The sequence below is a fragment of the Sulfitobacter sp. PS-8MA genome, from assembly GCF_040933935.1.
Classification (GTDB): domain Bacteria; phylum Pseudomonadota; class Alphaproteobacteria; order Rhodobacterales; family Rhodobacteraceae; genus Sulfitobacter.
Map to the genome: position 1 here is coordinate 1 of NZ_JBFQYJ010000004.1, position 54,825 is coordinate 54,825.

The following is a 54,825-nucleotide window of genomic DNA, read 5'->3' on the forward strand; positions in this document are numbered from 1 at the left end:
AGCGGCTCTGCGCGAAGGCCCGCCAGCCGATTGCGCCCGATCTGCTTGATGCGCTTGGCATGGCACCGATCACCACCGGGGCGGTTTGCGTCTATCACGAGATGATCCCAGCCGCGCGGCGGGCGTTGGAAGGGACCAATATCCCCATCGCCGCCGTCTCCACCGGTTTCCCGGCGGGTCTCTCGCCCTTGGAACTGCGCATTCGCGAGATCGAGATGAGCGTCGAAGCCGGGGCCACCGAGATCGACATCGTGATCTCGCGCCGTCATGTGCTCTCGGGCGATTGGCAGGCGCTTTATGATGAGATGCGCGCCTTCCGCGAAGCCTGCGGCGAGGCGCATGTGAAGGCGATCCTCGCCACCGGTGAGCTTGGCTCGCTGCGCAATGTGGCGCGGGCCTCGCTGGTTTGCATGATGGCGGGGGCGGACTTCATCAAGACCTCGACCGGCAAGGAAAGCGTCAATGCCACCCTGCCCGTGAGCCTCGTGATGATCCGCGCGATCCGTGAGTATTACGCGCGGACCGGGGTGCGCGTGGGCTACAAGCCTGCGGGGGGCATCTCGAAGGCCAAGGATGCGATCACCTATCTGGCGCTGATGAAGGAAGAGCTGGGCGACCGTTGGTTGCAGCCGGACCTGTTCCGCTTTGGGGCGTCGTCGCTCTTGGGCGATATCGAGCGGCAGTTGGAGCATCATGTGACCGGCAATTATTCGGCGGCTTACCGCCACGCGACCGCCTGAGCCCGTTGCAGGCTGCGGGATCGGTATTTGGAAAAGGATGAAGGCATGAGCGTGTCCGAGATATTCGAAAGCATGGAATACGGGCCAGCCCCGGAATCGGCGGCGGATGCGCTGGCCTGGATCGTGGATCAGGGCGGGCGCTTTGGTCATTTCATTGACGGCGCCTTTACCGCGCCGGGCGAAGGCTTTGACAGCACCAACCCGGCGACGGGTGAGGTTCTGGCCAGTCTGACGCAGGCCACGCAGGGCGAGGTGGATGCTGCCGTGAAGGCAGCGCGCAAGGCGCAGCCGAAGTGGGAGAAACTGGGCGGCCATGGCCGGGCGCGGCATATCTATGCGCTGGCGCGGCTGTTGCAGAAACACGCGCGGCTCTTTGCGGTCTTGGAGGTTTTGGACAACGGCAAGCCGATCCGCGAGGCGCGCGATATTGATGTGCCTTTGGCCCAGCGGCATTTCTATTATCACGCTGGCATGGCGCAGTTGATGGAGAGCGAACTGCCCGATGCGCAGGCGCTTGGAGTTTGCGGGCAGATCATCCCGTGGAACTTTCCGCTGCTGATGCTGGCATGGAAGATCGCGCCGGCGCTGGCGATGGGCAATAGCGTGGTGTTGAAGCCTGCGGAGTATACCTCGCTGACCGCGCTGTTGTTTGCCGATATCTGCCGTCAGGCGGGCTTGCCGAAGGGTGTGGTCAATATCGTGACGGGCGATGGTGCTGTTGGCGAGATGATCGTGGGGCATGAGGATATCGACAAGATCGCCTTTACCGGCTCCACCGCCGTGGGCCGCCGTATTCGCGAGGCGACGGCGGGGTCCGGCAAGGCGCTGACTTTGGAGCTGGGCGGCAAGTCGCCTTATATCGTTTTCGATGATGCCGATCTGGACAGCGCGGTCGAAGGGTTGGTCGATGCGATCTGGTTCAACCAGGGGCAGGTCTGCTGTGCAGGCTCGCGGCTGTTGGTGCATGAGCCGGTGGCGGAGCGCTTCTATGCCAAGCTGCGCGCGCGGATGGAGAAGCTGCGCATCGGCGATCCGCTGGACAAGAGCATCGACGTGGGCGCGCTGGTCGACCCGGTGCAATACAAACGCGTGAGCGAGATGGTCGAGGCCAATACCGCCGGTGAGCGTTTCGTGACGCCGGGGGAGATGCCGGAGAATGGCTGCTTCTATCCGCCCACGCTGATCACCGGGCTGAACCCGGCCGATCGGCTGATGCAGGAAGAGATTTTCGGGCCCGTCTTGGTTTCGACCACCTTCCGCACGCCTTCGGAGGCGGTGCAGTTGGCCAATAACACGCGCTATGGCCTCGCGGCGACGGTCTGGACCGAGAATGTGAACCTCGCGCTTGATATTGCACCGCAGTTGGAGACCGGGATCGTCTGGGTCAACGGCACCAATATGATGGATGCGGCGGCGGGTTTCGGCGGCAAGCGCGAAAGCGGCTTTGGCCGCGAGGGTGGTTGGGAAGGTCTGGCGGGCTATACCAAGCCGAAGATCTCCGCGAAGCCTTTGAAGGAGATCGAGCCCTTCTCCGGCGAAGGCGCGCCCGAGGAGGGGATCGACCGCACCGCGAAGCTCTATATCGGTGGCAAACAGGCGCGGCCCGATGGGGGCTATTCCGCGCCGGTCTGGGGCAAGTCTGGCGGGCTGTTGGGCCATGTGAGCCTCGCCAACCGCAAGGATGTGCGCAACGCGGTCGAGGCGGCCCATGCGGCCAAGGGCTGGTCCAAGACCACCGGCCACCTGCGCGCGCAGATCCTTTATTACATTGCCGAGAACCTCTCGGCGCGGGGGGATGAGTTTGCCGCGCGGCTGGATGCGATGCAGGGGGCGAAGACCGGCCGCAAGGAGGTCGATACCGCCATCGACCGGCTCTTTACCTATGCTGCCTGGGCCGACAAATATGACGGGCAGGTGCATGGCGTGCCGATCCGCGGCGTGGCGCTGGCGATGAAAGAACCGGTGGGCGTGATCGGGGCCCTTTGCCCGGCGGAGGCACCGCTCTTGGGGTTGATCTCTTGCATGGCGCCGGCGATTGCGATGGGCAACCGGGTGATCCTCTCTGCCAGCGAGACCTTCCCCTTGGCGGCGACGGATTTCGTGCAGGTGCTGGAGACATCAGACGTGCCGGCCGGGGTCGTGAATATCCTGACTGGGCCGCAGGCTGATCTGGCCGAGCCTTTGGCGCGGCATATGGATGTGGATGCGGTCTGGTGCTTTGGTGCGGCGGACCTGTCGCGCGTGGTCGAAAAAGGCGCCGCTAGCAATATCAAGCGCACCTGGGTCAACCATGGCATGGCGCGCGATTGGTTCGGGGCCGAAGGCGCCGGGCGCGCGTTCTTGCAGGCCGCGACCGAGGTGAAGAACATCTGGGTGCCCTACGGCGAATAACCCCAGCATCTGCCAGACAGTGAGAAACGCCGCCCCGACGAAGGGCGGCGTTTTGCGTTACTCCTGCGGCGCGGGGGTCGCGTCGAGCCCTTCGGGCTGGCCGACCACGACGAAATGCAGGTTCTCCGGTTCCAGCAATTCCGACGCCACGCGTTTGACGTCCTCAAGCGTCACCGCCTCCACCTTGTCGTTGCGGGTGGCGATATAGTCGATCGGCAAGTCCAGCATCTGCATGCCGACGAGGATATTGGCGATCGGGGCGTTGCCGTCGAACTTCAGCGGATAGGCCCCGGTGATATAGGTCTTGGCGGCCTCCAACTCCTCTTGGGTGATGCCCTCCTCGGCGGCTTTGGCCCATTCGGCGCGGATCACCTCGATCGCCTCGGCGATGCGGTCATTGGCGGAGCTGACGGAGCCGAGATAGGTCTCGGCCAGATCGCGCGGGGCGAGGTAGGAATAGACGCCGTAGGTCAGCCCGCGTTTCTCGCGCACCTCGGTCATCAGCCGCGATTCAAAACCACCGCCGCCCAGCACCCGGTTCAGCACCGTGGCAGCGAACCAGTCGGGATCATCCTGCGCGATGCCGGGCTGGCCAAAGAGCGCAACGGACTGCGGCGTGGCGAAATCGACCAGCGTGGTGCCGGGGGGGATATCGACCTCGGCGCGCGGCGGCATGGGAGCACCCTCGGCAGGCAGGTCGCCCAGCAGGTCGTCGAGCAACTGGCCCAACTCCTCGGGCGTGATGTCGCCCACGGCCCCGACATAGATGCGGTCACGGGCCAGCACATTGCGATGCGCCTCCAGCAGATCATCGCGGGTGAGCGCGGCCACCGACTGAAGCGTGCCGTTCAGGGAACTGCCGTAGGGATGATCCCCGAAGGCGATCTTGTCGAAGGTCTGGCTGGCGATCTTATTGGGGTCTTTCTGGTTCGACCGGATATTGGCAATCACCTGCCCGCGCACCCGTTCGATGGCATCCGCATCGAACCGCGGCTCCATCAAGGCGGCGCGCAGCAGGGCGATGGAGGCTTCGCGGTTTTCGGTCAGGAAACGGGCCGAGATCGACAGCGCGTCATCGGACACATCGAAGCCGAAGGAGGTCGCCAGCGCTTCGGTCTCGCGGCTGAAGGCGCGGGCGTCCATCTCCCCTGCCCCTTCTTCCAGCAAACCTGTCATCAGATTGACCGCGCCGCGTTTGCCGGGCGCATCCAAGGACGCACCGCCGCGAAAGCGGATTTCCAGCGCGACAAAGGGGATCGAATGTTCTTCGACCAGCCACGCGGTGATGCCACCGGGGCTGGTGACCGATTGAATATCGACCTCGGCGCGGGCGGGCAGTGCCGCGAGGCAGGTCAGGATCAGGGCGTAGATCAGTCTCATTGCGCGTCCTCCTTCATCAGCCAGCCAGTGACCGAAGCGGGTTTGTTGAATACATCGCGGGCGGCCTGCATGATGTCCTCTTCGGTGACGGCCTGCAGCACCTCGGGCCAGGCCTGCACATCCTCGACCGTCAGGCCAATCGCCAGCGCCGAGCCATAGCGATGCGCGACCCGGGCGGCATCGTCACGGGCGTAGATTTGATCGGCGCGCAGCTGCGCCTTGATGCGCTCAAGATGCTCAGGATCCACGCCTTCCTCCATGAACTCGGCCAGGGCCGCGTCCATCGCCGCTTCGGCGTCTTCAAGGCTGACACCCGGCACCGGCAGCACGATCAGATCAAAGGTCGTGTCGTCCAACGTATCGGCGTTGTAAAAGGCGCCGGTATAGGTGGCGATCTGCTCTTCGAATTGCAGTTTCTCATTGAGGTAAGAGGTCGTGCCCCCGCCCAGCAATTCGCTGAGCAACAGCAGGGCCGCCGCTTCCTCCTGCGCGCCGCTGTCCCGCTCCTCGGCCAGATAGGATCGGCGCACATAGGGCTGGGCCACCCGGGCGTCACGATAGGTCACCCGGCGCTCCGCGATCTGCGGCGGCTCTTCGGTGCGCAGCCGTTCGGGCAACTCGGGGTTGGCGGGGATCTGGCCATAGGTCGCCTCGGCCAGTTCGCGCACCTCTTCCGGCGTTACATCGCCCGAGACCACCAGAATGGCATTGTTGGGCGAATAATAGAGTTCATAGAAAGACAGCGCATCTTCGAGGTCCAGCTCCTCCATCTCATGTTTCCAACCGATAATCGGCACGCCGTAGCGGTGGTTGAGATATTGCGCGGCGTTGAGTTGCTCGCTGAAGAGGGCAGCGGGGTTGTTTTCGGTCCGCTGGTTGCGCTCTTCCAAGATCACGTCGCGCTCGGTGCGGATGTTCTCGGGCGTGAGCCGGATGTTCTTCATCCGGTCGGCCTCCATCTCCATCATCAGACCCAGACGGTCGGCGGCAACGCGTTGATAATAGGCGGTATAATCGTAGCTGGTAAAAGCATTGTCCCGCCCGCCATTGGCCGCGACCGTGGCGGAAAACTCGCCCGCCTCCAGCTTGTCCGTCGCTTTGAACAGGAGATGCTCAAGGAAATGCGCCACGCCGGAAGCGCCTTTCGGCTCATCGGCAGAGCCGGCGCGATACCAGACCATCTGCTGCACGACCGGGGCGCGGTGATCTTCGACCACCACCACTTCCATACCGTTGTCGAGGGTGAAATGGGTTACCGCCTCATTCGCGCGCGCCGGCGCAAGAGGGGCTGTGAAGAGCGTCGCCACAAGGGCCGCCAGCATTGGCAGTCGGATCATTGCTTGTCCTCGAAAATGTCGCGTTCCGCATTACCTACGCGGTCTGACGCAACATTCAAGAAGCCTAGCGAAAACGTGTGTCCTGCGGCGGGTAAGAGGGCGTGCGCGCCCCGGCCTTGCGCCAACGCTCGGCCTCGGCATGGGCGTCGAGCTTTTGCCGCTTATAGGCCTGGTCATAGCGGTCCACCGGCACGATGCGGAACTGGGTGAAGCGGCCCTTGCGCTTGCGGAACTCGGCGTCGGCCTGAGCCAATGTGCCGCGAATGCCCGGCTGCACCCCATGGCGGCCGGCCTGCTGGACCAGCGCCGCATCGCTTGCCGGAATGCTGCCCGAACTGTCCAGACGCCCGCCAAATGCTGCTACACCTTCGGCCACCGCCGACCGGTCCGTCAGATTGGCCTGCCCCGGTGTCGGGGTCGGCAAGGCGCTGAAACTGTCGGGCTGTTCCAGCGGCTTGACCGGCTGGATCAGGAACTCATCCGGCCCCGAAGACGTCGACCGGATGTCGCGCAGCCCCTGATTGCTACAGGCCGCGAGGGCCAGCGGGATCAGGCAAAGTAGGGCAATGCGGCGCATGGTGTCTCCTTTCGGGGTCTGCCCCTCAATATCGCAGGCGGGCGGGCAATGTCACTGGCCTTTTTTGCCCCGGCGTTTGGCGGCTGGTTTGCTGTCTCCGGTGAAGAATATCAATCCGATCGCCCCCGCAAAGATAAAGACGTCGGCGAGGTTATAGACGAAGGGATTATTGATGCCACAGCAGGAGTTGTTCAGAAAATCCAGCACATAGCCATAGATCAGCCGATCCGCCACATTGGCCAGCGCCCCGCCGACCAGCAGCCCCCCGCTCAGCGCCGCCCACCAGCCTTGCGGGCTGCGCCAGAGCCAGACTGTCACCGCCGTACAGATCACCAGCGCGAGCAGCACCAGCACCCATTGGCTCATGTCGCCGCCAAGGCCAAAGTTGATGCCCCGGTTTTCCCCATAGCGGAAATTCAGCACCGGGGGCAGCACGTCGATGGAGCGGATACGCGCCAGTTCCATCATGTGAATGACCACATATTTGCTGATCTGGTCGATCATGAAGGCCACGAAGGCCGCGATGCCGAATATCCGCATGGGGCTGCCTTTTGCTTAGTGCCGGAAGTGGCGCATGCCGGTGAAGACCATGGCAAGCCCCGCCTCATCCGCCGCCGCGATCACCTCGTCGTCGCGCATCGAGCCGCCGGGCTGAATGAGCGCCGTGGCGCCGGCCTCTGCCGCGGTGATCAGACCATCGGCGAAGGGGAAGAAGGCATCGGAGGCCACGACCGAGCCTTGGGTCAGCGGCGTGTCGATGTCCATCACCTCGGCCATGTCCTGCGCCTTGCGCGCGGCGATGCGGGTGCTGTCCACCCGGCTCATCTGGCCCGCGCCCACGCCCACGGTGGCGCCGTCTTTGACATAGATGATCGCGTTGGATTTCACATGTTTCGCCACGGTCCAGGCGAAGAGCATGTCGTCCAACTCCTGATCCGAGGGCTTGCGCTTGGTCACCACTTTCAGGTCCTCGCGGCTGACGCGGCCCACGTCCTTGTCCTGCACCAGAAACCCGCCCGAGACCTGACGCACGGCGAGCGCAGCGGCGGCAGGATCGGCGAGACCCTCGGTGGTCAGCAGACGCAGGTTCTTCTTGGCGGCGAAGATGCGCTTGGCGTCCTCGTCGGCCCCGGGGGCGATCACGACCTCGGTGAAGATCGCGGCAATCGCCTCGGCAGTCGGCCCGTCCAACGGCTGGTTCAGCGCGATGATCCCGCCAAAGGCCGAAGTGCGGTCGCAGTCGAAGGCGCGTTTATAGGCGTCGAGCATGGTCTCGCCCCGCGCCACGCCGCAGGGGTTGGCGTGTTTGATGATCGCGCAGGCGGGGCCGTCCTTGGGATCGAACTCGCTGACCAGCGCAAAGGCCGCATCGGTGTCGTTGATGTTGTTGTAGGACAGTTCCTTGCCCTGATGCTGCACCGCATTGGCCAGACCGGGGGCACCCGAGCCATCGGTGTAGAAAGCCGCCTGCTGATGCGGGTTCTCGCCATAGCGCAGGGTCTGCGCGAGCGTGCCGCCGAAGGTCCGGCGGCGCGGCGTGGCCTCGACCTGCGCGGCCATCCAAGTGCTGACGGCGGTGTCATAGGCGGCGGTGCGGGCATAGGCGGTCTGGGCCAGACGCTGGCGCAGGGCGTAGGTGGTCTGACCGTCGTTGGCCTCCATCTCGGCGATCACCTCGGCGTAATCCTCCACATCGACCACCACATTGACGAAACCGTGGTTCTTGGCCGCCGAGCGGATCATCGCCGGGCCGCCGATGTCGATGTTCTCGATCACCTCGCTGTATTCCGCGCCCTTGGCGACGGTCTCCTCGAAGGGGTAGAGGTTCACCACCACCAGATCGATCGCGCCGATGTTATGCTCGTTCATTGCGCCGACATGTTCGTCATTGTCGCGCAGGGCGAGCAAGCCGCCATGCACCACCGGGTGCAGCGTCTTCACCCGCCCGTCCATCATCTCGGGAAAACCCGTCACATCGGCCACATCCAGAACCTCAAGCCCCGCATCGCGCAGCGCGCGGGCGGTGCCGCCGGTGCTGAGCAATTCGACGCCCCGCGCCGCAAGTGCGCGGCCAAGGTCCAAAAGACCGGTCTTGTCAGAGACGGAAAGCAGGGCGCGTTTGATGGGATAGAGGTCGGGCATGGGGCTGGTTCCTTGGTCAGTCTTCATCAGCATAGGGATCGTCGATCGACAAATCTCGCACGCCAATCGCAGTTTCCTGCGCTTTCGACAAGGACCAGCGCACCCGCGTGGCATAGTTCATGGCATATCCGGTCAGCACGATCTGCTGCGCGGCGCGGGGTTTGAGCCGGGTGCCTTCGAGGTAAACCCCTGCTTCTAATGACAGATTATGCGTGCCATCATGGCGGAACACCCAAATCTCACCGCTTTTCAACGCCATCGAGATTGCCGCCCCGCCAAGGTCGACCGTGGCATCCACATCGGGATGCAGGTGAAAGCGGATGTCAAATGGCACCCCTTTCAGCGGGACCGCTTTGAGAACCTTGTCAAAGCGGCGCTTCTCGGCGGGCTCCAGAGCCAACAGCATATCCTCGCCGGCCAGGCCGCGCCCGTCGAAGGTCAGATCCAGTTTGCGCGCATGGGTCAGCCCGTGGCTGCGCAGATAGGCGTCATGGCCGCCCTCAAAACGCCGGGCTTCGGCGGTCTGCCCGATCACCACCGGCACATGGCGCGGGCCTTTGATCAGCGCCTCCTGGCCCGTATGGCGGTCCGGCTCGGCCAGCCGGGCACTGGAGTGGCCCACGAGCGACAGCGCCGAATGCGACGGCGTGGCCCGGCCCGCCCGGCGCCATTCCAGCCCGAAAGACGCACCGGAGCCGCAGTTCACCACCAGGGGCCGCCGCCCCGAGGTCAGTTCGAAGGCCAATGTCGAGGCATGGGCATTGCCAGAGGCCGCCCCGCGCGGCGGGGGCGCGGCATCGACGATCACGCTGGTCCGCCCCGCCGAAAGCCTTGCATAGCCCATCGCCAGCCCATCGGGCTGCCGGGTCTTGACCTTGGCCGCGGCCAGCGCGTGATCCAGCCACCCCTCGATGCCGCGCCCGCCGCCGTGAAACCGGGCCAGCGCCCCATCCGCATGGCGCAGGCTGCGCAGGGTGGGGGCGATGCGCTCAATCGCGGCAAGATGGTCGGGCGGCGTGCTGCGGCCTGCGTCACTCAGTGCCGCGGCGGCCCATGTAAGCAGGGTAAAGACCGCCAGCAACTCTTCGGGGTTGCGCGTCGGCAAACCGCCTTGGGCATCGATCTGCGTGGCACATTCGCGGGCCAGCGCGGTGATGGCCGGATCGGCAAGTTCGCCCCGCCCTTCCAGCGAGAGCCCGGCATAGATCAACCCGGTCAGCGCCTCGAAGCGCGGTAGGCCCGGGGCTGCGCCATGCCAGCGTTTGGACAGAAAGCGGGTCTGCTGTTCCAGCGCGCGAAAGAAAGCATCGCCCTGCTCCGCTTCGGTGCCGCGCAGCAGAAACTGCGCATGATTGATCCAGCGGATCAGCCGCCGCCCGGTGAGCGCCGGGGTCCAGCCCGGCCCGCGCCCGCGGCCAAAACGGTCGATCCAATCCCAGAGCCACGCCTGCCCCGCCGCACGGGCGCGCGCATCGCCCACCGCCGCCAGATCGTCGAGCCATGCAAAACCATGCAGGGCGGCGGCATAGGCGGGGTCCGGCGGGGCCAAGTCCCACATCGTCTTGTCAGGTTCCGTCAGCAGGCTGCCCGCGAATAGGTATTTCCCGGCCAGCAACTGCCGCCCCCGCGCGAAGGAGCCGATGGTGCGCGGTTCGGGCGGGGAGACAAAGCCGGTGATCGGCTCCTGCCTGCGAGTCGCCCGCCATGCGTACCAACGGTCCAAAACCGCCGCCCTGCGGGCCAAGAGGTTGAAAGTACTCACCATATTAGACTGCCTCTGACGCTCTTGTGGCGTTTGGGGCGAGCATAGCCGCGCGGCCGCCATGAGTCACCGGGTTTTCCCCGGAAGGGACGGGAGGGGGCGCCGGGGCAAAGCGCGCGGCGCGCGCGGCTTCAATGATCCCCGTGAAACAATTTGGAGTCTGGGCGTTGGTTTCCGGGCGCGGCGCGCGTCAGCCCGTCACCGTTCGAACGCTCAGTCTTTGCGCAGACAGGCGATGTAGAACCCATCCATGCCGCCGCGGTCAGCCCAGAAATCAGGCCGCAGGCGCAGGCCACCCTCTTCGGTGGTCCATTCCGCTTCAACCCCCGGCAGCTCCAGCGCGGCGCTGTCGACCGTCATGTCGCCGTGCCGCTCCAGCGCCTCATCGACCTGCACCTCGCCTTCGTCCGGCAGCAGGCTACAAGTGCAGAACACCAGCCGCCCGCCGGGTTTCAGCAAGCTCCAGGCGTGGTCGATCAACTCGGATTGCAGCTCGATCAGATCGCCAAACTCCGAGCCGTCCTTGGCATAGGGCAGATCGGGGTGGCGGCGGATCGTGCCGGTGGCGGAACAGGGCGCGTCGAGCAGGATGGCGTCGAATGCGCCCTGCACGGCGCGGGCATCCTTGGTCAGTGTCTTGGCCTTCAGCCCCACGCGGGCGAGGTTTTCTTTCACCCGCTGCATACGCGGATGGGATTGATCCACGGCGGTGACTTCGGCCCCGGCGGCGGCCAGCTGCATGGTCTTGCCGCCCGGCGCGGCGCAGAAGTCGAGCACATGCTCCCCCGCCTGCGGCGCCAGCACCCGCACCGGCAGCGCGGCGGCGGCATCCTGCACCCACCAGCCGCCTTCGGCAAAGCCGGGCATGGTGGAGACCTGACCGGCATCCGTCACCCGCACCGACCCGGTCGGCAACAGCGTGCCGCCCACGGCTTCGGCCAAGGCGGCAGGGTCGCCCTTGGCCGTCAAATCCAGCGGTGCGCCTGCGAAATGCGCCTGTTCCATCGCGGCGATGGCATCGGTCCCCCAGGCCTCGGCCAATGGCCCGCGCAGCCATTTCGGCAGACGCGGGGCGCGCAGGGCGTCCCAGGCCTCCGGCCCTTGGGCCGCGATCTTGCGCAGCACGGCGTTGGTCAGCCCCTTGAGGTGGCTCAACGTGCGGTGCTGCGAGACCAGATTGACCATGGCATTGACCACCCCATGCGCCGCGCCGCCCTGGCACAGTTCCACCGTGCCGACCCGCAGCACATTGCGCACCGTGAGCGGCGGGGCCTTTTGCAGATGTTTCTGCAAGAGCCGATCGGCCCGCTCCAACCCGCGCAGGGTATCCTGCGCCAACCGCTGCGCGCGGGCGCGGTCATCGGGGGGCAGCAAGTCCAGCGCCCCCGAGGCGAGCAATTCCGACATCAGACGCGGCTCATCGCCCAAGATCTGGTCCAACAGATAAACCGCACTTCTGCGGGCCTGTACGCCTGTGTCTGCCATGATCTGTTCCTATCTCGGTCTCGTGTCTGGGGTTGCCGGGTTGTCTGGGCCAGCGCGCGGCGTATATCAAGGGAGAACTTGGCTCAAGAGGACCCTGATGCCCGATCAACGCCCCATTCCCGACCCGACACCCCGTCCCGGCCCGGATCCGACCCCAAGCCCGCAACCCGATCTGCCGCCGCAGCCGAAACCCGGGCCCAAGCCCATTCCCGACACGCCGCATGACCCGACACCCGAGCCCGGCCCCGACCTGCCCGCCGCCGCCCAGCGCGCGCTGGCCGAAGCTGCCGCCCGGCGCAAGGCGGAAGCGGAACTGGCCCTGCCGCCCGAGCTTGGCGGGCGCGATGGGCCGGAGCCGGTGCGCTATGGCGATTGGGAGAAGAAGGGGATCGCGGTCGATTTCTGAGCCGCTTAGCGCAGGTTGAAATCCGCAGATTCCCCCGCGCCTTTGTCAGAGGTGAACCGGATCTTCGCCCCGTCGCGAGAAACGGTTTGGCAGTTATAGCCAAGGTCTTTCCCGCCCCAGACCAGCGTCCGGCAGAAATAGCCGCCCTCCCACGACCAGACCCCGGTGACTTCCCAAACCGCGCCGGTGCCGGAGATTGCGCCACCCGGACTGACCCGCAGATCGACAAGCGCGCGGGTCAGGCGCTTGCCAGTCACCGCGTCGAGAAAATCGGATTTGGTCTGGATACGGGCGAAATCTGCCGCTGCCGGCGCGGCGCATAGGGCCGATAGGGTAAGGGCTACGAGAGCAAGACGGGGCTTCATCAAAACCTCCTAGGGGCGGATTACGTGGGGCACACACGTAGCGCTCCGCCCGTAAGTTTCAGATCGCCGCCGTTCTTGCCTCTGTTCAGCCCTTCAGCCCCAGCACATCCAGCATATCATATTCCCCCGGCGCCTTGCCCTGCCCCCAAAGTGCAGCTTTGAGCGCACCGCGGGCGAAAAGCGCCCGGTCTGAGGCCACATGGCGCAGGATGATCCGCTCGCCTGCGGCGGCGAACATCACGTCATGTTCGCCCACAATGTCGCCGCCCCGGATCGCGGTAAAACCAATGTCGCCGGGATTGCGCGCGCCGGTGATCCCGTCGCGGCCCCGGTCGGAGACATCGGAGAGCTTCACGCCGCGCCCTTCCGCTGCGGCCTCGCCCAGCATCAGGGCCGTGCCGGATGGGGCATCGACCTTTTGGTTGTGATGCGCCTCAATGATCTCGATATCGTAATCCATATCGAGCGCGGCTGCGACCTGTTTGGTCAGCTGGGTCAAGAGGTTGACCCCAAGGCTCATATTGCCCGCCCGGACGATCACGGCGCCCTCCTTGGCCGCGGGGGTCAGTTGCGCGATTTCATCCGCGCTCATCCCCGTGGTGCCGATCACATGCACGATCCCGGCTTTCGCGGCCTCGGCGGCAAAGGCGAGCGTCGCCTGCGGGGCGGTAAAGTCGATCACCGCCTGCACCTGACCAAAGGCCCGGGCGGCATCATCGGTCACCATTACCCCAAGTTCGGTGCCGCCCATCGCGCTGCCGACGTCCTGCCCCACCCAGTCATGACCGGGGCGTTCCACTGCCGCGACCAGGCGCATTTTATCGCTGGCGGTGATCTCTTGGATCAACATCCGGCCCATACGGCCAGAGGCGCCGGTGACGGCAATGCCGGGGGTCTGTGTCATGGTCTCTCTCCTGCGGTTCTGGCCGGGATCGGCCCGGCCCGTTTAGCCCGTCGCGGAGCGCTTGGCAAAGTGCAACCGAAGCCTTAGATGGGGGGCATGGCAAAGAACAAATTTCATGAGGGCGCAGGCCCGTCGCAACGACAACTCCGCGTGGGCGAAACCGTCCGCCGCGCCTTGTCTGATGTCCTGGCACGTGGTGACGTGCATGACACCGATCTCAACCGGCTGTCGATCACCGTGGGCGAGGTGCGCATTTCCCCCGATCTGAAAATCGCTACGGCCTATGTGTTGCCCCTGGGCGGCGAAGGCCAGGACGAGGTGCTCAAGCTGCTGGCGCGGAACAAGAACGAGCTGCGGCGTCTGGTGGCGAAAAAGCTCACGCTGAAGTTCTCGCCCGATCTGCGCTTTCAACTGGACCGGACTTTTGACCGGATGGACGACACGCGCCGGATGCTGAACCAGGATGTGGTGCGCCGCGATGCGGAGGCGCCAGACACTGATGCAGCAGATGGCGCGCCGGATCAGTGATCCGGGCGGCCCTCATTGCCTTCGCGCTTTTCGCGCTCAAAGGCGCGCCTGCGGGCGCTGCCGAATGTCGCAATCTTACCTTTGAGGGCAATTCCTACACGATTTGCGAGGTCGATATGGCGCGGGATGACCTGCGCCTGTTTCTGAACGACAGTTCAGGTGCGCCCTATGGGTTCTTCGGCTCGCTTGATGATGCGCTGAAGGCGCAGGGGCTGCGGCTCGGCTTTGCGATGAATGCGGGCATGTACCATGAAGACCGCTCGCCGGTCGGGCATTACATCGAAGAAGGGGTCGAGACGCGGGGCGTGATCGACAACGCCGGCCCCGGTAACTTTGGCCTGCTGCCCAACGGCGTGTTTTGCCTGCGCGAAGGCCGCGCCGATGTGTTTGCGACCAAGCGCTATCTCAGGGAAAAACCCGACTGCCGCTTTGCCACGCAATCGGGGCCGATGCTGGTGATCGACGGCGCGTTGCATCCACGGTTTCTGCCGGACAGCAGCTCGCGCTATATCCGCAACGGGGTCGGCACCACGGCGGATGGCCAGCGCGCGGTCTTTGCGATTTCCAACACGGTCGTCACATTCCACGAATTTGCCCGGCTCTACCGCGATGAGCTAGGGCTTCCGAATGCGCTCTATTTCGATGGCAATATATCGCGCCTGCGCGCGCCGGGCCTGCGCCGCAGCGGCGCCGGGTTTACCACGCTGGGACCGATCATCGGCGTTGTCACGCCGGCAAAGTGACCTTTTCCCCGCTGGGGGGCTGGGCAGCGCAGCATCGCTCCGATAGAGGGCAGCACCACAAAGGCGAAGGGGCAAGACATGGCACGCAAACGCAAGGGGCGCGATATTTCAGGTTGGCTGGTGGTGGACAAACCCGCCGGACCGACATCGACCGCCGTGGTCAACAAGGTGCGTTGGGCGCTGGAGGCCAAGAAGGCCGGTCACGCAGGCACGCTTGACCCCGAAGCGACGGGCGTTCTGGCCGTGGCACTGGGCGAGGCGACCAAAACGGTGCCCTATATCACCGATGCGCTCAAAGCCTATGAGTTCACCGTGCGCCTGGGCATCGCTACCAACACCGATGACGCCGAGGGCGAGGTGATCGGCACCTCTGACCTGCGCCCCGATGACGCCGCGATCAAAGACGCGCTGAGCGGCTTTATCGGCGATATCCAACAGGTGCCGCCGCAGTTCTCGGCGGTGAAGATTGATGGCCAGCGCGCCTATAAACGCGCCCGCGAGGGTGAAGAGATGGACATCGCCGCGCGCCCGCTCTGGGTCGAAAGCCTGCTGCTGCTCGACCGGCCCGATGCCGATCACGTCACGCTTGAGATGGTCTGCGGCAAGGGCGGCTATGTCCGTTCCATCGCCCGCGATCTGGGGCAGAAACTCGGCTGCCTCGGCCATGTCCGCGAGCTGCGCCGCACCTGGTCTGGCCCTTTTGAGGCTGCCAATGCTCTAACGCTGGCGCAGATTGACGAGATGGCCCGCACGCCGGAGCTCGACAGCCACCTGCTGCCGCTGGCCGAAGGGCTGGTCGATCTGCCCGAGGTCAAAGCCACCCCCGAAGGCGCCACCCGTCTGCGTAATGGCAACCCCGGCATGGTGATCGCCCATGACGTGGACTATGGCGATGAATGCTGGGCCTCGCTCGACGGTCAGCCCGTCGCCGTGGGCCGCTTCAAGGCGGGCGAGCTGCACCCGAGCCGGGTGTTCAACCTCTCTACGGATGGCCGCGAGGGCTGAATGGCCCTGATCACCCGCAGCCACACCAAGGGCGACGCGCCCTCGACCGCGGTTTATTCGGGCTGCGAGAAGTATCGCTACAGCCTCACGCGGGTCTGGGACAGCGCTGCACCGCGGGTGATGTTCGTGATGCTGAACCCCTCCACCGCGACCGAGGTGCAGAACGACCCCACGGTCGAGCGCTGCGAGCGTCGGGCGCGGGTGCTGGGCTTTGGCGGCTTCCGGGTCACCAATATCTTCGCCTTCCGCGCCACCGACCCACGCGACATGCGCGCCGCCGCCGACCCCATCGGCCCGGACAATGACGCGACGCTCAACGAAGGGGCCGACTGGGCCGACCGGATCATCGCCGCCTGGGGCGTGCATGGGGCGCATCGGGACCGCGGTGCTGCCGTTGCCGCGCGGCTGGCGCAGGGGGGCAAACCGCTCTACCACCTTGGTCTGTCCAAGACCGGGCACCCGCGCCACCCGCTCTACCTGCCCTATACGCAAGAACCTGTGCTGTGGCAGGTCGAGACCGCTGCCGCCGCCGGGACGCGTTAACCAACCCTCTCAGATTGCTTTGCTTTTCGCCCGCGAACAGGGCCTTTTAAGGCGGGGGTGATGTCGCTGGCATCACGGTAGGCAGGCGGGGTTTCAGATGTTGTGGTTGGCTGGAATGATGGGTCTGATGGCGGTCGGCGCGGTCACCTACGTTGAAATCGGCGCGGCCGCGGCGGAGGAAGAGGACAGCCTTCCTGCAGGCACGGGGCCGGATCGGCTTGCCCTCGACAGGCAGCCCGGCACTCCCGGCGACATCCTTTCCGGCACCGAAGACGCTGAACATTTGATCGGCGACAGGGGCGATGACCAGCTTGGCGGCTATGGCGGCGAAGATGTGCTTTCCGGGGGCGCTGGTGACGATGACCTTCACGGCCATACGGGCAATGACACGTTAGAAGGCGCTGCCGGCGCGGACAGTCTGCACGGCGGTGACGGGGACGATGATCTTTTCGGCGGTGACGGGGACGACAGGCTGTTCGGCCACAACGCGGATGACATATTGCACGGCGGCGCGGGCGATGACGCGCTGCAAGGCTCGGCGGGCGATGACCGGCTCTACGGTGACGCGGGAGACGACGCTCTGCTCGGCGGGCTTGGCGACGACGCGCTGGTTGGGGGCCGCGGCGAGGACAGTCTTTTCGGCGGCTGGGGGGATGATACGCTGAGCGGGCTGGAGGATGCGCAAGACGAGGCCCGCGATTACCTGAACGGCGGCGGCGGGGATGATCTGATCGTCGCGGGGGCGCAGGATATTGTCACTGCGGGCGCCGGGGCGGATCCCATCATGCTGGGCGATTGGCTTGCCACAGGCGGGGCGGTCGAGATCACGGATTACCACGCCGAAGACGATTCGCTGCTCTTTGTCTGGGACGACAGCACGGGGGCGGAGCAAGACCCCGCGCTTTCGACCATGGCCGACCCAATCCACCCCGGGCAGACGCTGATCCTGCTCGATGAGACGGTGATCGCGCGGGTGGCGGGCGACAGGTTTGCGCTCAGCGATATCTCCCTGATCCCGGCCAGTGCCGCCTTTGCGCTTGGGCTTGCGACCTAAAGCGCCCTTTGGGAAATCTTCCTTTGCCAAAGGCGCGAATTCTTCCTATACGCCCCCATCGCCTGCTGATTCCGTCAGCGGGTGATATCTCCATGGGCCTGAGCTGGACGACATCCCGGCCTGCGCCATCCATTTAAACTCTTTTCGAAAGGAGACCCCGATGTCGATCACTGCTGAAGAAAAAGCAAAAGTCATGAAAGATTTCGGCACCAAGGAAGGCGACACCGGTTCGCCTGAAGTACAGGTTGCCATTCTGACCTCGCGCATCACCACGCTGACCGAGCACTTCAAGACCCACAAGAAGGACAACCACGGCCGCCGTGGTCTTCTGAAAATGGTCGCGACGCGCCGCAAGCTGCTGGACTATGTGAAGAAGAAAGATGAAGCCCGCTATCAGGACCTCATCAAACGTCTCGGCCTGCGCCGCTAAGCGCATGCCCGCCGGGTTTCCCGGTGACAGGACTGCTGAAACCTCCCGGCCCGCGCCGGGAGGTTTTTTGTTGCCCGCCCCCCCGATCACGGCGACGCATCCGCCTCGCGCATCTCAACGGTGGAATGGTCGATACCAAAACGCTCGCGCAAGACCTCTTTGACGCGCCGCTTTACCGCCAGAACATCGCTGCCGGGCGCGGCGGTCACCTCAAGCGTCACCATCGGACGCTCCTGCGTGACCGACCAGGCATGCATGTGATCGACATGTAAAACCCCCGCCACATCGCGCGAAAGCGCCGCGCTCACAGCGCGCCGGTCAAAGCCGCGCGGCGCGCCTTCCAGCAGGATATGGCCGCTTTCCTTCACCACCGCCCAGGCGGACCGCAGGATGATCAGCACCACCAAGACCGAAAGCAGCGGGTCGATCGGGGTCCAACCGGTGGTGATGATCACGAGCGCGGCGACCAAGGCCGCGATGGAGCCCAGCAAATCCCCGGCCACATGCAGCGCCGCGGCGCGCACATTGAGATTGTCGGCCTCGCCCCGCGTCAGCACCCAAAAGGACAGCAGATTCACCAGCAAACCACCCACCGCGACCTAGAGCATCAAGCCGCCCAAGACCTCCTGCGGGTGATCGGCCAGCAGACGGGTGATGGCCTCCCATGTGATCCAGATCGCGATGCCAAAGAGCGACAAGCCGTTGACCAGCGCCGCTAAGACGGAAAAGCGATCAAAACCATAGGTCAGCCGCCAATCCGCCGGACGCCGCGCCAGCCGAAAGGCAAGCCACGCCAGGATCAAGGACGCGAAATCGGTCAGCATATGCCCCGCATCGGCGATCAGTGCCAAAGACCCCGAGAGCACGCCGCCCACGACTTCCGCCAGCATGACCCCCCCGGTCAGGATCGCGGCAATCGCAATCTTGCGCTCGTTCTTGGGCACATGACTGTGACCTGCCGCGCTGTGATCGTGGTCGTGGTCCTCGGTGCTCATTGCGCCGTCTCCATGTTGATACGGCATGACCTAGACGGGATATCGGCGTCGTCTAGCCTGTGGCCGGGGGCTGCAAAGCCGTCCCTTCCCTTTGAGCGCAATTTCATGTATGCCCGCGCAATCTGAAATCCGGCGCCCGGACTCCAGCGCCTGAAAAAGAAGATACCGGAGTCAGGGGCAATACGGCCCCTATGCAATGGCCAATGGGCCAAAAAGGAAACGTAGATGTTTAATGTAACTAAAAAATCGATCCAGTGGGGCGAAGAGACGCTGACACTGGAAACCGGTAAGGTTGCCCGTCAGGCGGACGGGTCGGTGATTGCCACGCTGGGGGAAACCAGCGTCATGGCAAACGTGACGTATGCACGTCAGCAAAAGCCCGGGCAGGATTTCTTCCCCCTGACCGTGCACTACCAAGAGAAATACTATGCCGCCGGTAAAGTGCCGGGTGGCTTCTTCAAGCGTGAGGCCCGCCCCACCGAGAAGGAAACCCTGACCGCGCGTCTGATCGACCGTCCGATCCGCCCGCTCTTCGTGCCCGGCTTCAAGAACGAAGTTCTGGTGATGTGCACCGTGCTGAGCCACGATCTGGTCAACGACCCCGATATGGTCGCCATGATCGCCGCCTCCGCCGCGCTGACCATTTCCGGCGCGCCGTTCCGTGGCCCGATCGCAGGCTGCCGTGTGGGTTATGAGGATGGCGACTACGTCCTGAACCCGACAATCGATGAGATGCAGGACCTGCGCCTGAACCCCGAGCAGCGCCTCGATCTCGTGGTTGCCGGCACCAAAGACGCCGTGATGATGGTCGAATCCGAAGCCTATGAGCTTTCGGAAGAGGAAATGCTGGGTGCGGTGAAATTTGCCCATGAGCAGATCCAGCCGGTCATCGACCTGATCATCGATCTGGCCGAAGACGCCGCGAAAGAGCCGTTCGACTTCCAGCCCGAAGACTACTCCGAGCTGTCCGCCGCGGTGAAAGCCGCTGGTGAAGACGAAATGCGCGCGGCCTTCGCCATCGTGGACAAGCAGGAGCGCACCGCCGCTGTTGCCGCCGCCCGCGAGACGATCAAGAGCAAGCTCACTGAAGAGCAGCTTGAGGACAAGAACCTCAGCTCCGCGATGAAGGGCCTCGAGGCCAGCATCCTGCGCGGCGACGTGGTGAAAACCGGCAAGCGTATCGACGGGCGTCGCACCGACGAAATCCGCGACATCGTGGCCGAAACCGGCGTGCTGCCGCGGACCCACGGCTCGGCGCTCTTCACCCGTGGTGAGACGCAGGGTCTGGTCGTGACCACGCTCGGCACCGGCGACGACGAGCAGTTCATCGACGCGCTGCACGGCAACTTCAAATCGAACTTCCTGCTGCACTATAACTTCCCGCCCTACTCGGTCGGTGAAGTGGGTCGCGTGGGCCCTCCCGGACGACGTGAAGTCGGCCACGGCAAGCTCGCATGGCGTGCCCTGCAGGCGGTTCTGCCTGCGGCAACAGACTTCCCCTACACCATCCGCCTCGTGTCTGAGATCACCGAATCCAACGGCTCTTCGTCGATGGCATCGGTCTGCGGTGGTTCGCTCTCGATGATGGACGCCGGCGTGCCACTGAAATCGGCTGTGGCCGGTGTGGCAATGGGTCTGATCCTCGAAGAAGACGGCTCCTACGCGATCCTGTCGGACATTCTGGGTGACGAAGACCACCTCGGCGACATGGACTTCAAAGTCGCCGGTACCGAAGCCGGCATCACGTCGCTGCAGATGGACATCAAGGTCGCCGGCATCACGCCCGAGATCATGGAGAAAGCCTTGGCGCAGGCCAAAGAAGGCCGGATCCACATCCTCGGCGAGATGAACAAGGCGATCTCCGGTGCGGCGGACTTCTCCGTCCACGCCCCGCGCATCGAGACCATGCAGATCCCCACCGACAAGATCCGTGAAGTGATCGGCTCCGGCGGCAAGGTGATCCGCGAGATCGTCGAAGTCTCCGGCGCCAAGGTCGACATCAACGACGAAGGCATCATCAAGATCGCGAGCCCGAACGGCGAAGCCATCAAAAAGGCCTATGACATGATCCATTCGATCGTGGCAGAGCCCGAAGAAGGCGCCGTCTACACCGGCACCGTGGTCAAGATCGTCGATTTCGGCGCCTTCGTGAACTTCTTTGGCAAGCGCGACGGTCTGGTACATGTCTCCCAGATCGAAAACCGCCGCCTGAACCACCCTTCGGATGTTCTGAAGGAAGGTCAGGAAGTGAAAGTGAAGCTTCTGGGCTTTGACGATCGCGGCAAGGTGCGCCTGTCGATGAAAGTCGTCGATCAGGAAACTGGTGAAGAGATCACTGCCGAGAAGAAAGAACCGGCAGAAGGGTGATCTAAACCTGCTGCGGGCCCCCAAGAGGCGGCCCGCAGCCCCCTCCCCCCTAAAGCAGTACGAGACATGCGCGCAGAGAATCTGGTTACGATTTGCATCACCATGGGGCTGCGCCCCGATGTCTTGCAACAAACGCTCGAAAGCCTCGGCCCGGAGCTGCGCAAACTGCCGATCATCGGCATCAACGACTTTGGCGATGCTGAAACCAGCGCGGTCTTCGACCGTCTCTGCCCCCATGGCGAGCGCATCGATCTGGGCAAACAGGTCGGGCACCACCCCGCCGTCGATGCCATGTATGCCAAGGTCCGCACGCCCTATGTCTTTCACATGGAAGACGATTGGGAATTTACCCGCCACGATTTCCTTGATGATGCCCTGCGTCTGCTTGAGGCACATCCCGATATTTCCTCGGTCTGTTTCCGCGACACCGATAATTTCTTCATCGAAGACGCGGCCCGCGCCCAGATCGTCACGGAGGACTGCGCCGGCATCTCCTACGCACGGATGGATGCCCTCAGCCCGAAATGGTATGGCTATACTTTCAACCCGCATCTCGCCCCGCTCTCGCTCTGGAAAGAGGTCGGCGGTTTCAGCGGTTTCAAACGCGAAAGCCATATCTCGCGCCAGCTGCGCAAAGAGGGCAAATTCACCGCTTTCCTGAAGCCCGGCGCTTGCCAGCACATCGGGTTTGTCAGCGTCGCCCATAAGCCGCCTTCTGCCTTCAAACGGTTCAAGAACTGGCTGCGCGGCCGGCCGACCCCCAAGGTTTAACCCAAGAATAGACTGTCGACTGCCCCATGGGGCGACAGGCATGAGGTCCAAGCAATGCCGCAGCGCCCCAAGGGATTCGTCATCAATCTGGCCGCCTCCCCCCAGCGGCTGGACAGCGCGCAGGCCGAACTGGATGGTGCGCAGATCGAGCCGATCCGCGTCGCGGCATTCGACGGGCGCGAGATCGACCTGACGCAATTCGCACCCTATGACGACCGCAAGGCCCGGCGGTTCATGGGCCGGTCAATGACCCAGGGCGAGGTCGGCTGCTATGTCTCCCACCAGCGCGCGGCGGCTGCTTTTCTAGACAGCGGCGATGAGATCGGCTTCGTTTTCGAAGACGATATGGCGCTGCAACCCGCCTTCAGAACCGCCGTTCCAGAGTTGCTGGAATGGCTCCGCCCCCGCGACGATTGGCACTGTGTCAACCTGGGCGCAACGCGGCTCAAAATCACCAGCCCCCTGGCCGAGATCGCGAGCATCCCGCTGCTCCGGGCCCATTATTTCCCGATGCTCGCCCATGCGCTGATCTGGAACCGCGCAGGGGCCAAAGCCTTCCTCGCGGCTTCCGAGCCGATCTTCTGCCCCGCAGACAATATGCTCAGACAAGTCCTGACACGCTCCGACATGGGGCTGGCGACAGGTCAAAGCCTGGTCACCGCAGGCCGATTCGACAGTGATATTTCCGCCCGTTCAGGCGGGAACAGAGGTCAGTTCCGCCGCTCACCGCTCTACGGTCTGCGCAAACAGCGGCGGCTGCTTCATGAAAAAGCGATGGCCTTCGCCCATAAGCTCGGCCATCGCTGACCGCCTTAACTCGGCGCCTTGGTCTTGCGCAGATAGGGCAGCACCGCCTCGAACTCGCCAAACTTCGCTTTCGCGTCCTCATCCGAAACGGTTGGCGGGATGATCACGTCCTCCCCCACCTGCCAGTCCGCCGGGGTTGCCACGCCATTCTTGGCCGCGGTCTGCAACCCGTCCAGGGCGCGCAGGATTTCAGCAAAGTTGCGGCCCACATTCATCGGGTAGGTCATGCTCAGCTTCAGCTGTTTGTCCGGCCCAATGATGAAAACCGCCCGCACCGTGGCGCTGTCATTCGGGGTGCGGCCATCGGGCAGATAGGCTTCGGCGGGCAGCATGTCGAAGGCCTTGGAAACCTCAAGCCCGGCATCCGCAATGATCGGGAAACCGGCTTCGGTGCCGGCGACCTTCTCGATGTCGCCTTTCCATTGCTTATGCTCTTCCACCCCATCGACGCTGACGCCAATGACCTTGGTGCCGCGTTTCTCCCACTCTTCCGACAGGCGGGCCACGGCGCCAAACTCCGTGGTGCAGACCGGGGTGAAATCCTTCGGATGCGAGAACAGGATCGCCCAATTGTCGCCGACAAATTCATGCAGGGAAAAGCTGCCGTGGTCGGTTTCAACGTTCAGATCGGGAATAGTGTCGTTGATGCGCAAGCCCATGATATCCTCCGGGTCATTCTATGAACAGACAGGGCTAAGCTAATCACTCTCGCCTGGGGTTGCACCCCCCGAATACCAAAGACCAACCGCCGCCGCAGCGCCACCGCCCGGCCCCCCTTCATAAATACCGTCCGCCCTCACCACCGCCACAGCGCCAGCGATGGCATACCCCGGCCCTCAGAACGGCGCCCGAGCCCGCACCTTGGTCGATTTCCCACCCTGTGGGTGGTTAAAGCGCAATTCCTCTGAATGCAGCATCAGACGCGGGAAGGCCCGCGCCGGACCCGTGGCATAGAAAGGATCGCCCAAAATCGGATGGCCGAGGGCCAGCATATGCACCCGCAGCTGATGGCTCCGCCCGGTCTTGGGAAAGAGCCGCAGGCGCGAGGTCTCCCCGTCGGTCTTGATCACCTTCCAATCGGTCTGCGCAGGTTTGCCGGTCTCATGGCAGACCATCTGCAAGGGCCGGTTCGGCCAATCGACGATCAGCGGCAGATCCACCGTGCCGCTTTTTGCCGCGGGCTGCCCCCACACCCGCGCGACATAGGTCTTGCGGGTCATGCGCTTCTCAAATTGCAACCCAAGGTGGCGCTGCGCATGGGGGGTCATGGCAAAGATCATCACGCCCGAGGTGTCGCGGTCGAGCCGGTGCACCAAAAGCGCCTCGGGGAACACCGCCTGCACCCGCGCGAGCAGGCAATCGGCGAGATGTTCTCCCTTACCCGGCACGCTGAGCAGGCCAGAGGGTTTGTCGACCAGCAGAACTTCGGCGTCTTCATGCAGGATCACCAGCGGGTCCTGCGGCGGGGTATATGCGCTATCCATGCGCTCCCTTTGCAGAAGTGGCGCGGCGGTTCAAGTCACCCGCGGGCCGCGGGCGAACTGAAGCCCAAAAGCAGCCCGTAGATCACGAAACAGACCGCCATGACCCGGCGAAACCAGACGTTAAATACCGCCCCCAAGGCCGCGCGACCGATGCCGGCGCCCAGGGCGGTGAAACCGGTGTAGCTACAGGCGGTCAGCAGCAGGGCCGTGGGCATGATCACGGCCATCTGGTCCCAGATCGGCACGTCGGGTTGCACGAATTGCGAAAAGGCGGCGAGGTAGCCCGCCACGGATTTCGGGTTGATCGTGGCGATGGCAAAGGCGCGCAGAAAGATCGACGCGGGCGGCCGCGCGTGCACCACCGGCGGTTTGCGCGCCATGATCCAGCCGCGCAGGCCGAGGTAGATCAAAAAGCCCGCGCCGATCAGCTTGGCAACAAAGAACCCGGTCGGCGAGGCCGCGATCAGGGCGGTGATGCCAAGGGCCGAGAGCAGCAGAAACAGCGTGGCCTGGGTGAGGATCGCCAGCACCCCCGGTAGGGCGCGGCGAAAGCCCAGAGCCATGCCGTTGGAAATGCAATTGACCGCATTTGGCCCCGGCGTGGTGACAAAGACCAGCCAGAAAAGCGCAAAGACGAGCCAAGCATCAACTGTCATGGCACGGCAGCGAAACTGTCTTTCAGGATCGCGCTAAGGGCATCGGCATCGGCCTGGGTGAAAGCCTCGGGCTGGTTGCTGTCGATGTCAAACACGCCCAAAAGCCGCCCCGCGCCGTTCCAGACCGGAAGCACCAGTTCCGACCGGGTGGAGGAGGCGCAGGCGATATGGCCGGGGAAGGCGTCGACATCTGCGACCAGCAGCACCTCGCCCGTGCGCGCCGCCGCGCCGCAGACCCCGCGGGAAAAGGGGATCACCAGACAGCCGTGGCCGCCCTGATAGGGGCCGATCTTGAGCAATTCGGGGGCGGTGACGCGGTAAAAGCCGGTCCAGTCAAAGCGGTCGTCCGCCTGGTGCACTTCGCAGGCCACGGTGGCCATGAGGGCCACGGCGTCGTCTTCGCCCTCGGTCAGCGCGGCGAGGGTCTTGGCGAGGGTTTGGTAGTCGACAGTCATGGTCATCTTTCGCTGCGGGTATGGCGCGGGGGGCTGTCTGCCCCCTCCCGAGAGGTATTTGAAACTGGAAAAGCTCAGGGGCGTTCGATCGCGATGGCGGTGCCTTCGCCGCCGCCGATGCAGATGGCGGCGACGCCGCGTTTCAGCCCGCGTTTCTCAAGCGCGTTCAGCAGCGTCACCATGATCCGCGCGCCCGAGGCGCCGATCGGGTGGCCAAGCGCACAGGCGCCGCCGTTCACGTTCACGATGTCATGGGGCAGGCCCATTTCATGCATGAAGGCGAGCGGCACGACCGCGAAGGCTTCATTAACCTCCCAAAGGTCCACGTCCTCCTTCTTCCAGCCGATCCGCTCAAGCAGCTTTTGCGCGGCGGGGACCGGGGCGGTGGTGAAAAGGCCGGGGGCCTGGGCGTGGCTGGCATGGCCAACGATGCGGGCGCGGATGGTCTGGCCATTGGCTTTGGCGCTGTCTTCATCCGCCAGCACCAGTGCTGCGGCCCCGTCTGAGATCGACGAGGAATTGGCCGCCGTGACCGTGCCACCCTCGCGGAAGGCGGGCTTCAGCTGCGGGATTTTCTCGGGCCGGGCGCTGGCGGGCTGCTCATCCGCGCTGACCGTGTTGCTGCCCTTGCGCGAGCTCACCTCGACCGGGGCGATCTCATCGGTGAAGGCTCCGTTTTCCTGCGCTTCAAGCGCCCGCGAAAGCGAAGCCAGCGCATAGTCGTCCTGGGTTTCGCGGGTGAATTGGAACCGCTCGGCGCAGTCTTCGGCAAAGGTGCCCATCAGGCGGCCCTTGTCATAGGCGTCTTCCAATCCGTCGAGGAACATATGGTCGATCACCTGCCCATGCCCCAGCCGCGCGCCGCCGCGCATTTTGGGCAGCACATAGGGGGCGTTGGTCATGCTTTCCATGCCGCCGGCGACCATCACATCGGTCTGGCCAAGGGCGATCTGGTCAAAGGCCATCATCGCCGCCTTCATGCCCGAGCCGCACATCTTGTTGAGCGTGGTGGCGGGGACATCTTCGCCGAGCCCGGCCTTGAAACCCGCCTGACGCGCGGGGGCCTGGCCCTGCCCTGCGGGCAGAACACAGCCCATCAGCACCTCTTGCACCTGCGCCGGGTCTTGGCCGTTCAGCGCGGCCTTGATGGCGCTGCCGCCCAGTTCGGCGGCGGTGAGACTGCCGAAAGCCCCTTGAAATCCGCCCATCGGGGTTCTTGCGGCACCGGTTATCACGACATTGCGCATCATCGTCTCCCTAAGCTGTCCCGCATACCTCTTGGTAAGGAATTGCGGTTAATCACGTCTGGAACATTGAAGTCTTGAGGTCTGTCTATGGAAGTTTCCGCAAAAACAGAAGACCGCTTTTGCGTGGTCAGCGTGTTGCATGAACGGATTGATGCCGCCGCCGCGCTGGAGTTCAAGGAGGCGATGCGCCAGTCCACGGCCAATGCGCCGGGGGTGGTGATCCTTGATTTGCAAAAGGTGGATTTCATCGATTCCAGCGGTTTGGGGGCCATCGTTGCCACGATGAAACATCTCACGCCGCAACGTGCGCTGGTGCTGGCGGGGCTGACCCCGGCGGTGGAGAAAGTGTTCAAGCTGACGCGGATGGATTCGGTTTTCAGCGTCTTCGGCACGCTCGACGCGGCTTTGACCGCCCATCGGGCCTGATGCCATGCCGGATCCCTCCGCGGGCCCGCCACCGCTGATTTCTTTCGCCTTTTCTGTGCAAAGCAGCGACCTTGCCACGCGCGAGGCTTTGCGCCGGGTGCTGGAGGGGTTGCGCCCCCTGGCGCTGGAGGCTGAGGTGGCGAGCACCGTGGAGCTGGTGCTGGCAGAAGTGCTGAACAATATCGTCGAACATGCCTACCCGGACCCAAAAGCGCCGGGACCGATCCATGTGGCCTGCCGCCATGCCGGGGATGGGCTGCATTTTCAACTGCGCGACAGCGGCCTGCCGATGCCCGGGGGGCAGGCGCCCCTGGGCATGGCGCAAAGCGTCGATACCGATGCGGCGGATTTGCCCGAAGGCGGGTTTGGCTGGTTTCTGATCCGGGATCTGGCCGAGGATCTGACCTATCGCCGGGTTGCTCAGGAGAACCAGCTTGATTTGCACCTTGCGGTGCCGCGGCCCTCGCAGACCCGCAGGTCGGGCGCTGCCCGCCCGGAATGATACCCTAAAACAGCCCAACGCGGATCACATTTGCGCCATGGTTGGGCGGCATAGATGCTCATGTAGCTGCATATGGCTTCCCTCGGTACCGCGTTTAATAGCCCCCACCCAGTGCGCGGTGCCGAGGAACTCTGCTGTGTATTTTTCGCGCGAGCAGAGCTCTGGGAAGGGCTGCGACCGCAGCGAGGCCGGGATCAGTTCAGCTGAAAATGCAGTGGATAGGCGCCATCTTTGAACGGGCCGAAGAGATCAGGGATATCGGGGTGGTCCACCGGTTCGCCCGAATAATCGGCCACGAGGTTCTGCTCTGACACATAGGCCACGTAGTAGCTTTGATCATTCTCGGCCAGCAGATGATAGAACGGCTGATCCTTGACGGGGCGGTTTTCCTCGGGGATCGACTCGTACCATTCCTCGGTATTGGCAAATTCCGGATCGACGTCAAAAATCACCCCGCGAAAGGGATGTTTCTTATGTCGGACAACCTGACCGAGGTGATATTTTGCGCGCCTGCGTATCATAACATGGCAGCCCCTACCCCTCACTTGTCATCGGTTCAAGGGGCTTTTGCTCAATCCCAGCCGCCTGTGGCAGGGAAACAGGTCCTGATTTTGACCTGTCCGGTGGCGCTTGCCTATTTGAGATGAAGCCGCCCCCGTTTCCCCGGCGAGGACTTGCCTGTCCGGCCCTGCCAAACCGGCGCTTTGACGCCGAAGGCCGCGCATAGAAAGTCAAAAATTGTGATGTGATCGGAGGCCAGAATCGTATAAACTCCATAAAAACACGTCAGATAAAAAAGGCGAGAGGCAGATGAGCAAGCATCTTCGCGCAATGATAATCGTGCTGCTGGTGGCATCCTGCGGCGGCGGTCAGCAATCGGCCCCGCGCGATCTGGACAATGCCTGCACGATTCTCAAAGAGCGCCCCGATTACCACAAAGCGTTCCGCGCCACCGAGCGCAAATGGGGCGTGCCGATCCATGTGCAGATGGCCACCATTCATCAGGAAAGCAAATTCGTCGCCGATGCCCGCACGCCGTTCAAATATGTGCTTGGGGTGATTCCGATGGGCCGGCAATCCAGCGCCTTTGGCTACTCTCAGGCCCTGGACGCCACATGGGATGAATATCTGGAATCCGAAGGCCGCCGCTGGGCCAAGCGCGACAAGATCCGCGATGCGAGTGATTTCATGGGTTGGTATATGAACCTGACCCGGGACCGGAATGGCGTGTCCCTGCATGATGCCCGCAACCAATATCTGGCCTATCACGAAGGGCATACCGGGTTCTCGCGTCAAAGCTACAACAACAAGGCCTGGCTGGTCGGGGTCGCTGGAAAAGTGGACGCCCGCGCGAAGCTCTATCAACGCCAGATTGCGGCCTGCCGGCTCGGCTGGTGGTAGGGGCCAGAACTTCTCGACCAGACCACTGACCAGACCGGAATGACAAAGGGCGACGGTGCGACCGTCGCCCTTTTTCCTTGTTCGGGAAGACCCATTCGGGCCGCGATCAGCGGTCCGTATTGGCGCGGGCAGCGCCGGTGTCGAACATGCTGTTGGGGATATTCACCCCTGTCTGCATGTCACCGAGCACCACCGTGGTGGCACCGCCATTGCCGTCGTTGATCACCCATTGACGCAGCTGCACCGGGTTGCCGGTGAACTTCATCTGGATGTTGCCATATTGCGGGTTGGCCGGGTCCTGCGCCGTGACCGTGGTCGCCGTGCCGTCATAGCTGTGGCCCGTCACCATCCGGGCCCGGCCCAGATCGACACGGTCGGCCAGAATGATCGAGAGCGGCGTGCGCGACAAAGGATAGGTCTCTGCCGGCTGGTTGGATTTCTTGTCATAGATCACAACGGTATTCGCCCCGGCCACGACAAGCCCGGAATCCGGGGCGTTATATTCAAAGCGCACCTTGCCGGGGCGTTTGATATAGACCGTGCCAGAACTGACCGACCCATCGTCATTGATCTGGGTGAAAGCGCCCTTGGCGGTCCGCAATTGGTTCAGGTAGCCAGAGATTTCGCCCAGTGACAATTGCTGCGCCGCCGCCGCAAAAGGTGCCGATACAGCCAGCCCAACCGCAAGGATCGCAGAAGTAAGTTTACGCATGTGTTCAAGTCCTGTGTTGTCTCACCATCAGACATAGGGCGGGTCTCTTTGATATTCGATATCAGGGGGCGGTTTTTCGCTAACCATCTCAAGAGCGCAAAGAAAAACACCGCCGGGGGCCGCCCGACGGTGTTCTGTCTCGGTTTGGAAAGGGGGCGCTTAATTCTGCTCCGGCACCAGAATTTCGCGCTTCCCGACATGGTTGGCGGGGGAGACGAGCCCCTCTTCCTCCATCTGCTCGACCAGACGCGCGGCCTTGTTATAGCCGATCGCCAGCTTGCGCTGGATGTAGGAGGTGGAGCATTTGCGGTCTTTGATGACCACCTGAACGGCGGTGTCATAAAGCGCGTCTTCGCTGTCGGTATTGCCGCCAAGGCCCAGCACCGCGTCGATGTTGCTTTCCTTGTCCTCCGAGGGGCCTTCGACCACGCCGCCGACGTAATCCGGCTCGCCGAATTGCTTGAGGTGGTTGACGATCTCCTCGACTTCCTCGTCGCTGACGAAGGGGCCATGGCAGCGGGTGATCTTGGCCCCGCCCGCCATGTAAAGCATGTCGCCCATGCCCAGAAGCTGCTCGGCCCCCATCTCGCCCAGGATCGTACGGCTGTCGATTTTCGAGGTCACTTGGAAGGAAATCCGGGTGGGGAAGTTCGCCTTGATCGTCCCGGTGATCACATCGACCGAAGGCCGCTGGGTGGCCATGATGAGGTGAATGCCCGAGGCCCGCGCCATCTGCGCCAGACGCTGGATGCAGGCTTCGATCTCCTTGCCCGCGACCATCATCAGGTCGGCCATCTCGTCGACGATGACGACGATATAGGGCAGCGCCTCGGGTGTGGTTTCCTCGGTCTCGAAAATCGGCTCACCGGTGTCCTCGTCAAAGCCGGTCTGCACGGTGCGGCTGAACATCTCACCTTTTTCCAGCGCGTCGCGCACCCGGCCATTGTAGCCTTCGATGTTGCGCACGCCCATCTTGGACATCTTGCGATAGCGTTCTTCCATCTCGCCCACGGTCCATTTCAGCGCGACCACGGCCTTTTTGGGGTCGGTCACAACCGGCGAGAGCAGATGCGGGATGCCGTCATAGACCGAGAGTTCCAGCATCTTGGGGTCGATCATGATCAACCGGCATTCTTCCGGCGTCAGCTTGTAAAGCAGCGACAGGATCATCGTGTTGATCGCCACGGATTTACCCGAACCGGTGGTCCCCGCGATCAGCAGGTGGGGCATTTTGGCAAGGTTGGCGACAACCGGGTCGCCGCCGATGTCCTTGCCGAGCGCCAGCGGCAGGCGCTGGTTGCCGTCGCCGAAATCACGGCTCGACAGGATCTCGCGCAGGATCACTTTCTCGCGGTTCTCATTGGGCAGTTCGATGCCGATCACCGAGCGGCCCGGCACGGTCGAAACACGGGCCGACAGCGCCGCCATGGAGCGCGCGATATCGTCCGCCAGACCGATCACGCGGCTGGCCTTGAGGCCCGGGGCGGGCTCCAGCTCATACATGGTGACGACCGGGCCGGGGCGCACGGCGACGATCTCGCCTTTGACGCCATAGTCATCCAGCACGGTTTCCAGCATCCGGGCGTTTTCTTCCAGCGCCTCATCGCTCAGGTGCAGACGCTCGACGCTTTCGGGGCTTTCCAAAAGGCTCAGCGGCGGCAGCTCGAAACCGGGATGCGTGTCTTCAAAGGTCAGGGCGGGCTGTGCTTCGACCTGCGCTTGCTTGGACGGCTGCACGACCCTGCGGGTCGGCTGCTGCACCACTTTGCGCGGCTCGGCCACAGGGATTTTCATCGCCTCTGGCGCGGGTGCGTCTTGCAGCGGCAGCGTTTCAGAGGTGACGGTGTCCTGATAGCCCTCGACCATCGGCTCTTGCATCGGCTGCATCGGTTCCGGCGTCGGCTCGGGCTGGGCCTGCGGTTTGCGCAGCAGCGGTTCCGGGCGCAGCGTGGCGGGGCCAGCGGTCAGCGGCGGCTCGGCGCGCAGGGCGGCGGGCTGGCTGGTGTTGAGCAGCAAGGGGTCAGGCCCCCTGCCCCGGCCTTTGGTCAGCGGGGCGGTGGTGGGGGTATGCACGGCATTGGCCGTGCGCACGCGGTTCTTGATGACATCGGCGATCTTGTTCTTGATACGGTCTTCGCCCGGTGTTTCGTCGACGATGGCATCGCTATAGGTCTCGATCAGTTCCGGCTCGGGCATCGCCTCGGCTTCGGGGCGTTTGATCAGGCCGGGCATGCGGCCAAAGAGACTGCCGCGCTGCTCCTCTGGCTCCGCCATTGGCGCCCGCGCATAGTAGTCGTCATCGGCCTGCGCGGCCCATGTCTCGGCCTCTTCGGCCTCAAGCCGGCGGCGCTCCCGCCGGTCGGCCTGCCGCGCGGCGAGGTTCTGTGCCGTCAAAACCGCCCCGCTTGCACCGCGGCCCAAGAGGTTCATCAACCCGGCATAGGCCATGATCAACCCCACCAGCATGAAGCGCAGGATGCGTTGCAGCTCGGCCTTGGTGAAGCCCAGAACAAAGGCCCCAAGCGCCACGATGGCGACGCCCATCAGCAGTGACATCAGCTTGACGGTCAGGGTCGAGCCAATCGGCAGGATGGTCAGCAGCGCCCCCATCACGGTGTCGCCAAAGAGCCCGCCAAGTCCAAAGCTATGGGTCAGCAGCCAGTCCTGACCGGGGGCCAGCGTGGCGGCATAGATCGCACCAAGCGCCACGGCGATGGGGGCAAAGATCAAGCGCGAGATGGCCCGGTCTTCGCCCAGATGCAGCGCGAAACGCCCGCCCCAGAGCAGCAGGACAATCGCGATGCCCCAAGAGCCCCAGCCCACGATCATGAAGAGCGGTGCCGCGATCGAGGCGCCGATCCGGCCCATCCAGTTCTGCACCGGCGCATCGGTCGAAACCATCCAGTTGGGATCATCCGGCGTGTAGCTGCCGATCATCATGGCGGCCATGATGCCCAGCATGATCAGTGCCAGCCCCAGCAGTTCACGACCGCGCTTTTCGATTGCCTCGGCCATGTTGCTGTCTAGCAATGGATCGCGTCCCCGTGTCTGAAATGCCATGTCGTCCCTCGCTTATGTCGAATACAGACAGTCGCGGATCGCTTGCAACCCGCGCGTCGTTTCGTCCTTTGGGGCCACCAAGGCGACCCGAATGTAATTCTTGCCGGGGTTCCCCCCCGCCACGTCCTGCGACAGGTAGCTGCCGGGCAGCACCCGCACGCCGGTCTCGCGCCAGAGCTTCAGCGCCGCTGCCTCGTCGTCCTCGACCGGGAGCCAGAGAAAGAACCCCGCCTCGGGGCTGGCATAGCCCGGCACATCGCCAAAGATCCGGTCGGCAATGGCGTATTTCTCTTGGTAGAGCGCGCGGTTCTCTTCCACATGCGCCTCATCGGCCCAGACCGCGGCGGCGGCCTGCTGCAAGGGCAGCGGCAGCGGCGCGCCAGCGTAATTGCGCAATTGTTTCATCTCGCGCATCGTCTCTGCCCCGCTGGCGGCAAAGCCCGACCGCAGCCCCGGCAGGTTGGAACGTTTCGACAGCGAGTGAAAGACCACCACGCGGTTGCGGTCGGTGCCAAGCTCCTTGACCACCTCCAGCGCACCGGTGGGCGGTGTGTCACGGTAGATCTCGGAATAGCATTCATCCGCGAAGATCAGGAAATCATATTTCTCGGCCAGCGCGATCAGATCAGCCCAATAGTCGCGCGAAGCGACAACGCCCTGCGGGTTGGCGGGCGAGCACAGATAAGCCGCCGTGGTGCGGCGCAGCACCTCTTCGGGCAGGCTGGTGTAATCGGGCAGATGGCCGGTCTCGGCTGTGGCGGGCACCATGATCGGCTCTGCCGCTCCGGAAATCGCGCCGATCATATAGACTTGGTAAAAGGGGTTCGGCATCAGGATGGCCGATTTTTCCTCATTCTTGGTCTCCGGGCAGAGCGCGATGACAGCGTTGTAAAGCCCCTCGCGGGTGCCGTTCAGCGCCATGACCTCACTGTCGGGGTCCATCTCGACGCCGTAGCGCAGCGCGATCCATGCCGAAATCGCCCCGCGCAATTCGGGCGAGCCGTCATTCGGCGGGTATCTGTTAAACCCTTCCGCATGTTTGGTAATTTCATCGGTCACCCATGCGGGAAACGCATGTTTCGGCTCCCCGATGGTCATATGCACAGGCGTACCACCGCCCTCTTGCCCATCAAGCAAAGCGCGCAGGCGCGGCCACACGTGGGCCGGAAGGTTCGAAAACCGCTCGGAATAAATCATCACAACTGCCTCGGATCGGGATCATTAACGCCCCGTTTGCCCCAAGGTATCCAAGGGCGCCTCCCCCGTCCAGAAAAACCGGGAGATTTGCGGCCCTTGTGGCTTTTAAGTCGTGCGCTGTTACGCCTCGTTGAGCACCGCTTCAGCCGCTGCAGCAAGGCGCAAAAGCTGTTCTTCGGCATGGGGCGCGGCCATCAAAGAGAGACCACAGGACGGCGTGCTTGTGGGCAGGGTCAGCGCGCAGAGCCCCATGAGATTCGCGACTCGCGTGTTGCGCAGCGACAGGAGATTCTGCGCGAGGTAATAGTCATGGTCGCTGTTCAGCCGCTCGATGTTCGGCGGCAGCATCGGCGCGGTCGGCACCAGCACCGCATCATAGCCCGCCACGGCCCGGTCATAGCCTGCGCGGGCCAGATCGAGCTTGGCCCAGGCGGCGACGTAATCGGGACCGGTGAAGGTCTTGCCCAACTGGAAACGCTCAAGAATTTCGCTGAACATCGCGTCGGGGTTGGCCTCGATCACATCGCGCCACAACCCGTAGGCCTCGGTGGTGTAGAGGCAGGAGCTGAGCGGCATCGCCTCCGTCACTTCGGGCACCTCGATCTCATCCACGGTGGCCCCGGCCTCTTTCAAAAGTGCCACAGCGGCTTCGAAAGCCGCTTTCGGCGCGTCGGAAAGGTCGTCCATCACCACATTCGTGAGCACCGCAAACCGGCAGCCTTCCAGCTCGCTCTCCAGCAGGTCCGCCGGTTTCTCGCCCTCCAGCAAGGCCAGCAAAAGCGCGGCATCCTCCACCGACCGACATAGGGGGCCGACCGTGTCGAACTTGGCGGCCAATGGCACCGTCCCGGCCAAAGACACCCGCCCCGCAGTCGTCTTGAGCCCAACCAGATCGTTCCACGCCGCCGGGATCCGCACCGAACCGCCGGTGTCAGACCCGATCGCCGCCGCGGCGAGATTATAGGCCACCGACGCCGCCGCCCCCGACGAGGAGCCGCCCGACACGCTGTCAGGCTCGTTTATGCAAGGCGGGGTCGCGGTGCTGGGGTTATGGCCGAGGCCGGAAAACGCCAACTCGCTCATATGGGTCTTGCCCAGACAGACCAGCCCCATCGCGGTGGCATTGCGCAGGACTTCGGCGTCTTGCTCAGGCACCCGGCCTTCGAGCAGCTTCGTCCCCGCTTCGGTTTCCGTCCCTGCGCTGTCGAAATTGTCTTTCCAAGAGATCGGCACCCCATCAAGCGGCGACAACCGCTGCCCGTCGCGCGCCCGCTCAGCCGCGGCGGCCGCTTCGGCGCGGGCGCGGTCGGGGGTGACGCGGGCATAGATACGGTCGCGCATCGGATGCCCGTCGATGGCATCAAGGTAGGTCTCACAAAGCGCGACCGGATCGATATCCCCCGCGGCGATGCCGCGCCCCAGATCCGCCGCTGTCATTTCCAACCATTCGCGCATGTCGTCCCCCTTGGCGTTCGATGCCGCGAACCTAGCGACCGTTCCGCACATGGACAATCCCCGCGCGCAGGTCATATTTAGGGCCATGGAATTTGACCACGATATCGCAATCATCGGCGGCGGGCTGAACGGCCCCGCCCTTGCCCTGGCCCTCAGCCGCGCTGGCCTGCGTGTGGCTGTGATCGACGCGCTGCCCGCGCAGACCTTTGAGGACGCCGAATTCGATGGCCGCGCCTATGCGCTGGCGCTGACCTCGGTGCGGCTGATGGAGGGGATCGGCATCTGGCCCAAGATTGCCGGGCAGGCCCAGCCAATGCTTGAGATCAAAGTCACCGATGGCCGCGCTGGCACCGGCCCCTCGCCCATGTTCATGCATTTCGACCATGCCGAGATCGAAGAAGGCCCGATGGGCCATATGGTCGAAGACCGGCATCTGCGCCGCGCCCTGCTTGAGGCGGTGAAAGCCGATCCGGCGATCACCCAGCTAAACGGCACCCGGGTCACCGATCAGACGGTCGACCCCACCGGCATCACGCTGACCTTCGAGGGCGGCGCGACCCTGCGCGCGCGGCTGGCTATCGGCGCCGATGGGCGCAGTTCGGGCACCGCGGAACGCGCGGGCATCAAGCGCATTGCCTGGTCCTATGGCCAGACCGCGCTGGTCTGTGTGGTCAATCACGAAAAGCCGCATCACGGCATCGCGCATCAGTTCTTCATGCCCCCCGGCCCGCTGGCGATCCTGCCGCTGAGGGGCAACCGCTCGCTCATCGTCTGGAGCGAAAGCACTGCGAATGCAGCGGCGATCAACGCGCTGCCCGATGCCCAATATCTGGAGGTTCTGCGCCCGCGTTTCGGCAGTTTCCTGGGCGAGATTTCCCTGACCGGCGCGCGCTATTGCTACCCGCTTGGCCTGTCGCTGGCCCATGCCATGACCGCCCCGCGTGTGGCACTGCTGGGCGATGCGGCGCATGGGGTGCATCCGATTGCGGGCCAAGGGCTGAACGCAGGGCTGCGCGATGTGGCGGCTCTGGCAGAGGTGCTCGCCGATGCGGTTCGGCGCGGCGAAGACCCCGGCAGCGAGGCGGTCCTGGCGCGCTATCAGGAATGGCGACGGTTCGACAACGCCAGCCTCGCCCTGGCGACCGACAGTTTTAACCGGCTGTTCTCGAACGATAATGCGCTGGTTCGACTGGCCCGCGACATGGGTATGGCGGCGGTGAATGCCCTGCCCGGCCTGCGCCGGGGCTTCATCCGCGAAGCGGCGGGGCTGACCGGGGAATTGCCCCGGCTGATGCGGGGCAAACCGCTTTAGGGTTCCAGCCTCCGGGCCTCATCGGGCAGCATGACCGGGATGCCGTTGCGGATCGGATAGGCCAGACCGGCGGCTTTCGACACCAGCTCCTGCTTTTCCGCGTCATAAGTCAGCGTGCTCTGGCTGCGGGGACAGATCAGCGCCTCCAGCATCCGACGGTCAAATTGCACGGTCACGGGGTCGGTCATTGCATCAATCCTTCTTCCTGACCGCCGCGCATGGCGAATTCGATCAGTGTCACCAAGGTCTCGCGCCGGGTCTCCAGCGATGGCGCTTCAAGCAGGGCCTGTTTGTCCTCGGCCTCAAAATCCAGCATCATCGACAGCGAGTTGATCAGCAGCTCGTCCTCCGCCTCTTTCAACGTATCCCAATCGGCTGACAAGCCCTTGGTATCGAAATAGCGGCCCAGCAGATCAAGAAAGCGCGGCCGGTCAAAGCTGGCGTCAACCTCGCCCGCGCCCAGATCACGCTCAAAGCCCGCCCAGTTCACATCGCAGCGGCGGTAGGGGCTGAAACCATCGATCTCCTGCACCACCCGGAACCGCGACATGCCCGCGAGGGTGACCATATAGCGCCCATCTTCGGTCTCGGAAAACTGGGTGATACGCCCGGCGCAGCCGATGCTCTGCAACTGCGGCCCGTCGCGCCCCGGCACCTCATTCGGCTGCACCATGCCAATGAGCCGCGTATCGGTCTTCAGAGCGTCTTCGATCATCTGAAGATACCGCGGCTCAAAGATATGCAGCGGCAGCCGCGAGCGGGGCAGCAGCAGCGCCCCTGCCAACGGAAAGATCGCGATAGTCTGAGGCAATTCGGCGGGCTTGATCATGATGAGGGACGTAGTGCGCCCACCCCGTCAGGCAAATATCATCGACGACAGTTTGCGGCGCCCGTTCAAGACCACGGGATCATTGGGTTTAAGCGCCTCGAAAATGGTGAAAAGCTGCGTCTTCGCGGCGCCGTCGTTCCACTCGCGATCCCGGCGGAACAGTTCCAGCAGATGATCGACAGCGGCTTCGGCATCGTTATGCGCATAGAGTGCCTGGGCCAGATCAAAGCGGGCCTGATGATCGTCGGGGTTCGCCTCGACCTTTTCGGTCAATTCCGCCACCGGGCCGGCATCCGCCGCCTGATGCGCCAGTTGCAACTGCGCATGGGCCGCTTCCAGTTCGGGCGCTTTCGAAATTTCGATCGGCGCGCCGTTCAGCAGCGCTTCGGCCTGATCCAATGCGCCCATGGCGATATGCGCCCGCACCATGCCGCCATAGGCCGGCGCGTTCATCGGGTCTTCTTCCAAGATCGCGGCAAAGGTCTGTGCCGCGTCTGTCGCCGCCCCTTCGGTCAGCATCTCTTCGGCCGCCTCGACCGCATCCGCCAGCGTATCGCCGGGGGCTTCGCCGCCGCCTGCTTTGACCACACGATCAACGAAAGCCTTGATCTCGGACTGCGGCAGCGCGCCTTGGAAACCGTCGACCGGCTGGCCTTTGTAGAAAGCATAGACCGTGGGGATCGACTGGATCTGCAACTGCCCGGCGATGGCCTGCGCCTGATCGACATCGACCTTGACCATCTTCACCGCGCCCTTGGCGGCCCGCACCGCGTCTTCGAGCATCGGGCCGAGCGTCTTGCAGGGGCCGCACCATGGGGCCCAGAAATCGACGATCACCGGCACGGTTTGCGAGGCTTCGACGACATCGGCCATAAAGGTCGCTTCGGTCGTGTCCTTGATCAGATCGGCGTCTGCCGGGGCGGCGGTGGAAAGGTTCAGGTCGGTCATGCTGTCATCCTCGCTAATCGCGTTTGGCCTTATATGGACGTGCAGGGGCGTGATTCAAAGGTCAAAACTGGCAAAAACCGGCGCGTGGTCGCTGGGTTTCTCCCATCCGCGCGCAGCGCGGACGATGTGGCTGGAATGTCCGGCCTGTGCGATATCCGATGTGGCCCAGATATGATCCAGCCTGCGGCCCTTGTCGGCAGCGTCCCAATCGGCGGCGCGGTAGGACCACCAGCTATAGAGATTGCCCTCGGGCATGTCCTGCCGCGTGATGTCGACCCAAGCGCCGGAGTCCTGCACTTCGCCAAGCGCTTCGACTTCGACGGGCGTGTGGCTCACGACTTTCAGCAGTTTCTTGTGGTCCCAGACGTCATCCTCGCGCGGGGCGATGTTGAGATCACCCACGAGGATCGACTTCTGGGGCTTCTCGCTATGAAACCAGTCGCGCATCTCCGACAGGTAGTCGAGCTTCTGGCCAAATTTCTCATTGATCTCGCGGTCGGGTTTGTCACCGCCCGCCGGGACATAGAAGTTGTGGATCGTGGTGCCATTCTCCAACTGGGCCGCGACATGGCGGGCGTGGCCCAGCGTGGCGAAATCCTGATCGCCGGCGTCCAGCAGCGGCAGCTTCGACAGGATCGCCACGCCGTTGTAACCCTTCTGCCCGCGCGCCACCATATGGGTGTAACCCGCCGCCTTGAACGCCTCGACCGGGATCTTGTCGACCGGGCTTTTGCATTCTTGCAGGCAGAGCACGTCCGGCCCGTGTTCGGCCAGCAGTTTCAGCACCAGAGGCTCGCGCAGGCGGACGGAGTTGATGTTCCAGGTGGCGAGGGAAAAGGACATGGGGGCAGGCTCCGGTCTGGGGGTGGTCCGGCACAGTAACGTGAGGGGCGCCGGGGTGCCATGCGGAAATGGGGCTTCCTTGCGATGGCCCGGCGCCTACGGCGTGATTCCGGGCCGGGCCGCCCCCCTACAAAAAACGGCCGGGCGCAAAGGCCCGGCCAGTCCAACAGGGAGGTATGTACCATTGCCCGGGCACAATCTTCGGGTTCAAACCGAGGGGCGGGTCATGAAAACCCCGCCTCTCAGGGATTCCAACCACGGGGGCCGGAATTGGTTCCCGGATTTACGACATCAATCGATAACCGCCTGATTCCGTGACCAACAAACGGGCGTTGGAAGGGTCAGGCTCGATCTTCTGTCGCAACCGGTAGATATGGGTCTCAAGCGTATGGGTCGTGACCCCGGCGTTATAGCCCCAGACCTCATGCAGCAGCACATCACGCGGCACCACACCATCGTTCGACCGGTAGAGGAATTTCAGGATATTGGTTTCCTTCTCGGTCAGGCGCACCTTGCGGTCGTCCTCGGTCACCAAGACCTTCATCGCGGGTTTGAACGTATAGGGGCCAAGCTGGAACACCGCGTCTTCGGATTGCTCATGCTGGCGCAGCTGCGCACGGATGCGGGCCAGCAGGACGGGGAATTTGAACGGTTTGGTCACATAGTCATTCGCCCCGGCATCAAGGCCAAGGATCGTGTCGGCGTCCGTGTCATGACCCGTCAGCATCAGGATCGGGCTTTTCACCCCCTGCTTGCGCATCAAACGGCAAAGCTCGCGGCCATCGGTATCGGGCAGACCCACGTCGAGGATCACCAGATCATAAAGCGCCTCTTTGGCGCGGGCCATCGCGTCGGTGCCATTCGCGGCTTCGAAGACGTCGAAGTCTTCGGTCATGATCAACTGCTCGCTGAGCGCTTCGCGCAGGTCATCGTCATCATCGACAAGCAGAATTTTCTTAAGCTGGGCCATCTGGTCCTCCGTCTGTTGCCTTGAACATGCCCCTCGGGCGCGCCTCGGGCAAGGGATGCAACAGTGGCTTCACGGCCTCGTGTCGGCAGAGCGGCAAATGTTTCAATTCCCTGCAGGATATCTTAGATAACTCCCAAAGCCTCTGCGGAGTTGCCACGGATTATGAGTTTCGCCCCCGACATTACCGAACAGCTTGCGCGCGCGCGGGCCGATCTGCGCATGGGCGTGCCCGTGGTGCTGGATGACAATGGCCAAGCGGCACTGGTGCTGGCGGCGGAAACGCTGACGGCGCCGCGGCTGGCGGATGTCTTGGCCCTGGGCGGCGCCCCGGTGCTGGCAATCACCGCCTGGCGGGCGGAGACCCTCAAGGCGCGCGCCTATGACGGCAGCCTTGCCCGTGTCCTGCTGCCTGCGGGCGCGACCCCGGCCTGGGTGCAAAGCATCGCCGACCCGGCAGACGACCTGCGCGCCCCGATGAAAGGGCCGCTCAAGACTGCCCGCGGCGGCGATACGGCGGCCCATCGCGCCGCGCTCGATCTGGTCAAGGCCGCGCGGATGCTGCCTGCGGCCCTGGTGCTCGATCTGCCGCAGGGGGCGGATTTCGCGCGCCAGCATGGGCTGACCCTCATCGACCTCACCGCCGCCGCCCCCGTTCTGGCCCGGCGCAGTGCGCTGCATCCGGTGGTCAACGCCCGCCTGCCGATGGAGGTGTCAGAGGCTGGCCGGCTGCATATCTTCCGCCCCGAGGACGGCGGCGAAGAGCATTACGCCATCGAGATCGGCCGCCCCGCCCGCAATACGCCGGTGCTGTGCCGCCTGCATTCGGCCTGTTTCACCGGCGATCTGATGGGCAGCCTGAAATGCGACTGCGGCCCCCAGCTTCGGGCCGCGCTGGCGCAGATGGGCGGCGAAGGCCATGGTGTCCTGCTTTATCTCAACCAAGAGGGGCGCGGCATTGGCCTTGCCAATAAGATGCGCGCCTATTCCTTGCAGGATCAGGGGTTTGACACGGTCGAAGCCAATCATCGGCTGGGGTTTGAAGATGACGAGCGCGACTTCCGGCTGGGCGCTGACATCCTGCGCTCGATGGGGTTTTCTGCGGTGCGGCTGCTCACCAACAACCCGCGCAAGGTCGGCATGATGGAGCAAAGCGGCATCGCCGTCACCGAACGGGTGCCTTTGGCCGTGGGCGAAAACCGCCACAACAGCGCCTATCTGGCGACCAAGGCCGCCAAGTCAGGGCATCTGCTGTGACCCCGAACGATATGGTTCTGACCCCGACCGGGCTGCGCTTTCAAGGCCGGCGCTATGCCTGCAGCATCGGCAAGGGCGGGCTAACGAATAGCAAACGCGAAGGTGACGGGGCCACGCCGCGCGGGGTGCACCGCTTGGTGGGGATGCTCTATCGGCCCGACCGTATCCCCGCGCCGAGCGCCTGGGCGCAGCCGATCCTGCCGGGCGATCTTTGGTCGGATGCCAGCGGCCAGCCCGATTACAACCATCGGGTCCGCGCCCCCTACCCCCATAGCCATGAGGCGCTGCGCCGGGCCGACCCGCTTTACGATCTGGTGATCCTGACCGATTGGAACTGGCCCGAGGCCGAAGCGGGGCGCGGCTCCGCGATCTTTATCCATCAATGGCGGCGGCCCGGCTATCCGACGGAAGGCTGTGTGGCCTTTTCGCGGCGCGATCTGCATCATATCGCGGCGCAGATTGGCCCCGCGACACGGCTGATTATTCGCTAACCCGCTCGCCAAAGATGGCAGAGCCGACGCGCACATGTGTGGCACCGAGCGCAATGGCCTGCTCAAAGTCACCGCTCATGCCCATCGACAGGCCGCTTAGATCGTTGCGCGCGGCAATCTTGGCCAGCAGGGCGAAATGCAGCGATGGGGCCTCATCCACCGGGGGGATGCACATCAGCCCCTTGATGGGCAGGTCCAGCGCACGGCATTCAGCGATGAAATCATCCGCCTCACGGGGCATCACCCCGGCCTTCTGATCTTCTTCGCCGGTGTTGACCTGAATGAACAGATCGGGACAGCGGCCCATTTCCTGCGCCAGACGCGCGATGGTCTTGGCCAGTTTGGGGCGATCAACGGTGTGGATCGCCTCTGCCAGTTCCATCGCCTGACGAACCTTGTTGCTTTGCAAGGGGCCGATGATGTGCAGGTCGATGCCGTCGAAATCCTCGCGGAAGCCGGGCCATTTGCCCGCCGCCTCTTGCACGCGGTTCTCACCGAAAGAGCGGTGCCCCTCTTCCAAGACCGCACGCACACGCGCGTCGGGCTGAACCTTGCTGACGGCGATCAAGGTGACCGACCCTGCCGCGCGGACTGCATCGGCTTCGGCTTTCGTGATGCGGTTTTGGATGTCGCTCAGACTCATTTTCGGCCCTCCATTTCAGGCGCGCAGAGAACAACAGGCCCGCGCAAAAGAAAAGGGGCAGACCGAAAGGCCTGCCCCAATATTCACAGTATGTCGTTCAACTTAGAAGTTGAAGCGAACACCCATGTCGGCAACGGTGTCGCCGTCGAACTGCTTAACCACACCGCCGCGCAGCGAGGTGCCGCCGCCCAGGTCGTGATTGAAGTCGATGCCGTAACCGGTGTCGTCTTCTGTGCCGCCGTCGTTGTCAGCAACATAGACTTCGATGTCTGTTGCAGCGCCTACGTCGAAGCGGCCAGCCAGAACAACGCGGTCACCACCGGTGCCGTTATCAGCATAGGCGAGAGTTACGTCTGCGATGCCGAAGGAACCGCCAGCTGTCGCTGTCCACTCGGTGTCGCTTGCCGCGTCGGAGTCTTGGCCACCAACTGCGAAGGTCCAGCCGCTCCATGTGTAAGCAACGTAACCAGCAACGCGGTCGTTAATGTCGGAAGCCGACACGTGCACTGCCAGATCACCAGCGGAGTACAGAACTTCAACGCCGTTGGAACCAGCCGCGCCGTTACCGCCAGAAGAATACTGATCTGCACGGTCGTCAAAAGCGGTGTAGTCATAGCCCAGACCGGTCAGACCCATGTCAACGGGGTACTGACCCGGCATGGATTCCAGAGCGCCGAAGATGTTGCCAACGCCGACTTCGAAACCACCGGTGCGAGCGAAGAAACGCACGCCGTTGATGCCTGTGCCAGCAGGGCCAGCGTCCTCGAGGAAGTCATCAGCATTGCCGTAAATGCCATCAGGGCCGGGATCTACGTTGCCGTTGTTATCAGTGTTGTTCTGCTGGATGCGCATACGTGCACCGAAGACAACGCCAGCGTCGGACTCAGCTGTTGCGTCGATCTGCAGGCGCAGACGCGAAGTCACGTCTGTGTCGCTGTCGCCACCATCGGAGTCGTTGTCGTTGTACATGATGCCGAAACGGCCGTAGCCGCCGAATGTCACGTCTGCTGCTGCTACACCGGCGGTCGCAACCAGGGCTGTTGTAGCGAAGAGAACTTTTTTCATGAGTTTTCCCTCGGTTTGAATTCATATGCCCAGACCGGGGAATCCGGTAAGGGTATGAAGGGTGTTTGCCCCCAATGCCCCGCACTTGGCAAGGTTCACGCGCCCCCCGCCCTCAATGTCGCTGACGCTGGTGCAGCTATGCCACAGTTTCGCCGCCCGGGCCTGCCCCGCCTGCTCGTTACTGCCTTTGGCGCAGGGGCAGAGCGCCCGAACAGGCACCTATGACATAGACCTTGCCGATAAGGGCCTGCTTGGATAGACCGGAGCGCAAACAGGCAAAGGAAAGCTGCAATGGCCCTTCGTACCGCTTGCAAGATGGCGATCTCCGTTCTGGCGCTCAGCGCGCTTGCCGCCTGTGGTGGGGGCTTTGGCAGCCCAGCCACGGAACGGCCGGATCAATACACCAACCCGAACAATCCCAATAACATTGAGACCAATCCAGACAATACGATCTGGTCGATCTTCAATCGCAAGAACACGGATTCCAGCGTTTCGGTGAACAAGTACCTCTGGTCGGCCTCGCTGGAAGTGCTGAACTTCCTGCCGGTGCAATCGGTCGATCCTTTCACCGGGGTTATCGTCACAGGCTACGGCACCCCTCCGGGCGGTGGCCGTGCGTATCGCGCGACCGTGCTGATCGACGATCCGGCACTGGACGCGCGCTCGCTCAACGTGGCGCTGCAATCCTCGGGCGGTCAGCCGGTGGCCCGCGCGACAACCCGCGCGGTAGAGGATGCGATCCTCAGCCGGGCGCGGGAGATGCGCGTGTCCGACAGCAGATTCTGAGCCCGCTTAACTCAACACGTTTCCAACGCCGGGCCTTGTGAAAGCAGCAGCCCGGCGTTTTTCATGTCATAAGGTCCACTCATGCCCCGCTATACCCCCGCCGAGATCGAAACCCGCTGGCAGCAAGCCTGGGAAAAGGATGGCGTCTTTCAGGCCACCCGCAAGGCCGACAAGCCGAAATACTACGTGCTTGAGATGTTCCCCTACCCCTCGGGGCGCATCCACATGGGCCATGTGCGCAACTACACGATGGGCGATGTGATCGCGCGCTACAAAATCGCGACCGGCCATAACGTGCTGCACCCGATGGGCTGGGACGCCTTTGGCATGCCCGCCGAGAACGCCGCCATGGCGATCGGCGGCCACCCGGCGGATTGGACCTACGACAATATCGCCACGATGAAAGAGCAGATGAAACCGCTCGGCCTCAGCATCGACTGGTCGCGCGAGATCGCCACCTGCCATCCGGGCTACTACGGCCAGCAACAGGCGCTGTTCCTCGATTTTCTCGAAAAGGGTCTCGTCTACCGCAAGAACGCCGTGGTGAACTGGGATCCGGTCGACATGACCGTGCTGGCCAACGAGCAGGTCGAGAACGGCTGCGGCTGGCGCTCCGGCGCGCCGGTGGAGCGGCGCGAGCTGACGCAGTGGTTCTTCAAGATTTCCGACCATTCCGAGGAGCTGCTCTCGGCGCTCGACAGTCTCGACAACTGGCCCGCCAAGGTGAAGCTGATGCAGGCGAACTGGATCGGCAAGTCGCGCGGCTTGCAGTTTGCCTTCTCGACCATTGAAGCGCCTGAAGGTTTCGACCGGATCGAAGTCTATACCACCCGCCCGGACACGCTCATGGGCGCGTCCTTTATCGGCATCTCGCCCGATCACCCGCTGGCCAAGACGCTGGAGCGCGACGATGAGGCCGTGGCCGCTTTCTGCGCGGAATGCCGCAAGGGCGGCACCACCGAAGAGGCGATCGAGACCGCCGAGAAACTAGGCTATGACACCGGCATCCGCGTGCGCCTTCCCTTTGATACGGCGCATGAACTGCCCGTTTATATCGCCAACTTCATCCTGATGGACTATGGCACCGGCGCGATCTTTGGCTGCCCGGGCCATGACCAGCGCGACTTCGACTTTGCCACGAAATACGACCTGCCGATCATCTCGACCTTCCTGCCCTCCGAAGACGCCTCGCCCGAACTGACCGAGGCCTATGTGCCGCCGAAGACCGAAAAGGTCTTCTACAACCGTGGCTTTGCAGGCGACCAGTGGCAGACCGGCGAAGAAGGCGTCGATGCGGCCATCGCCTTCTGCGAGGAGAACGGCATTGGCACCGGCGTGACCAAATACCGCCTGCGCGACTGGGGTCTCTCGCGCCAGCGCTACTGGGGCTGCCCGATCCCGGTGGTACATTGCGACGCCTGCGGCGTGGTGCCCGAAAAGAAAGAGAACCTGCCGATCGAACTGCCCTATGACGTCAGCTTCGACACGCCGGGCAACCCGCTCGACCGACACCCGACATGGCGCAACTGCGCCTGCCCGGCCTGTGGCAAGGATGCGCGGCGCGAGACTGACACGATGGACACTTTCGTCGACAGCTCGTGGTACTACGCCCGTTTCACCGCGCCCCGGGCCGAGACGCCAACGGTCATGGAAGACGCGCAATATTGGATGAACGTCGATCAATATATCGGCGGCATCGAACATGCGATTCTGCACCTGCTCTACGCCCGCTTCTTTGCCCGCGCCATGCAGATCACCGGCCATCTGCCCGAGGGTGCGGCAGAGCCCTTCGACGCGCTCTTCACCCAAGGCATGGTGACGCATGAAATCTACCAGACCCGCGACGCCAATGGCCGTCCGGTCTATCACCTGCCCGAAGAGGTGACCGAGGGCAAATTGGCCGACGGCACCGAGGTGGAGATCATCTCCTCCGCCAAAATGTCGAAGTCGAAGAAAAACGTCGTCGACCCGCTGCATATCATCTCGAACTACGGCGCCGACACCGCGCGCTGGTTCGTGCTGAGCGATTCGCCCCCCGAGCGGGACGTGGAATGGACCGCCTCTGGCGCCGAGGCCGCCTATAAACACCTCTCGCGCGTCTGGAACATCTGCGACCGCGTGGGCGAGATGGACCGCGAGGCGCCAGGCACCGGCGACGAAGACCTGCTGCGCGCGATGCACAAGACGATCCATGACGTGACCATGGGCGTGGAATCCTTTGGCTTCAACGCCGCCATCGCCAAGCTCTATGCTTTCACCGCCACCTTGCAGAAATCCAAGGCCGGCTATGCCGCGCAGCGCGAAGCGATCATGACGCTGGCGCAGCTGATGTCGCCGATGACCCCCCACCTGTCGGAAGACATCTGGGCGCATCAGGGCGGCGAAGGGCTGATCGTCAACGCGCCTTGGCCCAAGGCTGATGAGGCGATGCTGGTGGATGACACCGTGACCCTGCCGATCCAGATCAACGGCAAACGCCGCGCGGAAATCCAAGTGCCTGCCGACATGCCGAAGGAAGAGGTTGAAAAAACCGCGCTGTCGCATGAAGCTGTCATTCGAACGCTCGACGGGGCCACGCCGAAAAAGGTCATCGTCGTGCCCGGACGGATTGTGAATGTCGTTGCCTAAACCCGCCTCCTCGCGCCGCCGCTTCCTGCTGGCCCTGCCCCTTCTGGCGCTCGCCGCCTGCGGGTTCGAGCCGGTCTATGGCCCCGGCGGCGCGGGCACGGCCTTGCAAAACCGCGTGCTGGTGGACGCCCCGGAAGACCGCTTTGGCTATTTTCTGGTGCGCGAGCTGGAAAGCCGTCTGGGCCGCGCGTCTGCGCCGAAATGGGGGCTGGCGCTGACCACCACCACGGCCGAAGACGGGCTCGCCATCGACAGCGAAGGCAACACGCGGCGCTACAACCTCTTGGGCACCACCGCCTATGCGCTGCGCGACCTCGACAGCGGGCAGATCGTGACCTCGGGCAAGGTCGAAAGCTTCACCGGCTATTCCGCCACCGGCACCACCGTCGCCACCCGCGCGGCGGAACTGGATGCGCAGGAGCGGCTGATGGTGATTCTGGCCGACCTCGTGATCAGCCGTCTCTACGCGGCCGACCTGCCCCAATGAAACTGACCCCGCGCGAGGCGAAACCCTATTTCGCGCGGCCCGATCCCGCGCGCACGGGGCTGTTGATCTATGGCAGCGACGCCATGCGCGTGGCGCTAAAACGGCAGGAATTTCTGAAAAACCTGCTCGGCCCCAACGCCGAAGAGGAGATGCGCCTCAGCCGCATGCCCGCGGGCGAATTGCGCCGCGATCCGGCGATGCTGCTTGACGCGATCAAGGCGGTCGGCTTCTTCCCCGGCCCGCGGGCCGCGCTGGTGGAAGAGGCGAATGACAATATCGCGAAAATCCTGCTCGACGCGCTGAAGGACTGGCAGCCGGGCGACGCGCAGATCGTGGTGACCGGGGGCGATCTCAAGAAAACCTCCAAGGTACTGAAAGCCTTCGAGACCCACCCCAACGCCTTTGCCACCGCCATCTACGACAACCCGCCCGACCGGGCCGAGATCGAACAGATGCTCAAAGATGCGGACCTCACCCCCGAGGCCGACGCCATGGCCGCCCTGACCGATCTCGCCCGCACCCTCGACCCCGGCGATTTCCGGCAGACGCTGGAAAAGATCACGCTCTATAAACTGGACGACAGCACCCCCATCGGCCTTGATGACATCGCCGCCTGCGCCCCCACCTCGACCGAGGCCGAGGTGGACGACATCCTGCATGTGGTGGCCGAGGCCCGCGCCGCCGAGATCGGCCCGGTGATGAGCAAGCTGCAAGGCCAGGGCGTGAACCCGGTGACGCTGACCATCATGGCCACCCGGCATTTCCGCACCCTCTACCGCATCGCTGCCAACCCCGGCGCGCCGATCTATGGCGTGCGCGACCGCGACCGCGCCATGCGCCAAGCCCGCAACTGGGGCGCGGTGAAACTGGAAACCGCGCTGGCGGTGCTGACCGAGACCGACCTCAAACTGCGCTCCGCAGGCCAGCACGCGCCGGCACTGGCGCTGGTCGAACGGGCCTTTATCCGTCTGGCGATGCTGGGCGCACAACGTTGATTTTGAAAGGGAAACCCATGTACACAGTCATCGGCGGCACCAAACCCCGGGCCTTTCGCGTCATGTGGATGCTCGAAGAACTGGGCCAGCCCTATGCGCTGAACCCCGCAGCACCGCGCTCGGAAGAGGCGCGGAAATACAACCCTTCGGGCAAGATCCCCGCGCTTCTGGACGGCGATGAGGTGCTGACCGATTCCACCGCGATCATGACCTATCTGGCCGACAAACACGGGGCGCTCACCGCCCCTGCCGGCACGCCCGAGCGCGCGCGGCAGGATGCGATGACCTTTTGGTTGATCGACGAATTCGACGCGGTGCTTTGGGCGGCGGCGAAACATAGTTTCGTCTTTCCCGAAGAGGCCCGCGTGCCCGCGATCAAGGACAGTCTGAAAGCCGAGTTCGAACGCGCGGCCAAAACCCTGTCCGACCGGCTTGAGGGGCCGTTCCTGATGGGGGACCAGATCACCCTGCCCGACCTCTTAGCGGTGCATTGCATCAACTGGTCCATCGGCGCGAAGTTTCCGCGGGTGGATGACAAGCTGAACCTCTGGGCGAAATCCCTGCGCGAACGCCCCGCTTTCCTCGCCGCGATGGCCAAGGAAGACGGTTAACGCCGCGCCCACTCCGCAGCATGGCGGCCCGCCCAATGGCCGGTCGCCAGACAGCCGTTGATCAGATAGCCGCCCGTGGGCGCTTCCCAATCCAGCATCTCGCCCGCCACGAAAACCCCCGGCAGGTCGCGCAGCATCAACCCTTGGTCGAGCGCCTTAAACCGCACGCCGCCCGCCGTCGAAATCGCCTCATCCATCGGGCGCAGCCCGGCATGGGCGATGGGCAGGTCTTTCAGCAAAGCGGCCAGCGCCCCGGCCTCCTGCGGCAGCGGGCGGGCCATTTCTTGCAGCAGCGCGATTTGCGCGGGGCTGAGTTTCAGCCGCTTGCGCAGATGGTTGGCCTGACTGTCCTTGCCGCGCGGCTTTGCCAGACGCGCCGCCACCTCGTGGGCCTGCAAGTCCGGCAGCAAGTCAAGCGTCAGCGGATGCCCTTCGCGCAGCCCGCGCGAGACGCTGTAGATGCCGCCCCCCTCCAGCCCGCGGGCCGAGATCACCGCCTCCCCGCGCGAGTGGTAGGGACCAGCGCGCCATGCCACCCCCTTGAGCGCCGCGCCGAAATGGCGGGTCATATGCGGTGACCAATCGACCAGCAGCCCGACATTGGCCGGAGCAAAATCCCTAAGGGCCACGCCGTGGTCCGCCAGCAAGGGCGCCCATTCACCCGTCGCACCAAGCCGCCGCCAACTCGCGCCGCCAAGGGCCAGCACCGTCACATCGGCAGTGACCGCTTCGCGCCCGCCGGGCGTATCAAAGGTGAATGCATCCCCATCCCAGCCCTGCCACTGCCAGCGGGTATTGATCGTCACCCCGCCTTCCGCCAGCCGCGCGAGCCATGCCCGCAGCAGCGGTGACGCCTTCATCGCACGAGGGAAAACCCGCCCGGTGGAGCCGGTGAACATCTCTTGGCCCAAGCCTTCGGCCCAGTCCTGCACCGCTTGCGCGTCAAAGGCCTGCAGGATCGGGCGCAGGACCGGGGCGGCTTCCTCAAAGGCGGAAAGAAAGGGATCGAAGGGCTCTGCCTTGGTCAGGTTCAACCCCGACTTCCCCGCCATGAGGAACTTGCGCCCGACCGAAGGTTTGCCCTCGCAAAGCGTCACCGACAGCCCGGCCGTTGCCATTGCTTCCGCCGCCATCAGCCCTGCCGGGCCGCCGCCGATCACCAGCGCGCGGGTCATGCGCTGGCCTTGCGCTGTGCTGTTCTGGCGCGCTTCATGTGACGGTCCCTCTTGCCTGCGGCGTGGATTGCCACATTCTCTTGCCTGCCGGGACTGTGCAACGCAAGCGAAAGGGGGGCGCCATGCGGGATGACGAAGACCTGCCGACCTGTCCGCTTTGCCTGCGGTCGATTCCGCCGGAGGTGCCGCAAAGCCTGCACCATCTGATCCCGAAGCTGCGCGGCGGCAAGGGCGGGCCGACCGTGCTCATGCATCACATCTGCCACCGCGAGGTGCACGCCGCCCTGACCGAGACCGAACTGGCGCGGCACTACAACACGCCCGAGGCGCTGCGCAGCCATCCAAGGCTGGCGAAATTCGCCGCCTGGGTGGCGAAACGCCCGCCCGGCTTCCGCTCCAAAGTGCCCGGGGGCACGCGCAAACGTTAGACGGGGTTGCACATCCGTTTGATTCCCTGCGCGATTTCCGGGCTCGCCGCCAACGTGTCGGCGGCCAGCGCCTGCGCATGTTCCTGCAACTCTTCCGCCTCCACGATGCGGTCGATCAGGCCAAAGGCCAGCGCCTCTTCCGCCGTGATCTTCTGCCCGCCCATCAAGATCAGCTTGGTCCGCGCAGGGCCGATCAGCGCCGCCATCCGCGCCGGGTCCGAGGGTTGCGGCAGAAAGCCGAGTTTCATCACCGGATAGAAGAACCTTGCCCCCGGCGCCGCAAGACGCAGATCGCAGGCCAGCGCCATGCCCATGGCGCCGCCGGCCAATGTCCCGTTGAGCGCGGCGATGCTCAGCCCCGGCAGAGCCGCCACCGCGCCCGAAAGCCGCTCCCAGACGTCAGACTTGGCCAGCCCGGCCCGCGCTTCCTCCAGATCGGCGCCGGCAGAAAACACCTTGCCGCGCCCGGTCAGGATCACCACGCGGGCGGCCTGCGCCGCCTCCATGATCTCGGCCAGTTCGACCAGCATCGCATGGGTCAGAGAATTGGCCTTGTCGGGGCGGTTGATCGTGACGGTCCAGACCTCTCCGGCGCGGTCAAGCTCGATCATATCAGGCCCACGGCCTTGCGGATGCCCTCATCGCGCAGGGAAATCTCATCGCCCAGAAAACGATCCGCCTCGGGGCCGCACATCCACAAGAGCGCACGGGCCGGCCAATCGGCGGGGATATGCACGTCCCAATCAAGCTGGCTGACCGGGTTCACGCCACTGTCCTTGATGTCGCGCTGCATGTCGGTGGCCACGGTGCCGGGCGAGAGGCCAATGGCGCGGATGCCCTTGCCGCCCTCTTCGTGGTGCAAACATTGGGTCAGCATATTGGCCGCCGCCTTGGAGGCGCAGTAGTGGCTCCATGCCTCGACCGGACCATGGGCCGCGCCCGAAGAAATCGTCAGGATCGAACCACCGCCCTGGGCCTTCATCACCGGCAGCGCCGCGCGCATACCGTTGAAAACGCCGGTCACATTGATGTCGATCGCCTTGGCCCATTCCGCCGGGTCGGCCTCGCCCAGAGGCGAGATCGGATCGATCACCCCGGCGTTGTTGATCAGCACATCCAGCCCGCCGAAAGCGTCTTGCGTGGCCTCGACCGCCTTGGCCATCTCCCCATAGCGGGTGACATCACAGGGAATGGCGAGCGCCCTCTCGCCCAGCTCGCCCGCCAGTTCCGCCAGCGCCGTCTGGCTCCGCGCCAGCAGGGCCACATTCGCCCCCGCCGCGACAAAAACCCGCGCGGCAGCGGCACCGATGCCCCGGCTGGCCCCGGTGATCATGATTGTCTTGCCCGTCATATCCATCATCGTGATCCTTCTGCCGTCTTGATACATTGCGCCCGGCCTTGTGGTAATCTGCCGATGCGCCGCGGTCCAGTGTTGCGTGGCTTGACCCGCCGCAGAGATTGGCAGACCCTAGGCGCAACCATTTGCCGTAAAGGATTTTTCCGATGTCCCGCCTCCGTTCGCCCTCGCTTCTGCTTGCCATCCCCGCCACGCTGATCACCCAGGCCGCCTGGGCCGATCTGACCCCGGCGCAGGTCTGGGGGGATTGGCGCGACTATATGGAAAACATGGGCTACACGGTGGAGGCCGAAGAGCGCGCGTCGGGCGATACGCTCACCGTCAGCGATGTGACCATGCGGATGCAGATGCCCGAAGACGGTGGCAGTTTTTCCATGTCGATGGGCACGCTGACCTTTGTGCAGCAGGACAATGGCGCGGTTGACATTCGCATGCCGGAAAAGATGCCCATGGCCATCGATGTCGCGCCCGAAGGGCCGGATGACGAACCGGTCTCCATGGTGCTGACCTATGGCCAAAGCGGCCCCCTGCTGACCGCCAGCGGCACGCCGGAGGCGCTGCAATATGACTATGCCGCCGAAACCATCTCGCTCACCCTTGCCGGGCTGAAGATTGGCGAAGAAAGCTATGGCGAGGATCAGGCCAGATTCAGCCTGATCGGCACCGATGTGCGCAGCCGGACCGAGATGAAGGTGGACGACCAGCGCAGCTATGCGCAGACCGGCCAAATCGGAAACCTGCAATATGACGTGCTGATGAACACCCCCGATGACCCGGCCTCGCTCAAGCTCAAGGGCGGGGTCTTGTTGATCGACTTTGAGGCCGGGGGCGATCTGCCGACGCTTGATGACGCCGCCGATATGGCCGCCATGGTGCAGGCGGGCATGGCGATGGACGGCAGCTTTAGCGCCGGGGCGGGCAATGCCGAAGTCGCGGTGTCTGACCCTGAGAACGGCGATTTCGGCCTGACCTCAAGCTCGGCGGGCACGAAGCTGAGCGTCAAGATGGGGCCGGAAGGGCTGCACTACGCCGGCGGTCAGCAAGAGATCGCGGTGGATGTGACCTCCGCCGACATGCCCTTCCCGATCACGTTCAGCATGGCCGAAACCGGTTTCAATCTGAAAGCGCCGCTGCTGGAGTCCGAAGAGCCGCAGGACTTTGCCTTTGGCCTGACGCTGAATGAATTCCAGATGTCCGATATGATTTGGGGCATCTTCGACCCTGCCGGCCATCTGCCGCGCGATCCGGCGAGTCTGGTTGTCGATCTGTCGGGCAAGGCCAAGCTGCTGTTTGACCTGATGGACCCGGAAGCCGCCGCCGCCGAGACCGCCGCCGAGCCAGCTGAAATTCACGCGCTGTCGGTCAATGAACTCTCTCTCGACGCGGCCGGGGCGGCGTTCAACGGGACCGGCGATCTGACCTTTGACAACAGCGATCTTGAAACCGTGCCGGGCTTTCCCAAGCCGGTCGGCGCGCTGGACCTGTCGCTGGTTGGCGGGATCGCCTTGATGGACAAATTGGTCTCTATGGGGCTGCTGCCGCAAGAGCAGGCTCTGGGCGCGCGGATGATGATCGGCCTCTTCACGGTGCCGGCCGGCGGTGAGGATTCCTTGAAGTCGAAGATCGAGTTCACCGAAGAGGGTGCCATTCTCGCCAACGGCCAGCGGGTTAAGTAACCTTGGCTTCAGGGCGGCAGGGGCGGTCGATGCCCCCGCCGCCCCAATTCTGCGCGGCTGCCCTTGCCCCGAGGGGTGCAGGGGGCTACGCCTCTTGCAACCAACCCGGAGCCGTTTCATGTCCAAAGCTCTCGATGCGCTGACCAAATCCCTTTTGCAAGCCGCCACCCGCGCCGGGGCGGATGCTGCCGATGCCATGGCGATCAGCGCAAGTTCGGTCTCCATCGAGGTGCGCGATGGGACCTTGGAACAGGCCGAACGGGCCGAGGGGACGGACATCGGCTTGCGGGTCTTTGTCGGGCGACGGTCGGCCAATGTCTCGGCCTCCGACACCGCGTCGCGCACGATCGAGGAAATGGCCGAACGCGCCGTCGCCATGGCACGCGAAGCGCCCGAAGACCCGAATGCCGGGCTGGCCGAGCCCGATCAACTGGCCCGCGACCGCTCTGCCACCGCGCTGGAACTATACGACCCCAGCCCCGAACCCAGCCCCGAGGCGCTGCAAGACGACGCCGCACGCGCCGAAGCGGCGGCCCTGGCGGTTGCAGGCGTCAGTCAGGTGCAATCGGCGGGGGCGGGCTATGGCGCGCAGCAGATTTATCTGGCCGCGACCAATGGTTTCGAGGGCGGCTATGCCCGCAGCGAACGCGGGCTCTCCTGCGTGGCGATTGCGGGCAGCGGGCTGGGGATGGAGCGGGATTACGACGGCGACAGCCGGATTTTCCAGGCCGATCTGCGCGATGCGGCAGAGATTGGCACCCGCGCGGGCGAACGCGCCTTGGCCCGGCTGGATGCGCGCAAACCGCCCACCGGCAGCTACCCGGTGCTTTTTGATGAGCGTATCGCGGCATCGCTGATCGGGCATCTTCTGGGCGCGATCAACGGGCAGGCGATTGCGCGGGGCGCGTCTTTCCTGCGCGATGCCATGGGCGAGCAGGTGCTGCCCAAGGGCCTGTCGCTGATCGAAGACCCGCACCGCATCCGCGCCACCGGCTCGCGC

The 54,825-nt window shown here is 64.0% G+C and carries 55 protein-coding genes and 1 pseudogene (1 of these 56 only partly in view); 26 read left to right on the forward strand and 30 right to left on the reverse strand.

Translation table 11 applies throughout. The annotated features are described in order from the left end of the window. Both deoC and AB4M76_RS01800 read left to right on the forward strand, forming a co-directional pair. The coding region (gene deoC, locus AB4M76_RS01795; protein ID WP_368440099.1) for a deoxyribose-phosphate aldolase at window positions 1–740 on the forward strand (740 nt) is incomplete at its 5' end. Between the two features lie 45 nt (window positions 741–785). Continuing rightward, window positions 786–3,131, forward strand: a complete 2,346-nt coding sequence (locus AB4M76_RS01800; protein ID WP_368440100.1) for an aldehyde dehydrogenase family protein — start codon at window positions 786–788, stop codon at window positions 3,129–3,131. 57 nt (window positions 3,132–3,188) lie between these two features. On the opposite strand, the gene AB4M76_RS01805 is transcribed toward AB4M76_RS01800, so the two are convergent. From AB4M76_RS01805 to AB4M76_RS01835, 7 genes are all read right to left on the reverse strand, one after another. Then, a complete protein-coding gene (locus tag AB4M76_RS01805; RefSeq protein ID WP_368440101.1) occupies window positions 3,189–4,511 on the reverse strand; it encodes a M16 family metallopeptidase in 1,323 nt (440 codons plus the stop codon). Then, window positions 4,508–5,848, reverse strand: coding sequence for a M16 family metallopeptidase (locus AB4M76_RS01810; protein ID WP_368440102.1), 1,341 nt, complete (start codon window positions 5,846–5,848; stop codon window positions 4,508–4,510). The genes AB4M76_RS01805 and AB4M76_RS01810 overlap by 4 nt, the downstream gene beginning before the upstream one ends. 64 nt (window positions 5,849–5,912) lie before the next feature. After that, window positions 5,913–6,425, reverse strand: coding sequence for a DUF3035 domain-containing protein (locus tag AB4M76_RS01815; protein WP_368440103.1), 513 nt, complete (start codon window positions 6,423–6,425; stop codon window positions 5,913–5,915). 51 nt (window positions 6,426–6,476) lie between these two features. Then, window positions 6,477–6,965: a signal peptidase II gene (gene lspA / locus AB4M76_RS01820; RefSeq protein ID WP_368440104.1), complete on the reverse strand. Its 489-nt coding sequence runs from the start codon at window positions 6,963–6,965 to the stop codon at window positions 6,477–6,479. 15 nt (window positions 6,966–6,980) lie between these two features. Then, window positions 6,981–8,567: a bifunctional phosphoribosylaminoimidazolecarboxamide formyltransferase/IMP cyclohydrolase gene (gene purH / locus AB4M76_RS01825; protein ID WP_368440105.1), complete on the reverse strand. Its 1,587-nt coding sequence runs from the start codon at window positions 8,565–8,567 to the stop codon at window positions 6,981–6,983. A 16-nt stretch (window positions 8,568–8,583) separates the two neighbouring features. Beyond that, window positions 8,584–10,332 (reverse strand): heparinase II/III family protein, encoded by a 1,749-nt coding sequence (locus AB4M76_RS01830; protein ID WP_368440106.1) that lies wholly within the window; start codon window positions 10,330–10,332, stop codon window positions 8,584–8,586. 210 nt (window positions 10,333–10,542) lie between these two features. Then, window positions 10,543–11,814, reverse strand: coding sequence for an RsmB/NOP family class I SAM-dependent RNA methyltransferase (locus AB4M76_RS01835; RefSeq protein WP_368440107.1), 1,272 nt, complete (start codon window positions 11,812–11,814; stop codon window positions 10,543–10,545). 205 nt (window positions 11,815–12,019) lie between these two features. Between AB4M76_RS01835 and AB4M76_RS01840 the strand changes: the two genes are divergently transcribed. Continuing rightward, window positions 12,020–12,220, forward strand: a complete 201-nt coding sequence (locus AB4M76_RS01840; protein ID WP_368440326.1) for a DUF1674 domain-containing protein — start codon at window positions 12,020–12,022, stop codon at window positions 12,218–12,220. Window positions 12,221–12,225: 5 nt separating this feature from the next. On the opposite strand, the gene AB4M76_RS01845 is transcribed toward AB4M76_RS01840, so the two are convergent. Together AB4M76_RS01845 and dapB are read right to left on the reverse strand one after the other, a co-directional pair. Next, window positions 12,226–12,585, reverse strand: coding sequence for a dihydrodipicolinate reductase (locus AB4M76_RS01845; protein ID WP_368440108.1), 360 nt, complete (start codon window positions 12,583–12,585; stop codon window positions 12,226–12,228). A gap of 85 nt (window positions 12,586–12,670) precedes the next feature. Next, entirely contained in the window at window positions 12,671–13,489 is an 819-nt protein-coding gene (dapB, locus tag AB4M76_RS01850) for a 4-hydroxy-tetrahydrodipicolinate reductase (protein WP_368440109.1), read from the reverse strand. Window positions 13,490–13,585: 96 nt separating this feature from the next. Here dapB and rbfA point away from each other — a divergent pair, with 96 nt between their 5' ends. From rbfA to rpsO, 6 genes are all read left to right on the forward strand, one after another. Next, complete coding sequence (rbfA, locus tag AB4M76_RS01855) at window positions 13,586–14,017, forward strand: 30S ribosome-binding factor RbfA (protein WP_368440110.1); 432 nt, start codon at window positions 13,586–13,588, stop codon at window positions 14,015–14,017. After that, the gene (locus AB4M76_RS01860; RefSeq protein ID WP_368440111.1) at window positions 14,014–14,760 is read left to right on the forward strand and encodes a phosphodiester glycosidase family protein; all 747 of its coding nucleotides are present in this window, start codon (window positions 14,014–14,016) and stop codon (window positions 14,758–14,760) included. Before rbfA ends, AB4M76_RS01860 begins: the two co-directional genes overlap by 4 nt. A gap of 78 nt (window positions 14,761–14,838) precedes the next feature. Continuing rightward, window positions 14,839–15,765, forward strand: a complete 927-nt coding sequence (truB, locus tag AB4M76_RS01865) for a tRNA pseudouridine(55) synthase TruB (protein WP_368440112.1) — start codon at window positions 14,839–14,841, stop codon at window positions 15,763–15,765. A 6-nt stretch (window positions 15,766–15,771) separates the two neighbouring features. Then, window positions 15,772–16,308, forward strand: a complete 537-nt coding sequence (locus AB4M76_RS01870; protein WP_368440327.1) for a DUF1643 domain-containing protein — start codon at window positions 15,772–15,774, stop codon at window positions 16,306–16,308. Window positions 16,309–16,435: 127 nt separating this feature from the next. Beyond that, window positions 16,436–17,362, forward strand: coding sequence for a calcium-binding protein (locus tag AB4M76_RS01875; protein ID WP_368440113.1), 927 nt, complete (start codon window positions 16,436–16,438; stop codon window positions 17,360–17,362). A 160-nt stretch (window positions 17,363–17,522) separates the two neighbouring features. Next, window positions 17,523–17,792, forward strand: a complete 270-nt coding sequence (gene rpsO, locus AB4M76_RS01880; RefSeq protein ID WP_368440114.1) for a 30S ribosomal protein S15 — start codon at window positions 17,523–17,525, stop codon at window positions 17,790–17,792. A gap of 86 nt (window positions 17,793–17,878) precedes the next feature. Here the strand turns inward: rpsO and AB4M76_RS01885 are convergent. Further along, window positions 17,879–18,814 (reverse strand): annotated as a pseudogene (locus AB4M76_RS01885) (cation diffusion facilitator family transporter). Window positions 18,815–19,012: 198 nt separating this feature from the next. Here AB4M76_RS01885 and pnp point away from each other — a divergent pair. The 3 genes from pnp (at window position 19,013) to AB4M76_RS01900 (ending at window position 22,732) form a co-directional block, all read left to right on the forward strand. Next, window positions 19,013–21,154: a polyribonucleotide nucleotidyltransferase gene (pnp, locus tag AB4M76_RS01890; RefSeq protein WP_368440115.1), complete on the forward strand. Its 2,142-nt coding sequence runs from the start codon at window positions 19,013–19,015 to the stop codon at window positions 21,152–21,154. A gap of 66 nt (window positions 21,155–21,220) precedes the next feature. Further along, on the forward strand, window positions 21,221–21,925 hold the full coding sequence (locus AB4M76_RS01895) for a glycosyltransferase (protein WP_368440116.1): 705 nt from the start codon (window positions 21,221–21,223) through the stop codon (window positions 21,923–21,925). Window positions 21,926–21,979: 54 nt separating this feature from the next. Then, a complete protein-coding gene (locus AB4M76_RS01900; RefSeq protein ID WP_368440117.1) occupies window positions 21,980–22,732 on the forward strand; it encodes a glycosyltransferase family 25 protein in 753 nt (250 codons plus the stop codon). 5 nt (window positions 22,733–22,737) lie between these two features. Here the strand turns inward: AB4M76_RS01900 and AB4M76_RS01905 are convergent, their stop codons facing one another. From AB4M76_RS01905 to AB4M76_RS01925, 5 genes are all read right to left on the reverse strand, one after another. Next, a complete protein-coding gene (locus AB4M76_RS01905; protein WP_368440118.1) occupies window positions 22,738–23,391 on the reverse strand; it encodes a peroxiredoxin in 654 nt (217 codons plus the stop codon). 177 nt (window positions 23,392–23,568) lie between these two features. Next, window positions 23,569–24,216, reverse strand: coding sequence for an RluA family pseudouridine synthase (locus tag AB4M76_RS01910; protein WP_368440119.1), 648 nt, complete (start codon window positions 24,214–24,216; stop codon window positions 23,569–23,571). Between the two features lie 35 nt (window positions 24,217–24,251). After that, on the reverse strand, window positions 24,252–24,872 hold the full coding sequence (locus tag AB4M76_RS01915) for a LysE family translocator (RefSeq protein WP_368440120.1): 621 nt from the start codon (window positions 24,870–24,872) through the stop codon (window positions 24,252–24,254). Next, window positions 24,869–25,327 carry a GAF domain-containing protein gene (locus tag AB4M76_RS01920; RefSeq protein WP_368440121.1) on the reverse strand — a complete coding sequence of 153 codons (459 nt, stop codon included), beginning with the start codon at window positions 25,325–25,327 and terminating at the stop codon, window positions 24,869–24,871. The genes AB4M76_RS01915 and AB4M76_RS01920 overlap by 4 nt, the downstream gene beginning before the upstream one ends. A gap of 74 nt (window positions 25,328–25,401) precedes the next feature. Further along, a complete protein-coding gene (locus AB4M76_RS01925; RefSeq protein ID WP_368440122.1) occupies window positions 25,402–26,574 on the reverse strand; it encodes an acetyl-CoA C-acyltransferase in 1,173 nt (390 codons plus the stop codon). Between the two features lie 87 nt (window positions 26,575–26,661). Here AB4M76_RS01925 and AB4M76_RS01930 point away from each other — a divergent pair, with 87 nt between their 5' ends. Continuing rightward, the gene (locus tag AB4M76_RS01930; RefSeq protein ID WP_368440123.1) at window positions 26,662–27,000 is read left to right on the forward strand and encodes an STAS domain-containing protein; all 339 of its coding nucleotides are present in this window, start codon (window positions 26,662–26,664) and stop codon (window positions 26,998–27,000) included. A gap of 4 nt (window positions 27,001–27,004) precedes the next feature. Continuing rightward, window positions 27,005–27,502 (forward strand): ATP-binding protein, encoded by a 498-nt coding sequence (locus AB4M76_RS01935; protein ID WP_368440124.1) that lies wholly within the window; start codon window positions 27,005–27,007, stop codon window positions 27,500–27,502. A gap of 194 nt (window positions 27,503–27,696) precedes the next feature. On the opposite strand, the gene hspQ is transcribed toward AB4M76_RS01935, so the two are convergent. Beyond that, window positions 27,697–28,023, reverse strand: coding sequence for a heat shock protein HspQ (hspQ, locus tag AB4M76_RS01940; RefSeq protein ID WP_368440125.1), 327 nt, complete (start codon window positions 28,021–28,023; stop codon window positions 27,697–27,699). Between the two features lie 289 nt (window positions 28,024–28,312). Here hspQ and AB4M76_RS01945 point away from each other — a divergent pair, with 289 nt between their 5' ends. Continuing rightward, window positions 28,313–28,903: a lytic transglycosylase gene (locus AB4M76_RS01945; RefSeq protein WP_368440126.1), complete on the forward strand. Its 591-nt coding sequence runs from the start codon at window positions 28,313–28,315 to the stop codon at window positions 28,901–28,903. Window positions 28,904–29,009: 106 nt separating this feature from the next. Here the strand turns inward: AB4M76_RS01945 and AB4M76_RS01950 are convergent, their stop codons facing one another. The 4 genes from AB4M76_RS01950 to AB4M76_RS01965 all read right to left on the reverse strand — a co-directional run bounded on the left by AB4M76_RS01950 (window position 29,010) and on the right by AB4M76_RS01965 (window position 35,327). Continuing rightward, on the reverse strand, window positions 29,010–29,615 hold the full coding sequence (locus tag AB4M76_RS01950) for an outer membrane lipoprotein carrier protein LolA (RefSeq protein ID WP_368440127.1): 606 nt from the start codon (window positions 29,613–29,615) through the stop codon (window positions 29,010–29,012). 159 nt (window positions 29,616–29,774) lie between these two features. Further along, a complete protein-coding gene (locus tag AB4M76_RS01955) occupies window positions 29,775–32,675 on the reverse strand; it encodes a DNA translocase FtsK 4TM domain-containing protein (RefSeq protein WP_368440128.1) in 2,901 nt (966 codons plus the stop codon). 12 nt (window positions 32,676–32,687) lie between these two features. Continuing rightward, window positions 32,688–33,872, reverse strand: a complete 1,185-nt coding sequence (locus AB4M76_RS01960; RefSeq protein WP_368440129.1) for an aminotransferase class I/II-fold pyridoxal phosphate-dependent enzyme — start codon at window positions 33,870–33,872, stop codon at window positions 32,688–32,690. 120 nt (window positions 33,873–33,992) lie between these two features. Next, window positions 33,993–35,327 carry an amidase gene (locus AB4M76_RS01965; protein WP_368440130.1) on the reverse strand — a complete coding sequence of 445 codons (1,335 nt, stop codon included), beginning with the start codon at window positions 35,325–35,327 and terminating at the stop codon, window positions 33,993–33,995. Between the two features lie 85 nt (window positions 35,328–35,412). Between AB4M76_RS01965 and AB4M76_RS01970 the strand changes: the two genes are divergently transcribed. Continuing rightward, a complete protein-coding gene (locus tag AB4M76_RS01970) occupies window positions 35,413–36,639 on the forward strand; it encodes an FAD-dependent monooxygenase (protein ID WP_368440131.1) in 1,227 nt (408 codons plus the stop codon). On the opposite strand, the gene AB4M76_RS01975 is transcribed toward AB4M76_RS01970, so the two are convergent. The 5 genes from AB4M76_RS01975 to AB4M76_RS01995 all read right to left on the reverse strand — a co-directional run bounded on the left by AB4M76_RS01975 (window position 36,636) and on the right by AB4M76_RS01995 (window position 40,229). After that, window positions 36,636–36,827: a Trm112 family protein gene (locus AB4M76_RS01975; protein ID WP_368440132.1), complete on the reverse strand. Its 192-nt coding sequence runs from the start codon at window positions 36,825–36,827 to the stop codon at window positions 36,636–36,638. The two genes, AB4M76_RS01970 and AB4M76_RS01975, sit on opposite strands and share 4 nt — an antisense overlap. Next, window positions 36,824–37,468 (reverse strand): LON peptidase substrate-binding domain-containing protein, encoded by a 645-nt coding sequence (locus AB4M76_RS01980; protein ID WP_368440133.1) that lies wholly within the window; start codon window positions 37,466–37,468, stop codon window positions 36,824–36,826. Before AB4M76_RS01980 ends, AB4M76_RS01975 begins: the two co-directional genes overlap by 4 nt. A gap of 27 nt (window positions 37,469–37,495) precedes the next feature. Beyond that, window positions 37,496–38,416, reverse strand: coding sequence for a thioredoxin (gene trxA, locus AB4M76_RS01985; RefSeq protein ID WP_368440134.1), 921 nt, complete (start codon window positions 38,414–38,416; stop codon window positions 37,496–37,498). A gap of 54 nt (window positions 38,417–38,470) precedes the next feature. Then, entirely contained in the window at window positions 38,471–39,259 is a 789-nt protein-coding gene (locus tag AB4M76_RS01990) for an exodeoxyribonuclease III (protein WP_368440135.1), read from the reverse strand. A gap of 283 nt (window positions 39,260–39,542) precedes the next feature. Beyond that, a complete protein-coding gene (locus AB4M76_RS01995; RefSeq protein ID WP_368440136.1) occupies window positions 39,543–40,229 on the reverse strand; it encodes a response regulator transcription factor in 687 nt (228 codons plus the stop codon). 162 nt (window positions 40,230–40,391) lie between these two features. Here AB4M76_RS01995 and ribA point away from each other — a divergent pair, with 162 nt between their 5' ends. After that, on the forward strand, window positions 40,392–41,483 hold the full coding sequence (gene ribA, locus AB4M76_RS02000) for a GTP cyclohydrolase II (RefSeq protein WP_368440137.1): 1,092 nt from the start codon (window positions 40,392–40,394) through the stop codon (window positions 41,481–41,483). Continuing rightward, the gene (locus AB4M76_RS02005) at window positions 41,480–41,974 is read left to right on the forward strand and encodes a L,D-transpeptidase (RefSeq protein ID WP_368440138.1); all 495 of its coding nucleotides are present in this window, start codon (window positions 41,480–41,482) and stop codon (window positions 41,972–41,974) included. The genes ribA and AB4M76_RS02005 overlap by 4 nt, the downstream gene beginning before the upstream one ends. On the opposite strand, the gene AB4M76_RS02010 is transcribed toward AB4M76_RS02005, so the two are convergent. After that, complete coding sequence (locus AB4M76_RS02010; protein WP_368440139.1) at window positions 41,964–42,617, reverse strand: YggS family pyridoxal phosphate-dependent enzyme; 654 nt, start codon at window positions 42,615–42,617, stop codon at window positions 41,964–41,966. The two genes, AB4M76_RS02005 and AB4M76_RS02010, sit on opposite strands and share 11 nt — an antisense overlap. Window positions 42,618–42,719: 102 nt before the next feature. Next, window positions 42,720–43,682 (reverse strand): porin, encoded by a 963-nt coding sequence (locus AB4M76_RS02015; protein WP_368440140.1) that lies wholly within the window; start codon window positions 43,680–43,682, stop codon window positions 42,720–42,722. 291 nt (window positions 43,683–43,973) lie between these two features. Here AB4M76_RS02015 and AB4M76_RS02020 point away from each other — a divergent pair, with 291 nt between their 5' ends. The 5 genes from AB4M76_RS02020 (at window position 43,974) to AB4M76_RS02040 (ending at window position 49,189) form a co-directional block, all read left to right on the forward strand. Continuing rightward, window positions 43,974–44,468, forward strand: a complete 495-nt coding sequence (locus tag AB4M76_RS02020; protein ID WP_120350007.1) for a DUF3576 domain-containing protein — start codon at window positions 43,974–43,976, stop codon at window positions 44,466–44,468. A gap of 81 nt (window positions 44,469–44,549) precedes the next feature. Beyond that, window positions 44,550–47,096 (forward strand): leucine--tRNA ligase, encoded by a 2,547-nt coding sequence (gene leuS / locus AB4M76_RS02025; RefSeq protein WP_368440141.1) that lies wholly within the window; start codon window positions 44,550–44,552, stop codon window positions 47,094–47,096. Beyond that, entirely contained in the window at window positions 47,083–47,583 is a 501-nt protein-coding gene (gene lptE, locus AB4M76_RS02030; RefSeq protein ID WP_368440142.1) for an LPS assembly lipoprotein LptE, read from the forward strand. Before leuS ends, lptE begins: the two co-directional genes overlap by 14 nt. Further along, entirely contained in the window at window positions 47,580–48,578 is a 999-nt protein-coding gene (holA, locus tag AB4M76_RS02035) for a DNA polymerase III subunit delta (RefSeq protein ID WP_368440143.1), read from the forward strand. Before lptE ends, holA begins: the two co-directional genes overlap by 4 nt. Before the next feature lie 17 nt (window positions 48,579–48,595). Next, entirely contained in the window at window positions 48,596–49,189 is a 594-nt protein-coding gene (locus AB4M76_RS02040; protein WP_368440144.1) for a glutathione S-transferase family protein, read from the forward strand. On the opposite strand, the gene AB4M76_RS02045 is transcribed toward AB4M76_RS02040, so the two are convergent. Next, complete coding sequence (locus AB4M76_RS02045) at window positions 49,186–50,364, reverse strand: TIGR03862 family flavoprotein (protein WP_368440145.1); 1,179 nt, start codon at window positions 50,362–50,364, stop codon at window positions 49,186–49,188. The two genes, AB4M76_RS02040 and AB4M76_RS02045, sit on opposite strands and share 4 nt — an antisense overlap. 122 nt (window positions 50,365–50,486) lie before the next feature. Between AB4M76_RS02045 and AB4M76_RS02050 the strand changes: the two genes are divergently transcribed. Beyond that, a complete protein-coding gene (locus AB4M76_RS02050; RefSeq protein ID WP_368440146.1) occupies window positions 50,487–50,792 on the forward strand; it encodes an HNH endonuclease in 306 nt (101 codons plus the stop codon). Here AB4M76_RS02050 and AB4M76_RS02055 read toward each other — a convergent pair. Together AB4M76_RS02055 and AB4M76_RS02060 are read right to left on the reverse strand one after the other, a co-directional pair. After that, a complete protein-coding gene (locus AB4M76_RS02055) occupies window positions 50,789–51,403 on the reverse strand; it encodes an enoyl-CoA hydratase/isomerase family protein (protein ID WP_368440147.1) in 615 nt (204 codons plus the stop codon). The two genes, AB4M76_RS02050 and AB4M76_RS02055, sit on opposite strands and share 4 nt — an antisense overlap. Then, a complete protein-coding gene (locus AB4M76_RS02060) occupies window positions 51,400–52,149 on the reverse strand; it encodes an SDR family oxidoreductase (RefSeq protein WP_368440328.1) in 750 nt (249 codons plus the stop codon). Before AB4M76_RS02060 ends, AB4M76_RS02055 begins: the two co-directional genes overlap by 4 nt. 146 nt (window positions 52,150–52,295) lie before the next feature. Here AB4M76_RS02060 and AB4M76_RS02065 point away from each other — a divergent pair, with 146 nt between their 5' ends. Then, a complete protein-coding gene (locus AB4M76_RS02065; RefSeq protein WP_368440148.1) occupies window positions 52,296–53,825 on the forward strand; it encodes a DUF2125 domain-containing protein in 1,530 nt (509 codons plus the stop codon). 118 nt (window positions 53,826–53,943) lie between these two features. Next, a protein-coding gene (locus AB4M76_RS02070; RefSeq protein ID WP_368440149.1) for a TldD/PmbA family protein crosses the window boundary here: on the forward strand, window positions 53,944–54,825 show its 5' portion. Its footprint extends 465 nt past the window's final position; only the first 882 of its 1,347 coding nucleotides appear in the window; its start codon is at window positions 53,944–53,946; its stop codon lies off the right edge, out of view.

What these genes read in the sequence shown, in the direction of transcription:
- AB4M76_RS01800 (WP_368440100.1), top strand. Translation starts at nt 786, where the DNA reads ATGAGCGTGTCCGAGATATTCGAAAGCATGGAATACGGGCCAGCCCCG.
- AB4M76_RS01805 (WP_368440101.1), bottom strand. Translation starts at nt 4,511, where the DNA reads ATGAGACTGATCTACGCCCTGATCCTGACCTGCCTCGCGGCACTGCCC.
- AB4M76_RS01810 (WP_368440102.1), bottom strand. Translation starts at nt 5,848, where the DNA reads ATGATCCGACTGCCAATGCTGGCGGCCCTTGTGGCGACGCTCTTCACA.
- AB4M76_RS01815 (WP_368440103.1), bottom strand. Translation starts at nt 6,425, where the DNA reads ATGCGCCGCATTGCCCTACTTTGCCTGATCCCGCTGGCCCTCGCGGCC.
- lspA (WP_368440104.1), bottom strand. Translation starts at nt 6,965, where the DNA reads ATGCGGATATTCGGCATCGCGGCCTTCGTGGCCTTCATGATCGACCAG.
- purH (WP_368440105.1), bottom strand. Translation starts at nt 8,567, where the DNA reads ATGCCCGACCTCTATCCCATCAAACGCGCCCTGCTTTCCGTCTCTGAC.
- AB4M76_RS01830 (WP_368440106.1), bottom strand. Translation starts at nt 10,332, where the DNA reads ATGGTGAGTACTTTCAACCTCTTGGCCCGCAGGGCGGCGGTTTTGGAC.
- AB4M76_RS01835 (WP_368440107.1), bottom strand. Translation starts at nt 11,814, where the DNA reads ATGGCAGACACAGGCGTACAGGCCCGCAGAAGTGCGGTTTATCTGTTG.
- AB4M76_RS01845 (WP_368440108.1), bottom strand. Translation starts at nt 12,585, where the DNA reads ATGAAGCCCCGTCTTGCTCTCGTAGCCCTTACCCTATCGGCCCTATGC.
- dapB (WP_368440109.1), bottom strand. Translation starts at nt 13,489, where the DNA reads ATGACACAGACCCCCGGCATTGCCGTCACCGGCGCCTCTGGCCGTATG.
- rbfA (WP_368440110.1), top strand. Translation starts at nt 13,586, where the DNA reads ATGGCAAAGAACAAATTTCATGAGGGCGCAGGCCCGTCGCAACGACAA.
- truB (WP_368440112.1), top strand. Translation starts at nt 14,839, where the DNA reads ATGGCACGCAAACGCAAGGGGCGCGATATTTCAGGTTGGCTGGTGGTG.
- AB4M76_RS01875 (WP_368440113.1), top strand. Translation starts at nt 16,436, where the DNA reads ATGGCGGTCGGCGCGGTCACCTACGTTGAAATCGGCGCGGCCGCGGCG.
- rpsO (WP_368440114.1), top strand. Translation starts at nt 17,523, where the DNA reads ATGTCGATCACTGCTGAAGAAAAAGCAAAAGTCATGAAAGATTTCGGC.
- pnp (WP_368440115.1), top strand. Translation starts at nt 19,013, where the DNA reads ATGTTTAATGTAACTAAAAAATCGATCCAGTGGGGCGAAGAGACGCTG.
- AB4M76_RS01895 (WP_368440116.1), top strand. Translation starts at nt 21,221, where the DNA reads ATGCGCGCAGAGAATCTGGTTACGATTTGCATCACCATGGGGCTGCGC.
- AB4M76_RS01900 (WP_368440117.1), top strand. Translation starts at nt 21,980, where the DNA reads ATGCCGCAGCGCCCCAAGGGATTCGTCATCAATCTGGCCGCCTCCCCC.
- AB4M76_RS01905 (WP_368440118.1), bottom strand. Translation starts at nt 23,391, where the DNA reads ATGGGCTTGCGCATCAACGACACTATTCCCGATCTGAACGTTGAAACC.
- AB4M76_RS01910 (WP_368440119.1), bottom strand. Translation starts at nt 24,216, where the DNA reads ATGGATAGCGCATATACCCCGCCGCAGGACCCGCTGGTGATCCTGCAT.
- AB4M76_RS01915 (WP_368440120.1), bottom strand. Translation starts at nt 24,872, where the DNA reads ATGACAGTTGATGCTTGGCTCGTCTTTGCGCTTTTCTGGCTGGTCTTT.
- AB4M76_RS01920 (WP_368440121.1), bottom strand. Translation starts at nt 25,327, where the DNA reads ATGACTGTCGACTACCAAACCCTCGCCAAGACCCTCGCCGCGCTGACC.
- AB4M76_RS01925 (WP_368440122.1), bottom strand. Translation starts at nt 26,574, where the DNA reads ATGCGCAATGTCGTGATAACCGGTGCCGCAAGAACCCCGATGGGCGGA.
- AB4M76_RS01930 (WP_368440123.1), top strand. Translation starts at nt 26,662, where the DNA reads ATGGAAGTTTCCGCAAAAACAGAAGACCGCTTTTGCGTGGTCAGCGTG.
- AB4M76_RS01935 (WP_368440124.1), top strand. Translation starts at nt 27,005, where the DNA reads ATGCCGGATCCCTCCGCGGGCCCGCCACCGCTGATTTCTTTCGCCTTT.
- hspQ (WP_368440125.1), bottom strand. Translation starts at nt 28,023, where the DNA reads ATGATACGCAGGCGCGCAAAATATCACCTCGGTCAGGTTGTCCGACAT.
- AB4M76_RS01945 (WP_368440126.1), top strand. Translation starts at nt 28,313, where the DNA reads ATGAGCAAGCATCTTCGCGCAATGATAATCGTGCTGCTGGTGGCATCC.
- AB4M76_RS01950 (WP_368440127.1), bottom strand. Translation starts at nt 29,615, where the DNA reads ATGCGTAAACTTACTTCTGCGATCCTTGCGGTTGGGCTGGCTGTATCG.
- AB4M76_RS01955 (WP_368440128.1), bottom strand. Translation starts at nt 32,675, where the DNA reads ATGGCATTTCAGACACGGGGACGCGATCCATTGCTAGACAGCAACATG.
- AB4M76_RS01960 (WP_368440129.1), bottom strand. Translation starts at nt 33,872, where the DNA reads ATGATTTATTCCGAGCGGTTTTCGAACCTTCCGGCCCACGTGTGGCCG.
- AB4M76_RS01965 (WP_368440130.1), bottom strand. Translation starts at nt 35,327, where the DNA reads ATGCGCGAATGGTTGGAAATGACAGCGGCGGATCTGGGGCGCGGCATC.
- AB4M76_RS01970 (WP_368440131.1), top strand. Translation starts at nt 35,413, where the DNA reads ATGGAATTTGACCACGATATCGCAATCATCGGCGGCGGGCTGAACGGC.
- AB4M76_RS01975 (WP_368440132.1), bottom strand. Translation starts at nt 36,827, where the DNA reads ATGACCGACCCCGTGACCGTGCAATTTGACCGTCGGATGCTGGAGGCG.
- AB4M76_RS01980 (WP_368440133.1), bottom strand. Translation starts at nt 37,468, where the DNA reads ATGATCAAGCCCGCCGAATTGCCTCAGACTATCGCGATCTTTCCGTTG.
- trxA (WP_368440134.1), bottom strand. Translation starts at nt 38,416, where the DNA reads ATGACCGACCTGAACCTTTCCACCGCCGCCCCGGCAGACGCCGATCTG.
- AB4M76_RS01990 (WP_368440135.1), bottom strand. Translation starts at nt 39,259, where the DNA reads ATGTCCTTTTCCCTCGCCACCTGGAACATCAACTCCGTCCGCCTGCGC.
- AB4M76_RS01995 (WP_368440136.1), bottom strand. Translation starts at nt 40,229, where the DNA reads ATGGCCCAGCTTAAGAAAATTCTGCTTGTCGATGATGACGATGACCTG.
- ribA (WP_368440137.1), top strand. Translation starts at nt 40,392, where the DNA reads ATGAGTTTCGCCCCCGACATTACCGAACAGCTTGCGCGCGCGCGGGCC.
- AB4M76_RS02010 (WP_368440139.1), bottom strand. Translation starts at nt 42,617, where the DNA reads ATGAGTCTGAGCGACATCCAAAACCGCATCACGAAAGCCGAAGCCGAT.
- AB4M76_RS02015 (WP_368440140.1), bottom strand. Translation starts at nt 43,682, where the DNA reads ATGAAAAAAGTTCTCTTCGCTACAACAGCCCTGGTTGCGACCGCCGGT.
- AB4M76_RS02020 (WP_120350007.1), top strand. Translation starts at nt 43,974, where the DNA reads ATGGCCCTTCGTACCGCTTGCAAGATGGCGATCTCCGTTCTGGCGCTC.
- leuS (WP_368440141.1), top strand. Translation starts at nt 44,550, where the DNA reads ATGCCCCGCTATACCCCCGCCGAGATCGAAACCCGCTGGCAGCAAGCC.
- lptE (WP_368440142.1), top strand. Translation starts at nt 47,083, where the DNA reads ATGTCGTTGCCTAAACCCGCCTCCTCGCGCCGCCGCTTCCTGCTGGCC.
- holA (WP_368440143.1), top strand. Translation starts at nt 47,580, where the DNA reads ATGAAACTGACCCCGCGCGAGGCGAAACCCTATTTCGCGCGGCCCGAT.
- AB4M76_RS02040 (WP_368440144.1), top strand. Translation starts at nt 48,596, where the DNA reads ATGTACACAGTCATCGGCGGCACCAAACCCCGGGCCTTTCGCGTCATG.
- AB4M76_RS02045 (WP_368440145.1), bottom strand. Translation starts at nt 50,364, where the DNA reads ATGACCCGCGCGCTGGTGATCGGCGGCGGCCCGGCAGGGCTGATGGCG.
- AB4M76_RS02050 (WP_368440146.1), top strand. Translation starts at nt 50,487, where the DNA reads ATGCGGGATGACGAAGACCTGCCGACCTGTCCGCTTTGCCTGCGGTCG.
- AB4M76_RS02055 (WP_368440147.1), bottom strand. Translation starts at nt 51,403, where the DNA reads ATGATCGAGCTTGACCGCGCCGGAGAGGTCTGGACCGTCACGATCAAC.
- AB4M76_RS02060 (WP_368440328.1), bottom strand. Translation starts at nt 52,149, where the DNA reads ATGGATATGACGGGCAAGACAATCATGATCACCGGGGCCAGCCGGGGC.
- AB4M76_RS02065 (WP_368440148.1), top strand. Translation starts at nt 52,296, where the DNA reads ATGTCCCGCCTCCGTTCGCCCTCGCTTCTGCTTGCCATCCCCGCCACG.